We start from the raw sequence: 44,430 nt of genomic DNA, 5'->3' as shown, positions 1-44,430 counted from the left end.
TGTCTTTTTGCAATCACATACGAAAAGAGACTGCCTAAACTTGTTAGACAGCCTCTTTATTGCATATTTATCTATCTGACGGAATCAGATCTCTTTGTCGTGCTCGAGAAGGAGTGTCATTGACGGACGGTCGCACACCTCTGCCGGACCGAAGTACTGTATAGGACCGGGGTACTGGTAGAGAGTGTTGAGCGCGAGAGTCTCACGCATTGAAGCATACTTCAGGTAAGGACGTCCGTTCAGGTTTACAAGAGCCTTCTGGATAACCGGTTTCATGTGACCGTGACGACGCTCCATGTTCATCATCATTGTGATAGGTATACCGCCGGCAATCCAGTTCTCAGTAGTATCGGTAAGATTGCGTACAGAGCTCATATAGCCGGTAAGACCTGAGTTGATGAGCATAGCTGCATTGTAGCCGAGAGCGTAAGTGTAGTCAGCATCGAAGTTTGTCGGGTCAGCGCAACGACCTTCATAGCCGAAGAAGTGGTGCTGTGCGGCAAACTTACCGGAGTACTGACCCTGCTCTGCCATCTCCTCAAGACGCTTTGCAACCATCTGGCTCAGGAGGCTCTCAGTCTCGATGAGAGATACCTGCACGTTGCCGTGGCTGTCGCGGTCAAGGCTAAGCTGGAGTGCGATAGTCTTGGGAAGTGATTTGTAAAGGTCGGCATTGACCGGAGTAAGCATTGAGTGGATTTTCTCAAGTTTCTCATCCTCTGTGAGACCTTCGAGGGCTGCACCATTAGCTGCGAGCACGTCGTTGAGCTCAGAGATAAGATCCTTCATTGAGGGGATAAACTCGATAAGACCCTCCGGAACAAGAACAGTACCGAAGTTCCAGCCGAGTTTCGCACGCTCAGCTATCACGTAGCAGAGATAGTTGACGATGTTGTCAAGAGTCATGCGTTTTGCAAGAACCTCCTCAGAAATCAAGCAGACGTTAGGCTGAGTCTCAAGTGCGCACTCAAGTGCGATGTGAGAAGCAGAGCGACCCATGAGCTTGATGAAGTGATAGTATTTCTTTGCAGAGTTGCAGTCACGCTGGATGTTGCCGATAACCTCGCTGTAGACCTTGCAAGCTGTGTCGAAACCGAATGATGTCTCAATCCATTTGTTCTTAAGGTCGCCGTCGATAGTCTTGGGCACGCCGATAACCTGCACGCCTGCATTGATGTTCTTATAATATTCTGCGAGTACAGCGGCATTGGTGTTGGAGTCATCACCACCGATGATTACGAGAGCCTTGATGTTGAGCTCTTTCAGAATCTTAAGACCAGACTCAAACTGTTCGGGTGTCTCAAGTTTTGTTCTGCCTGAACCGATGATGTCGAAACCGCCTGTGTTACGGAAATCCTTGATGTAGCCGGCAGTCAGTTCCATATACTGATGGTTGATGAAACCGGAAGGACCCATGAGAAAGCCATAGAGACGACATTCCTTGTTGAGGCTCTTGATACCGTCGAAGATACCACTGACAACGTTGTGACCGCCGGGTGCCTGACCGCCGGAAAGGATAATACCTACGTTAAACGGCTCCTCTACGCGCTCTGCAGCCTCTGCTGTCTCAAACTGTACGATAGGCAATCCGTAAGTGTGGGGGAAAAGTTTCTTTATCTCTTCCTGATCGGCAACTGACTCTGTAGCCTCACCGATATTAAGTTTCACCGGACCCTGAAGGGCTTTGGGGAGCTTCGGCTGATATTCAGCTCTTACTCTTTGAAGTGCACTCTTTTTCATTAGATATTTTTACCTGATTTGAGGTGATATATTTTCATCACAAAATTAGTCATTTCTAATGAAATATACAAATCTATTTGAGCATTTTCTCGGCTTTCTCCAGGTCGGACGGCGTGTCGATACCTATCGAGGAATCTGCCACCACTCGCGTCATTATAGGATAGCCATTCTCCAGCCAACGCAACTGCTCCAGATTTTCCGCACGTTCAAGCCCGCTGACCGGCAATGCCGTGACCTCCCCAAGCACTGATGCCCGAAATCCATACATTCCGATATGGATATGGAAGGGGTAGGAATCAAGCCATTTTCTCCATTCCTCTCCTCTTATATATGGCACGATGCTTCTTGAGAAACAGAGTGCCCTGCCATCTCTTGCATACGTCACCTTCACACGATTGGAATCAAACAACGACTCAAATCCTTCATTCTTGTCAAATGGTTTTACCAATGTCGCTATCTGCGTCGACGGGTCTGAATCAAAACATTCCATGAGACTCCTTATATGCTCCACCTTCACAAATGGCTCGTCACCCTGAAGATTTATGACCACATCGGCATCAGAATGCAGCTTGCAATATGCCTCCCATACCCTATCCGTGCCACTCTTGCAATCATTACTTGTCATCACAGCCTCATATCCCCGGCTCTCCACGCATCGCAATATGCGCTCATCATCTGTGGCAACAACCACCCTCTCCCCTGTCGCTGCCGCAGCACGGCATACGTGCAGAATCATCTCCTCTCCACCTATCTTAGCCAATGGTTTCCCCGGAAACCTTGTGGAGGGATAGCGTGCCGGTATAATAATAATGTATTTCAATCTACCTCTCATTTATCATCTACTTTTTTCATTCCACTTTTCATTCCACTTATCTTTGCCATTGTGCTCTTAAGCCAGCCGGGAACTATTATCGCCCCTATTATCAAATAGACGTAGTAGGATATCACCCGCCAGAACACTGCGAGAACAAGGGCAAGCCCCATCGTCGGGACAAGATCCCCGTAATATTCCGAAAAGAGCCATTCGCTGAGACCGGAACCTCCCGGCGTGGGACTGACCATAAGCACCACCCATATCACAAACTGACGCGCAAGTATCACCCATTGCCAATGATCAGCCTGGGGAAGGAAACCAAGGAACAATGCGTTGACCACAAGATAACGTGAGATCCATGACAATGCTGTGCCTCCGAACACTTCCAACCAAAATCCGAACCTCTTCTTGCGCAACTCCTTCGACGTGGCAAGCATATTGTTGCCAAGCGACATTGCCGACGACTGCCATTTGCGGAGCCATCGCAACCTGAACAGACGTCCTATCACATTGACTACCCATTGCGGACGACATATTATACCGGTAAACAGAATCAACGTCCATACAAACAATACGGCATATACGAGCCAGAATGTCAATTGAATCCCATGAGAGAATGTCGTGCCGTCGGAGGCAAATATCTCATGTGCCGGAGTCAGCATCACTACCAGCGGACAACTGACCACAAAAAATAATTCGTCAAGAAACAGTGTGGTCATCATCAGCGTAGTGGCACGTCCGAACTCTATCCCTTGCGTGTTAAGAAACACCATGCCAAGTGAACTTCCGCCCACTGCCGACGGAGTGACGCATGACGTAAATTCGCAGAGAAAATCCACCTTAAATGCCCTCCCCCAACTCAAATCCTTATCCGTCAGTGCCCGGAAACGCCAGCTCAGACCAAAGTCTCTGCCAAACATGAAAAGGAATGCAAGCGCGATACAGAACCACGTCCTCGGAGTGAAATCTATATCCGACAACACTTGCACAAGATTCTCCTTCTTGGCATCTGACAGAAACATGTAGACCACAACTCCCAGTCCGATGACGACCGGAAGCAAAACCTTCCATAGGGAGAAGGTCTTCTTATCAATAGTAATCTCACCGGGAGTGGGGTTAGGGACATCTTGCGTAGCCATAAGCAATATTCAGATTTTATATTTTTCTACAACGATATTTTATCTCCAATAGTTCAGGGCAACTATCTATGTCATTTAAATAATCTTCATCTCCTGTAATTACGGATAATCGCGTCATAACGGTCAACCACCTCTGCCACTACATCCTCCCAGCTCCTCACAAGAGTGGCACGTGCTCCCTGCGACACTTCTCTGAGCAAACTACGGTTAGATGCGACACGCTCGACCAATGATGAGAACGACTCGGCACCAGGCGAAACCAGAAAACCATTCTTTCCGTCTCTGATAACCTCCGAGGCTGTCGATCCTTCAAGAAGCACTGCCGGAGTGCCCATAGCAGCCGCCTCCCTAACCACAAGGGGTGCATTGTCATACATAGATGGAAACAGAAAGAGATCGCTTGCCGCATAATACTCACTGAGTGTGTTGCGGTCAGTGACAACGCCATGCATAGTCACGGCATCTTGCAACCCCATACGGGCTATCATATCCCGCATTTCCCCCTCTGCATATCCGGTGCCTATGAAATCGAGATGAAACTTGATCCTATCTTTGAGCAGAGCGGCAGATTCAAGGATAGTGTGTATCCCCTTTTCCCAGATATGCTGTCCGACAAAAAGCAATGAGAAGGTGTCGTCTTCCATACCTCTGCGTCGCTTCGCCGCCCGCTTGTAATCCTCAAGCGGACCGGAGATGATGCCGGAAAAGTCATTGCCGTTCTCCACCACCGTAAGCCGTCCCTTATAACCGTATTCCCTTACGGTATCCTCCACCTGTGCCTGCGGTATCCACACCTCATCACAAGCATTGAAGAAATCAAGTATCCTTTTCATGATTATTGGCACACACCATGGCATACGCCGGAAGGAATGCTCCAGGTCGGAACGATATTTGGAATGAAACGTGCCAATCAACGGAATATTCTGCTTCTTCTTGACGTATACGGCAAGTCGTCCGGATGAAAATGGGCAATGTGCATGCAATATCTTGAAATCAGTGCCACGCAATTTCCTCCATATAAATGGATCAAGCTTAGGATAGCCATAGCGATAAGGCTTACGTGAATAGATCGGGAGTGAGAAATAGCGCATCACGGAATACGGATGTTCTATTTTCTCCGGATTCCATGGCGTCACTACACATGGCGTGCGACCTTTCTCTGAAAGCCAATACACATAATTCTGCACCGCCAGCGTCACTCCGTCAAGTATCGGAGGGAAACTGTCGTTGAAGATACCGTACAGACCTTTTTTATCGGGGTATATATCGTTATTTTTCATTTTCCGTGCAAAATTAAAGGTTTCTTAACTATTATCCAAACGATATAACGTTTAGCCCCCCTGTGTAAGTTGCAAAAAAAATCAAGCCACCTAAAAGATGACTTGATTTTGAGGTGCCAACCAGATTCGAACTGGTGTGAACGGTTTTGCAGACCGGTACCTAACCACTCGGACATGGCACCATTCTTATTTTGCCTCACCTCTCATGGCTTAGCGAGTGCAAAATTAGATATTTTTTTATTTCCACCAAATTTTTTAATGATATTTTTCGACCCGTATCATAATTTCATCGCCAATCAATTATCATCCATTTGATTTCCACAACATTAAAATGATAAAAATTTTTCCGTTTTTTTATCATTTACGTCCTCCTGCCGCTTTCTTGAACCGGGCATATATTGCCGCGCCCTTCCTCTTCACAGATTGCACATGGTCGGGATTCTTCGGATCAATGCCATATTTCGAGAGCGGAGGCACCACTACCTTTGTCCCCGGAGAGATCCTGTCGGGATGCCCAAGGAAACTGCTGTTCTCCTCATATATTATAGGCCACAGATTGAAATTGCCATAATGCTCCTTGGCTATTGTAGTCAGATAGCGGGTGGTGGTCACAGTGTCGTATACAGGCTCATCCGATGCCTTTGTCGGCACGTCATTATCCGAAACACTCTTCACCGTCTCTGCCGTTGACAATGCCGTAGAGTCAAGGCGCACAGAATCTGCCACTGATGCTGCCACGCTATCTGCCTCTACTTTCCCAACCAACGTCTTCTCCACGACAGCAACAGGGACCGGCTTCCTTTCATCAGAACCGGACATGAAGAAATACCATACTGAAAAACCGATAACGCCCAAAACGACAGCCACTGCAAGACCTGTGAAGAATCCTTTCAGGAAAACGCTACGTTTATCCGAATCCTCTTCTGAAAGAATCTCCTCATAAGTATTCTCTTCCTGTTCCACTGTCTCATCTGTCGGAATCTCATCCACCTTTTCAATCGGTTCAATCGGAAATGCCACCACATCCTCCTCTATATCTGTAAAGATTATCTTTTGCGGCATATCCACATTATCTTTACTGTCATCTTTGACGGGTGCCGACCCGTTATCAATGACGGGTGCTGACCCGTTATCAATGACGGGTGCCGACCCGTTATTATCAATGACGGGTGCCGACCCGTTATCAATGACGGGTGCCGACCCGTTATCAATGACGGGTGCCGACCCGTTATTATCAATGACGGGTGCCGACCCGTTATTATCAATGACGGGTGCCGACCCGTCATCATCAAGGTCAGCATCCTCTCCACCGTCAAGCGTATCAGTAGGAAGATCGTCTGAAATCTCTACTGCCTCAAATATCTCAAATGGAAGGTTTACTCTTGATGCAAGTTCCTTCGAAGCGACAAACATCACTTTCGTGTGACCGGGTATCACAGAGTCCTCACCAGTGGAGACATTGACACTTTTACGGGCTTCCACCTCCACAAGTTTGAATGTGCCGAATCCCTTTATCCTCACATTACCTCCGGAAGTCAACTCCTCCTCTATAATGGCAAACAGTTCCTTGAGAAAATCCTCACACAATTTCTTCTGCTGCCCGGTGGTAAGAGCGAGCATCGCCACCAACGCAGGCATCGTAACCTTATTCTCCATTTCTTATCTTCTGTTTTAAAGAGACCGATGGTTTGAATGTCATCACAATCTTTGGCGGCACGAGCAGACGCTTCCCCGTAGCGGGATGGAGAGCCACCCGTTCAAGTCGCTTACGAGGTTCGAATGTGCCGAAGGATGGGATTGCCACGCTGTCAAGTTCAGCACCACACTCCCCCACTGTCTTTGCCAATCCATCTATCAGAGCGACTACAGTATCGCGTGACACGTCAAGACGGCGTGACAGATTATCTATTAAGGTCTTATTATCCATTGGCGTTATTTTTCTGACATTATTTCTCTGACGTTGTTTTCTCCAATTTTCAACAAAAGTAATAAAATTATTTATGTTGAACAAACACCCGACTGCATATCCTCTCTCTTACCCTCCCTTCTCTTCCCCGGCTGTCCCCGCTGCCGGGGATTTTTTATAGACATACTCTGCTAAAAAGAATTTTTCCTTTTTTCTAAAAAAATTTTCACATCCGAATGAAACTTTTTTGATAATTTTACGACTAATAAATAAAAAACTTCAATAATCTTTTTTTATGTTCAAGTTAAAAACAATCTTAGCTTCAATTGCTCTTCTCGCATCAGTTTCCGTAAATGCCCAACTATTATATAAGGTGGAGGGCAACGGACTAAAATCCCCCTCCTACATTTTCGGAACTCACCACATCGCTCCCCTCTCTTTCATCGACAAGACTGGTGCAGGCAAGCCTTTCACCGAGGCAGAGCAAGTGGTCGGAGAAATCGACATGACACAAGACCAGATGGCTTTGGGAATGGCAATGCAACCACACATGATGGCTCCCGCCGACAGCACCCTATCAAAAATAATATCGCCTGAGGATTTTACAATAATAAGTGAGGAATTCAAGAAATGGGCACCTGCTCCCGGAATGGAGCTGAAGATGCTTGATGCAATGAAACCAAACGTAGTGACTTCGATGGTGGCAATCGGTATGGCTGCCCAAGAAATGCCCGGTTTCAACCCGCAGGAACAGCTTGACACCTATTTCCAATTTCAAGGGAAAAATACAGGGAAGAAAATCATCCCGCTTGAGACAGCCGACTATCAGGCATCAATCCTGTTTGACTTCACTCCTATAGCATATCAGGCTGAATCGCTTGTGGAGATGCTGAAGGATCCGGAAAAATCCATACAGGCGACAAAAGAGCTAACCGCCGCATACGAGGCACAGGATCTTGACAAGATGTCGGAATTATCAAGTAAGGACAACGAGCACCCTGAGTTTATGGAGGCTCTTGTAGATAAGAGAAATGCCGAATGGCTCCAGAAACTTCCGTCGATTATGAATGACGCCCCCTCTTTCATTGCCGTGGGCGCGCTACATCTCGCCGGAGACAAGGGTATCATAGAAGGACTGAGAAAAGCCGGATATACTGTAACTCCGGTAAAACAATAAGACCATCATTGGTATAGCCAATGACCACTAAAACCAACGGGGTTGACGCCTTTCTTATTGAAGACGTCAACCCCGTTAGCTTTTGTAATTCCCCAAATCTATTATTTAACATTTTTTAACTCCAAAAGACTAATGTATTCGTTGTTAAATTAAATTTTTCGTTTTAAATTTGCAATCTAAAGATAACGAAGTAATCTTAAATAAAAAAAGACAGTCATGAAAGCTGGAAGGAAAAGACAGACAATTACCGAGAAAGAGGCAGTGCTTATGAACATGCTTTGGAACGACGGCCCGCTATTCGTCAGAGAGATGCTTGACCGATACCCCGAGCCCAAACCTCATTTCAACACCATCGCCACAACAATCCGTATCCTTGAAAAGAAAGGGCACGTAGGGCATGAATGCTTTGGAAGCTCCCATCGCTTCTTCGCAATCGCTCAACGTTCGGATTTTGCAGAAAGGACGCTCGCTGACGTAATACGTGACTTCTTCGGAAACTCCTACAAGAAAGCAATCTCCGCTCTTGTAGAGGAGAATAAGGTGACGGCAGACGAACTTGAAGAGATCCTTGACCTAATCAAAAGCAAAGAAAACGAAAAAAATTCCTAAACATCTTTAACCATGGGCAGTATTTTCTCCTACGCAATGACATCAAGCATAATACTATGCTTCGGGTATCTCGCTTACAAACTCATTCTGGCGGGCGAACGGCAGCATACGTGCAACCGGTTAATCCTATACGTCATCTATGCCATGTCGTTGCTGCTGCCCCTGTTGTCAGACGAATGGAGGGGTCTGATGCCCGAGCCGTCGTCATCTGCAGCCGATGTAGTTATCAGTGAATTACCAACGGATTTTACGGATAATACTGAGGAGGCATATATAACGGCTGCCTTTGCGGCAACAGACATGGATGAATCAGAAAGGGATAGTCTTTCGCTCCCGACGATCGCCACAATCATATATATCATCGGAGTAATACTATCCTTAATCTATTCTATATTCGGGCTTTATCAACTATGCCGCATAATCTCTGACGGCGAGAGGATAAAGACCGGGGAATACATCCTCATTATATCCAATCGTGACGACATCGCGCCATTTAGCTGGCTCCACTTCTACGTCATGAACCGTAATGACTATGAGACAGCCGGCGACCTCATCGCTCTCCATGAAATGCGGCATCTTAAATTGCGACATTGGATCGACCTCGTCGTAGTGCAGGTTGTATCCATATTACAATGGTTTAACCCTGCAGCGTGGCTCATGGGGGACGAGTTCAAGACCGTTCACGAATACCAGGCCGACGATGCCGTGCTATCATCCGGCGTCGACATGAGACAATATCAAACATTATTAATAAAAAAGGCTGTGGGCACGAGGTTCCAAGTTCTTGCCAACAGCCTGAATCACAGCAAACTTAAAAAAACGTATAGCTATGATGTACAAAACAAATCCATCAAAGGGACGTCGGTTGACCGCCCTTCTCGTAATCCCGGCAATGGCTGTCGGATGCCTTGCAACTGAATTTCCGGCAGTAGCCTCCATCATCGGTTCGACTTCCGACATATCAATTATGGCGGAAAATGATGACAAAGTTAACAATTTTATTCCGGATTCCGAATCAAATACCGGATTAATTATCGCAGCCGAAGAGAACATAACGGCTACGGCTCCCTCCACCCCTGAAATCAACGGAGGCACCGAGTCTGAGACTGCTGTCACTGCCAAAAGCGAGTCAATATCACCTGAGGATGACGACAAAGTATATACTTCTGCCGACGTACTCGCAGAATTTCCCGGAAGTATGCCCGGCTTGATGAAATGGATTGGAGAAAATATGCATTACCCTGAAAATGCCTACAAGAATGGGATACAGGGGAGAGTGATCGTGAAGCTCGTAATCGGCAAGGATGGCTCTGTAAAAGATACGAAGATAATCAAAGGCGTCGATAAGGAGCTCGACAAGGAATCTCTCCGACTCGTCAAATCCATGCCAAAATGGAAACCGGCTGAAATCGACGGGAAACCGGTGGCATCCTACTTCACTATGCCTATCTCCTTTAAAATCAAAGATAACTCAACATCTACGAATGAAGCCGTCAAAGAGGCGAAACCGACTACCGACCTTATATACAATACACTGAAAAAATGGAGAGAAGGTGTACATAGCTGTAGAATCCCCGGCGGAATTCCCTGACGGTATGCCTGCACTGATGAAATGGCTTAGTACAAACTTGAAGTATCCCGAAGAGGCTGCCAAAAATGATGTCCAGGGACGCGTTGTCGTGAAATTCATCGTTGACAAAGATGGCTCGGTAAGGGATGCGACAGTAGTCAAAGGCGTCGACAAAGAGCTTGACAAGGAAGCTATAAGATTGGTCATGTCTATGCCTAAATGGGTGCCTGCCAAGGTGAATGAACAAGTTGTTGCCTCATATTTCAACCTGCCGGTAACGTTCAAAATAACCGCACCTGAGAATGAAAGCACCACTACCAAGCAGTAAGGACAGAATCATACGATAAGATAATTTTTGAGATGAAGTATAAGTTTAGACCACTTCAATAAGGGAAGCGGAGGCACGATGATGTGTCTCCGCTTGTCATTATCGTCATTGTCGTCATTATTGTCAATTTGACACTATCATTTCCTATTAAGGAACGGCTCCGGCAAACCAAACACTGTATCCGGATCCTTACCCGGGCTAAGATAACCCTCAATAATAGTATCCCTGCCGGATGCATTCTCGAAGGTGCATAATCTGAATTTATGCAGCATTACTGCCATGTGCTCGAAGAGCGCGCTCATTATTGCCTCATACGTGATCCATGCGGAGGTCGACGTGAAGCAATATATCTGAAGCGGTATGCCTGAGGAGGTCTGCGGCAATGTGGTCACGAAACAGAAATCAATACCCCCTGCCTTAGAGAAATTGGGATTCGCATCAAGATACATTTTAAGATATGCACGGAACACACCGAGATTCGTATCAATCGAGCCATCGACCAGACCCTCTGGATTAGCTGCATCCTGCACCTTCCCTTGATTACGCTGCTCAATTTTCTTAGCTATCCAGTCTTTCATATAAGGCAGCTTGGAAAATTCCTCAAGCATCTCATCATCACATTCCACAACACTGTCAGCATCCACCATATAGCTCCGCTGTATGCGTCGCGTATTGCTTTGCGACATGTTACGATAATTCCTGAATCCCGAAGAGATCAGGCTGTAGGGAGGCAACGTCGACACCGTCTTATCCCAATTCAGCACCTTCACAGCCGTCAGCGAAACCTCGATGACAGTGCCGTTGGCATCACCCACTGCAATCCAGTCGCCCTCATGGAGAGAGTCATTTTCCGAAAGCTGCACACCGGCGACAACACCAAGAATACTGTCCTTAAACACGAGCATCAGGACGGCAGCGAAAGCTCCAAGACCTGCCAGCAATGATGTCGGCGACTTGTTGACCAGGATGCCAATAGTGACAATCACGCAGATAATCCAAAGCAATCCCTTCACCAACTGAAGGATTCCATTGAGCGGCAGATGCCTCTTGTTGGCACGGCTATTGACGTGCATCCAGATGACGTTTGCTACATGGCAAAGCGAATCAGTCACAACAAATCCTATATATATCCATGTGAACCTCGTCATCCAGGAAGCCAAGGAAGCCTTTTCCGACAAAGTGAACTGTATAAGTATCAAAAAAATTATAGCGGGGATTATACGCGCACTCTTAGTGAAGATATGCTCCTCATTCATACGTCCGTAAAGTTCGGCATGCCAATGCTTGCCTACGTATCTGGCGGCTGCCACAACAATACACTGCACCACAATACCAATACCGAAAGATATGGCAAACACAAGGGCGGCATATATCACCAACGAAAGTGTTTTGTCGTGTCCCAACCCCACCCACGACAATATCATGTCGACCAACTTCATTATTAGACGAGCTATCGCATACGTGCTCTCTTCTGCGGGCGTTGATAATTCTACTGTCGGAATCCGTTCCACAGCGCTTGCAACTTCCTTTGCTAACATACCTTTAATTTTTAGTGGAATTTTAATAAAAGCTGATCTCACCAAGCCGATTCGTCAATTTCCCTACCAGTCAATCCGCCCGACAAGACATACTCTGTCTGTTATACAAAATAAGGCTCCGAATGGTTCATACCGAAAATTTTTATGAGATGCAGTCCTAAGAATCATCGGTGAGGAAACAGATTGTCTTATCAGCAGGATTGCCATTCGTAATTAAAGCGAATTCATCATGCATTATTAAATGCTGAATTATCTAAGTTTATGATTATGCCGACATTAATTTGACGTTAACAAATTTTCACATTTATCTTTGACTATAATTGCACACGCCTATAGCACATGTGCAACAGGTTCAAAAATGTGTTATAAAACATATTTTGCAAATAATTCACTATGTAACTGATATTTACAAAGACATTTCTTTACAATGAAAAAATATTTATAAAAAAATAACACAAAATAATTAGGATTCACAAGGTTAATGTTGTAACTTTGAAGAAATCTCAACGAAAATTATTAAAAAGTATTAAGGAAAAATGGAACAAACCTTAGTCATCCTGAAACCATCTTGCGTAGAACGCGGACTGATTGGAGAAGTGATCAACAGAATACAACGTAAGGGCATCATCATCACAGGCATGAAAATGATGCAACTCGACGAAAAGATTTTACGCGAGCATTACGCTCACCTTGTTGACCGTCCATTCTTCCCGGAGCTATGCGCATCTATGATGGCATCGCCCGTAGTATGCCTTGTGCTTAAGGGCATCAATGTCGTTGAGGTGTTCCGTGCCATGACTGGCGCAACCAATGGAAGGAAAGCTGCTCCCGGCACTCTGCGTGGTGACTTCTGCATGAGCGGACAGGCCAACATCGTGCATGCATCCGACTCTCCGGAGAATGCAAAGGTGGAAATCGCACGTTTCTTCAAGCCGGAAGAAGTGCTCGACTATACTCCACGCGACCTTTCTTTCCTTTATGCTGACGACGACCTTAACAAATAAGACCTCCTGTGACGTGTTCATAGGATATAAAATTCATAATAATGACGATATTTAAGAAATATGCAGCTTTATTCCTACTCTCTTCTTTTGCTATCGGCGGAATAACTGCGCAGACTATAACAAGTAAATCTCCGCATTCGGATGCTCACAAGCAGCTCCTCGCCAATCAAGCAAAAAGTAAAGACCAAATCAGATTGGTTGAAAAGAATACTTTCATTGACCTCATCGACGATATTGAACCGGAACCCGACATTTACACCGAAGGATGGAACAGCAAGGCAGTGAACCCGTTCAAGGAATCAGACGTACCCGATACTCAAGTGATTGACGTGACAGGCTACGTGATGCCTGTACCGGGAAAGGTGACTTCAAATTATGGCTATCGCCGTCGTTTCGGCAGAATGCACAAAGGCATTGATCTCGCAATCAGAAACAACGACACAATCTATGCCGCTTTTGATGGGAAATGTCGTCTCACTGCTTACGAAAGAAAGGGTTATGGCAACTACGTGATCCTTCGCCACCCCAACGGACTTGAAACCGTATACGGACACCTCAACAAGCCACTCGTAAAGGCTGACCAGGTGGTGAAAGCCGGCGACCCGATCGGTCTGGGTGGAAGCACCGGACGAAGCACCGGTCCTCACCTCCACTTTGAGACCCGTTTCATGGGATACGCCATAAATCCGTCGGCAATCTTCGACTTCGCAAACCAGACCACGCACACGGATACATATACTTTCGATAAACGTACGTATACAAAAGCTCGTAATTTCGCGCCTGCCGGCAAAACGCTTGCCAAGGCTGAGAGCAGCAACCCCTATCGTGCTGCCGCAAACGAAAAGGATTCCTACACTGTCCGTAAAGGCGACACACTCTCTTCTATCGCAAAATCTTACGGTCTATCCTCCACTACACTCAGAAAAATCAACGGAATGGGCGCAGCTGACGTTATAAAGGTAGGACAAGTGCTCAAACTGAAATAATTTTGAATCTTTAATTGATACAAAAAGCAACCGCATCGGCAAATTCTGCTGATGCGGTTGTTTTTTATTGCTCCGTAAGGTAAAAAAACGAACCTTACATGTATTATCCGAAAGGATATCGGTGCGTCTATATTTTCAGACCTTCAAGATAGGCCTGACGCATGATCACGAGACGGCGAAGCAGGCTCTCCATCTTATCAAGAGGAAGCATGTTGGCTCCATCGCTCTTAGCCTCTGACGGATTCTGATGCGTCTCCATAAAAACTCCGTCCGCCCCGGCAGCTATCGAGCTGCATGCTATCGTGGCGATAAGCTCCGGCAAACCGCCCGTGACGCCAGAAGTCTGGTTAGGCTGCTGCAAGGAATGGGTGGCATCGATGATAACCGGACAACCACACGCCTCCTTCATCTCCGGGAATCCTCGCATATCTACAATAAGATCCTGATAGCCGAACGTGGTGCCACGCTCAGTGACAGCCACATTATCATTACCCGACTCCCTTACCTTATTGACGGCATACGCCATCGACTTAGGCGAGAGGAACTGACCCTTCTTTATATTCACAAACTTGCCTGTGGCAGCAGCAGCCACAAGAAGATCAGTCTGACGGCATAGGAAAGCCGGTATCTGCAACACATCGACATATTCAGCCGCCATAGCCGCTTCCTCTGGCAGATGTATGTCAGTCACTACCGGAATGTCAAACTCACTCCTCACCTTGCCGAGTATCTTCAACGCCTTCTCATCACCGATTCCGGTAAAGGAATCTATACGGCTGCGGTTAGCCTTCCTGTAGCTTCCCTTAAAGATATATGGTATTCCCAAACGTTCGGTAATCACCTTCATCCGTGAGGCTATGTCAAGAGCCATCTCCTCCCCCTCTATGACGCAGGGACCGGCAAGAAGGAAGAAGTTGCCGTCAGCACCTCCGTTGATATAATCCTTAATATTATCTGTCATAATTATATAAGTGTATCTTAAAATTTAGCAAAAAATCCCAAGTCTAAGTTGGGGGCTTGGGAGCCGATTAGCATTGATTCATCACATGCACGGCTGTCACTCCATACAGGGCGGCTGTCTCCGTACGCAGGCGACTCTCCCCGAAAGTGACGGGTACAAAACCACCTGCAACGGCTGCCTCAACCTCTTCCGGACTGAAATCACCCTCCGGACCAATAAGTATCACTACGTCAGTATGACGCGGATACTCCTTCACAAATTCCTTGCGTGGATAATCAGATGAACAATAGCCCATGAATTTGACGGCATCGCCAAAATCAGAAGAGACAAATCCCCTGAAATCAGACATCTCCTCCAATTCCGGCAGCACACCTTTCAGACTCTGCTTCATTGCCGACACCATCACCTTCTCCAACCGGTCTAACTTGACGACTTTCCTTTCACTACGCGCACACTTCAGGAATACAATCCTGTCTACACCGATCTCCACCGCCTTTTCAAGAAGCCATTCCATGCGGTCCATATTCTTGGTGGGAGCCACGGCAAGAGTGATACGCACGCCCCAGTGCGACGGCACAAGCTCCTCCGAGACAATCTCCACGGATGTATGTTTAGGGTGAGCCTCCATTATCACGCAGCGGAACCGCTTCCCTTTTCCATCCACCACAATCACCTCATCTCCCGCCTTCATCCTGAGCACGCGGCAGCAATGTGCAGAATCCGACTCCGGCAATATGCCGGTGGATTCTATTTCAGGGGCATAAAACTGTATCATATCTTTACGTCTGTCATTCCTCCGCCATCTGTGCTCTCTTCCGAAACCACCTCCTTCGCCGACGGAGCATTATTCTTATCATCATCCTTAAACACTACCCAAAAAAGCACACCGACCACAAGCGCGTATGCCGCAAAAATATACCATGAAGCCCTCCAGCCTTCAAGCTGAACCTCCACCGGATCTGTCGCCACAACATTATGGTTGACTATATACATCGCACACAGTGTGCCTATCGTTGCACCAAATCCATTGGTCATAATCATGAAAAGACCCTGTGCACTGCTCCTGAGGGAAGGATCTGTCTTCTGATCTACGTAAAGACCGCCGCTTACGTTGAAGAAATCGAACGCTATGCCGTAGACTATGCAGCTGAGCACCATAAGCCACAATCCACTGCTCGGATTGCCACATCCGAAGAATCCGAATCTCATAACCCACGCAAACATCGACATGAGCATCACCCCTTTTATGCCAAAACGCTTGAGACAGAACGGGATGAGCAATATGCAGAGAGTCTCGCTCACCTGCGACAACGAAATCAACGCATTCGCATTACGTGCTGCCCAGGCATCGGCATATTGTGGCATCTCTTTGAAAAACGTGATATAAGGATTGGCATATCCATTGGTAATCTGAAGAGATACGCCGAGCATCATACTGAAGATAAAGAATATAGCCATCTTCTTATCCTTGAAAAGGGAGAAAGCGCGAAGCCCGAGACGCTCTGCAAGGGATGAATCCGCCGACCCTTTGCTCACCGGACACACCGGCATAGTGAGGGAATATATCATCATTATGAAGCTGAACGCCGCAGAGACAAACAGCTGCATATAGGTGGTCTGGAATCTGGCATCTGCCGGACCGGCAAAATTCACGAGCAACATGGCGCATATAAACCCGATGGTGCCGAATGTGCGTATCGGAGGGAATGCCTTGACCGTATCGAGTCCGTTTTTCGTGAGAGCGTTAAATGCAACAGAATTGTTAAGACCTATCGAGGGCATGAAGAATGCCACCGACACGGTGTAGAGCATGAACAGAGGCGTAAATTCCACTTCTCCAGCCGACATACAATAGAGCCCGGCAAAAAGCATGAACAGTCCGGCTATCAGATGGCAGATGCTCAACATTTTCTGAGCCTGTATCCAACGGTCGGCTATTATCCCCACTATTGTGGGCATGAACAACGATACTATTCCCTGTATGGCATAGAACCATCCGATCTGGTCGCCAAGACCATTCTTGAACAGGAAATTGCCGAGCGACGTAAGATACGCCCCCCACACTGCAAACTCCATAAAACTTAAGACAGAAAGGCGAACCTTCAGCATTGTTTGAGATGTCATTTTTCCGATATTAAAGGTTGTGATTATCAATTGTCCGCACGCTACTCACCGACGGCATGAAGGTGATATGACGGGAAGAACGATACAAAAGTAATAAAAATTAATGAAAAAATAAGGCTCCACCTCAATTTTAGAGATGAAGCCTTAGCTTATAAGTTGCCGGAACTTCCCAATATATGTTTTAAGATTATTTAAGGTTTAAGGTTTATGGTTTATGATCATTAAATTTTGTATAATGAAAAGATTCGTGGATTTTCATGAATCTTAAACCTTAAACTATAAACTTTAAACCACTGAAGTGCAGCTTGCGAAACTTCAGTAAGATTATCCAATCGATAGATTATCCAATCGATAGATTATTCAATCGACAGCCTATTCAATCAAAGGCATTACCTGCGACCGACGGAAACTTCTTCGAAAATATACGGATCCGTTCGTCTGCCATCTCCACTAATCCTTCGCCACAGGCAATCTCAAGCCAACGGCTGAACTCCTCCTCATTCACGCCACAATAGCGTCTGACATCGCAAGCGGAGCCGCTGATCACCACATCAGAGGAATCCGGATCGGTAAAGATCCCGACGAGCAACGACATACGGGCAGAAATGTCGGCAGCGGCATATCGCTCAAGAGTCTCAACCGGACGCTGTGCCCTGCGTGAAAGGAAATTGAAGAAGTTCAACAGGTAGATACTATCCATATTCAACAAACGGACATACTGCTCCTTACTGAACTCCATAATACTAACTCGTCCTATCGCATACACATCGCATGAATAGATTTTCGACATCCCATAGAGGCGGTCCGCACCCAACACTCGTCCACGACCGCATATCTCCTCCACCACAATATCAAAACCATCCAATCTATGATTTATCCTTACTTCTCCGGAGATGACAAATTTCAACATACGGACATCATCCCCTTTAGTCACGACCAGCTCTCCCGATTCATAATTCAAAAAGTTGACATTCGTTTTCTCCAGAAAAGACGAAACATGGTCCTTCCCCACTCCTTTAAACAACGGAAGATCCATGATTTTTTCATACATCGTAGTCATAACAATTAAATTTAAGGAAACCAATAATGATGCACGGGCATGCCGCCTTGTCTCTATAAGCACCCATGCGGACAAGATCCCTCTAATGACATGGATCGCCTCACTATACAATCGCTTATCTTGAGTAATCCCCCAAAAAACTACAAGCGGATGTTTATAAAAACAAAATGGCAACTGACTGATGCCAACTGCCATTTTTGTAGCGGGATCGAGAATTGAACTCGAGACCTCCGGGTTATGAATCCGACGCTCTAACCAACTGAGCTATCCCGCCTTGATTAGGAATCTCTTCCGTTTTGCGAGTGCAAAGTTACACACTTTTTTTCATTCCACCAAATCTTTTTTGAATATTTTTTAACCATTCTTTAATTTATTCCTGCATATTTCTGATTCCCATTCCATTATATCTTAAATTATTTTTCACTTAGATTACTGATATATATAGCCATGAAATTTGGTATAGCTTATTTTGCAATTCCCGTTTCTCCTCTTGACTTTTTTTAGTAATTTTGCAGACTACATGATGACCACAAAATCATCACCATTTTAACATCTTATTCTATTTTCTATTTTGAAACTTTTGTCACGACATACATCCCTCAATATAAAATGCGCCAAATTGCTGGCATCTGTAATGCTCGCAGGCTCTCTCTCCTGCTCGCTATCATCTTGCTTCACCGGCATTGAGAGCACCAAGAAGGTGTCTCTCTCAAGGGAAGACAAGAAACTTATAGCCCCATCCCCCGAAGAAGAATTCTTCAAGGGCGTGTCGCCTCTCCCGCTTGCCGAATGGCAACCCGGCAAGAGATTCATTGCCGCCGACAACAAGACCATACTCATATTCAGTCAGCATGGACTACCAGCAGAGCCGGATTCCGCACGAATCGGAGGGAAGACTCTATCTTTTGTAAGAACGGAGCCTAAGCTTGAGCCCGACGGATCATACTCCGCGACAATCGTTTTCTCCGACGGCTCCAACTCTTATCGATATAACTCCGGGAAAAACGTGGACACCGCCCCTCACGAAATATACTCCAACCAGATACCCATGCTGATTGACCTCGATATGGTTGACGATGCAAGGGAATTGCTGAAAGGTAAGGATTTATGGCTAAAGACCCCGCTATGGTATGACAACAACGGCAACAGAGTAATGGGAAAAAAATTCGTGGAAGTATCCATCACGGATGTGCAGTCAGGCGACCTGGCATTCCCGCTAAGGGTGAAATTCTCCGATGCAAATGGGCACTCGGCATGGCTATTTATGAATTACGGCGTATCCGGAACCGAGACAAGAACGTTTCCAAACCTGTTCTCACTCTCCGACATCAGGAAGAGATACCCGCAGATCACTGACGAGACGTGGGACGTGATCTGCAACGGAAACGTAAAAATAGGCATGACCAAGGAGGAATGTAAACTTTCTCTCGGGAATCCCAACGACGTGAACCGCGGACATGACTACAGCCAGATACTCGATCTTTGGCAATACCCCAACGGCACGGTGCTCTGGTTTGAGGACGGTCTGCTCACAAGATTCCGCAAGTGAGGCAGACTGAAATTCAACAAGACACGGAGTTATAACCACAACAAACAGCCTTCGCTTTTATATTATGTTTGAAAAAGATAAAGACATTACGGCTTACACCACCTTCGGTGTTCCGGCAAAGACCGCTCTTTTTGCGGAATATTCCTCCGTCAAGGAGCTGATGAAAATATACCGCTCTGAAGAATTCCGCAATAATGAGGTGCTGCATATTGGAGGGGGAAGCAATCTCCTTTTCGTAAACGATTTTAACGGACTGATTCTCCATTCCGCAATAAAGGATTTGGTAAGATACGACAAGGATGAAACGAATGCATTCGTAATTGCCGGTGCTGGAGTGAAATGGACTGATTTTGTTGACTGGTGTACTGCATCCGGACTTGCGGGACTTGAAAATCTTGCCGGCATACCGGGTGAGGTCGGAGCTTCTGCCGTACAGAATGTCGGGGCATACGGCGTGGAAGCAAAAGACGTTATCCATACGGTGGAATGCCTTGACACACTATCCGGCAAACAGGTGGTGCTCAAAAATGAGGATTGCCGGTTTGGATACCGCGACAGTATGTTTAAGCATGAAGGGAAAGGACGGTATATCGTATTGCACGTAAGTTTCCGGCTAAAGAAATCCAACATTGCCGAGCATCTTGACTACGGGCCTCTCAAGAATCTGACGGAATCGCTCGGACATACGCCTACAATACAAGAGACTGCCGCCGAGATAAAACGCATACGTGATGCCAAGCTCCCCGACCCGGCAAAAATCGGAAGTGCCGGAAGTTTCTTCAAGAATCCGGTGGTGTCGAGATATTTCTATCAGGAGGAGATGCTCGGGAGGAATCCCGATATACCATGCTATCCCGTCGACGACCATCGCGTGAAAGTGCCGGCAGGTTGGCTTATCGAACACGCCGGACTCAAAGGCTTCCGCATCGGAGGCGCGGAGGTCTACCCTAAGCAATGCCTTGTCATTGCAAACGCGGCAGATGCCTCTGCCAAGGACGTGATCGACCTCTCGCACCATATTATAAATAAGGTAAGGGAGAACTTCGGAGTGGTGCTTTATCCTGAGGTGAATTTCATTGATACGTCAATCGACGTCACCATACTTGGGAGCGGCACTTCGAAAGGGGTGCCTGAAGTGGCGTGTGCGTGTAAGGTTTGCCGATCGGATTCAAAATTTGACAAACGCCTGAGAGCTTCCGCATTAGTCCGCACACATGGACTTGAACTGCTTATTGATGCATCCCCCGACTTCCGCCAGCAAGCCTTGAGATGCGATCTTTATCATGTGGATGCCGTGCTCGTGACTCACAGCCACTACGACCACGTGGGCGGTATCGACGACCTTCGCCCCTTCTGTGCCGACGGCGCACTCCCCCTCTACGTGAGGGAAGATGTGTATGATGATCTCGGCAGACGACTTGACTACTGTTTCCGCGATCATCTATATCCCGGAGTGCCGGCTCTCGACAGAATAAAGATCGACGACAGACCCTTCTTCATCAATGGTCTGAAGATAATCCCGATAAACGTCATGCACGGCAAGCTCCCCATCTTCGGATACCGTATCGGGGATTTTGCCTACATCACTGACGCAAAGACTATTCCGGAGGAGGAGTTGGAGAAACTGAAAGGATTGAAAGTGCTCGTGCTTAACGCGCTACGTCCACGCAAGCATTTCGCCCACCTTTCGTTTGAAGAAGCTTTAGACCTCATTAAGCGCATCAAACCGGAAAAAGCCTACCTCACCCACTTCAATCATGAGGCAGGATTCCACAAAGACATCGAGAGGATGCTACCGGAGAACGTCCATCCATGCTTTGACGGCTTAAATATTAGGATAGAATGAATAAGACCCCGTCTCATAAAAATTGAGACGGGGTCAGTTATTTTAAGGGGTCTTTTATTAAAAAAAGACTTATAAGGGGATCTTACAGGGCAGCTTCTTTCATGCGCTCCGTATTCTCGGCTATCGAAAGACGGTCGATACATTCCTGAATATTACCCTCCATGAAGGAGTCAAGATTATACACTGTGTAGTTTATACGGTGATCCGTCATGCGTCCCTGTGGGAAATTATACGTGCGTATCTTAGCTGAGCGGTCGCCGGTGGAGACAAGGGTCTTGCGCCGTTGCGCTATATCGGCAAGATATTTCTCGCGTTCCCTACTATATATATAGGTGCGCAGGCGCGACAAAGCACGCTCCTTATTCTTGGGCTGGTCGCGGGTCTCAGTACACTCTATCAGTATCTCATCCTCCTCGCCGGTCACAGGATTTTTCCACATATAGCGCAACCGCACGCCGGATTCCACCTTATTCACATTCTGACCACCCGCACCTCCGGAACGGAACGTATCCCATTTGATCGCGCCCTCCTGTATTTCCACGTCAAACTCCTCCGCTTCCGGCAGCACCGCCACCGTCGCCGCCGACGTATGCACACGCCCCTGCGTCTCCGTGGCGGGCACACGCTGCACACGATGCACACCACTCTCATATTTCATCACCCCATACACATCCTCACCGGAAAGAGTGAAACATATCTCCTTGAACCCACCGGCGGCACCCTCACTGTAGCTCGTCACGGCAAGCTGCCATCCTCGCTTCTCAGCAAATTTCTGATACATCTTGAAAAGATCGCCGGCAAAAAGAGCCGCCTCATCACCACCTGTGCCTCCGCGTATCTCCACGCAGGCATTCTTCGCATCCTCCGGATCGGCGGGCACGAGAAGCAGCTTTATCTCATTCTCCAGATTCGGCACCTCAGCTTCGGCGGAGTCTAATTCCTCACGTGCGAAAGCACGCAGCTCCTCATCGGTCTCTTCCGCAAGAACGCTCTTCGCCTCCTCTATACCCGACAGTAAGACCCGGTAGCGCGACGCCGCTTTCAGAATCTTCTCCAGATCGTGGTATTCCTTGGTGAGACGCACGTATCTTTTCTGGTCGGCTATCACGGCCGGATCAGTGATAAGCGTCGCCACCTCTTCAAAACGGGCATCGAAGCCCTCGAGCCTTGTCAATAAAGGATTATCGGTCATTTCAGATTTTTCTGTTGTTTTTCGTTTAACCTGACTACAAAATTACTTAAAATATGTCATTTTTTCACCTTCCACATCAAAAAAAAGGAGAATTATGGGTAATGGGATTGCACAATAACAAAAAATAAACTAACTTTGCAGCCGCAAAACGGTAATCCCGCCGGCTTACCTTTGCAAAAAGAATTAACCAAAACAAATAACCGGCAAGTTTTATGGCAACAAAAATCAGATTACAGCGTCATGGTCGTAAAGGCCACGCTTATTATCCCATTGTAGTCGCCGATAGCAGGGCACCACGAGATGGTAGATTTATTGAAAGGATAGGTTCTTATAATCCGAACACTAATCCTGCTACAATAAGTTTAGACTTCGACCGTGCTTTGTATTGGATGGAAGTTGGCGCACAGCCTACCGACACAGTTCGCTCAATCCTCTCAAAAGAGGGTGTGCTTCTCATGAAGCATCTCCGTGGCGGCGTGAAGAAAGGCGCGTTCAACGAAGAAGAGGCTCAGCGTCGTTTCAACGCTTGGAAAGAGAGCCGCGACAAAGAGGCTTCCGCTGCCCAGGCTAAGAAAGCCGCTCAGGCTGCTGAAGAGGCTAAGGCTCGTTTCGAGGCTGAGGCTGAGAAAAACAGAATCAAAGGTGAGGCTGTAGCTAAGAAGAAAGCTGAGAAACTCGCTGCTGAGGAAGAGGCTGCTAAGGCCGCTCTTGAGGCAGAAGTTGAAAATGCTGAAAACCAGGCAGCAGAATAATTTTCTGAAAAGTTTTTCCAAAAAAATTTGCAAGGTTCAGATTTTATGCCTAACTTTGCAAAGTCAAAACAAAAAACCGGATTTATCTAACCCGAATCCGGTATTTTAATGGCCGATTAGTGTAGCGGTTAGCACGCCACCCTCTCACGGTGGAGACTCGGGTTCGAGTCCCGGATCGGCTACTTAGGATTGCTTTAACGCAATCCTTTTTTTATGTCCGCACCCCGGCCTTTATTTGAAAAAACTTTGATGCTGTTAAACCGTCGGTGCATACATCTTGTTATCTCTGTAAAGACGCGTGATTTCACGATGTTCTTAATGAAGTTGTCCAGACTTCAAATATGTGCTAATTTATCATTACTATTTAATTATTCAATTATGAAAACTCTGTCCATAATTTCCTATGTAATAGGATCTATTCTTTTGATCGTTTCTTGTTTCACAACAAGTATAACCGCGACTTGGTGGCTCGGCGGAATTGCTGTGGTATTTCTCATTGCAGGATGCACTTTCCAGTTCAATTCAAATAGACACAGCTCCACCATCTACCACCATCGTCACTGATTAAGCCCCCATTAGTCCTAATCAAAAAATTAACTGAGCCTGCGACAACGTCGCGGGCTTTCCTATATCTATAAGCTGAAGCGATTCCTGCACATATCCACGGATCTCACATTTATTCTCCGGCGACAGCAAGAAATCTATTATCGAGAATCTCTCATCACCCTCTATCCTGTGCATCTCCTCCAACACGCCAGCACCGACCACATGGATACCACTGAAAGCATACTCACGATCGAAGCACGACTTTGAATAACATTCCGGTCGGTAGACATCCTTCTCCAAATGATGCCAACCGCGCAACCGCATCGACTCATCAAAAATCAGCTTCCGCGATGAGTCACGCGGACTAACAAGAAGTGTGGAATCGGCACCGCTGTCGATATGACGCTGCATCAGACCCCTCAAATCGGCATCACTCAATATATCGACATTATGCACAAGCACAGGTCCATCAGAAAACCGCAACAATTCCTCCGCTTTCATTATCGCGCCTCCCGTGTCGAGGAGCCTGTCGCTCTCATCGCTGACGGCTATCTTCACCCCAAGATCCCGCTGACGCAGAAAATCCACTATCTGTTCGGGGAAATGATGAACGTTCACAACTATGTAATCAAACCCCTGACTTCTCAACTTATCTATCACCCTCTCAAGCATCGGTACGCCACCTACAGGCACCAATGCCTTAGGATGGCTGAGGGTCCAGGGACGGAGACGCGTCCCAAGTCCAGCACATAATATCATTGCTTTCATTCTCCTTCCTCCTTATCATTATATATTTTCACAATACCCTGCTCCCTATGCACAAGCTCAATACGTGCCGACGGAAAGCGTTCGGCAAGTTGACCGGCAAGGGATTCCGCACAGTACACCGAACGATGTCTGCCACCCGTACACCCGAATCCTATCTGAAGTGAGCTGAATCCGCGTTGAAGATAGCGGCTCACACTCGGAGAGACCATCGAAAGGCTCTTCGAGACAAACTCACCTACCTCTCCCCTATCCTCAAGAAATTCCCTTACCGGCGCGTCAAGTCCGGTCAGAGGCTTGTAGCGATCATAGCGTCCGGGATTGTGCATTCCTCGGCAATCAAACATAAAGCCTCCGCCGTTGCCGCTCAAATCCTCCGGATAGCCTTTCTTATAGGAGAAACTATACACCTTTACGGTAAGTCCCGAACCCTTATCAACCAATCCATACCTGCTTCCGACCGCCTGCACACACACCCGCTTCAATTCAGGATAAGCATCCAGACTTCCGTCGTCAATCAATTCCTTAAGATTGGCGAGTGCCAAGGGTATGCTCTCTATGAAGTGGGCGCGACGTTCCACCAATCCCCGCAATCCGTATGCCCCAAGCACCTGCAACGTGCGGAACAGCGCGAACCGGCTCACCCCTTCCAGAATCTCCTCGCAACCCACTCCCCTAACGGATGACAACCGGGCGGCATACGCGGCAAGTAATTTTTCTCTTTCCTCTGACGTAAACCCGGCTTTCGCCTGCCAGAGAAATGACACCGCATCATATAGCAAGGGTCCTTTCCTGCCGCCCTGGAAATCAATGAATCCCAACCCGGAGGGACCCACCATAATATTGCGGCTCTGGAAATCACGACACATGAAACCTTTCAATTCCTCACGGCATCCCGTAAGCGCGCCACACAATGATTCGAAATCATCCTCAAGAGAATCCTCATCAAACACGAAGCCACACGTCTTCAGGAACTCATATTTAAAATAGTTAAGATCCCACATCACCTGACGCGCCCCGAACTCCGGCACATACACCTCATCTTTCCACTCATCCTCGTCAACAGTCTGAATCCCGACAAGAAGCCGCAGACTCTCTGCCGAAAGCATCATACGGTCAGGACCTCCAAGGCATGACAACAGATTGCAACCTCCGAAATCCTCCTGAAGATATGCACTGCAATCGGAGTTTTCCGCATATATTTCGGGCACCGGGCACCCATTCTTCCGAAACGTCTTCGCCATACTTACGAATGCCATGTTCTCAGCAATATTCTCCCCCCACGTGGCTATCACGGAAGGCTTACCGGAGAAAGTCAACCGGAAATACCGCCTGTCGGAGCCTGCCCCATCCAGCACCTCCACGTGGGGGTCTTCTCCATATTTATTAATATAAAGACTGCGCACCGCCTGCACGGGACTGCCTCCGGCCTGTTGCGTCCGACCTTCGTCAGACTCCAAACTACACTTTTTCATATCCGTATCCTCTATCATATTATTACATTTTATAAGCAAATAATCGGCGAATGTTGACTGCCCGGGTCGCGACAATTCGCGGAAACGACGTCACTGTCGTATTTTTTTGTATCTATTAATGCAAATTATCACTCCAGACCCTCATTTTCGCACCACAAAATTAAGCATTTTTTTATTGATTGACATTATTCTTTGCAATACCGACAAAATTCATTATCTTTGCAACACTTTAATACAAACAACAGACATCTCTCCTTGCAGACTTATTTTGCAAGAATAATTTGATACAACTAAAAGTCAACATTAACAATATATTATTAAATGGCTAAGATTGATAATTACAATTTCGCCGGAAAAAAGGCGATTGTCAGAGTGGACTTCAACGTGCCCCTCGATGAGAATGGGAATGTAACTGACGACACACGTATTCGTGGCGCATTGCCCACCCTCAAGAAAATTCTTGCTGACGGCGGCAGCCTGATTCTCATGTCGCACATGGGCAAACCCAAAGGTAAGGTTAATCCTAAATTCAGCCTCGCACAGATCCGTGAAGACGTGGCTAAGGCTCTCGGCACTGACGTGAAATTCGCACCCGACTGCGCAAACGCTGACGAAGCTGTAGCTGAGCTCAAACCGGGCGAAGTGCTTCTCCTTGAGAATCTCCGCTTCTATCCCGAAGAGGAGGGTAAGCCCGTAGGCATCGACAAAGCAGATTCCGCATACGATGCTGCAAAGAAAGAGATGAAGGAGCGTCAGAAAAAATTCGCTGAGAAATTGGCAAGCTACGCCGACGTATACGTAAATGACGCATTCGGCACCGCTCACCGCAAACACGCCTCCACTGCCGTAATCGCTGACTACTTCCAGCCGGAGAACAAGATGCTCGGCTATCTCATGGAGAAAGAGGTGCAGGCAGTCGACAATATCCTTAAGGATATCAAGCGTCCGTTCACTGCAATCATGGGTGGCTCAAAGGTATCTACAAAGATTGGCATCATCGAGAACCTCATGGACAAAGTTGACAACCTTATCCTCTGCGGCGGTATGACATATACATTCGCAAAGGCTCAGGGTGGCAAAATCGGCATGTCAATCGTAGAGGACGACAAACTTGATCTCGCTCTCGACATCATCAAGAAAGCTAAGGAGAAGGGCGTCAACCTTATCCTCGGCACTGATTGCGTTGCCGGCGATGCCTTCAAGAATGACTGCAACACTATGATCTGCCCCGCAAACGACATACCCGACGGTTGGGAAGGTCTTGATGCCGGTCCGGAGACAAGAGAGGCATTCGCAGAGGCTATCATCCCGTCGAAGACTATCCTCTGGAATGGTCCTGCCGGAGTGTTTGAATTTGACAACTTCACAGCCGGCTCACGCGCTATCGCAGAGGCTATCGTGAAGGCAACTGAGAACGGCGCATTCTCCCTCGTGGGCGGTGGCGACTCTGTAGCCTGTGTCAACAAGTTCGGTCTTGCCGACAGCGTTTCTTACGTATCCACCGGCGGCGGTGCGCTCCTTGAGGCAATTGAAGGCAAAGTACTTCCCGGAGTTGCTGCTGTAAAAGAAGACTGATTGATAAATTCTGACTATTTATAAAAAAGGCAGTCCTTGCGGCTGTTTTGTCGCAAGAACTGCCTTTCTATTTATAAATCAGCAAATTCATTCCAAAAATTCCCTAAATTTTACATTATTTAAAATTTTAGGGTTCTATGAAAACATTTTTTTTAAAATAAAATATTGTTTTTTTCAAATTTAATTGTAATTTTGCATTGTCATAGGTTCTAAAGGTAGAAAACTCGTCCAAGGCATGAAAAACCCAAATAGCTGACGCGATAGCCACCAGCGTACCAAGACAACACAAATAATTCAAAAAAACACAATATTCACAAACAAAATTCAAACAAATTTAACATTATGGAATCTCAGAATTCTAAGGCTCCTTCTTCAGTGGCAGCCAAAGTGAAAAAGGAAGAGAAAATCAGCAACGTGCGTGGTATCCGCAACGCGTTTTTCGTAATCATTGCATGCGCAGTAGCAGCTGTCTGCATCTTCCTCTTCGGTATGGGCGCACCCGGCAACTTCGAGGGTAACGATCCCGCAGGACATCCTATCAACCTCGCAGGTACTGTCTACAAAGGTGGTTTCATCGTGCCTATCCTTATGACCCTCTTCCTCACCGTAATCGTACTTTCTATTGAACGTTGGATTGCAATCAGCTCTGCTTCCGGCAAAGGCAACACAACTAAGTTCGTTGCAGACATCAAGGCTGACCTTGCCAAGAACAACATTGACGCAGCTATGCAGCGTTGCCGTCAGCAGAAAGGTTCTGTTGCTTCTGTAGTTTACAACACTCTCGTGAAGTACAAAGAGATGGACGCTAACACTGTCCTCAGCAAAGAGCAGAAACTCACTACCCTCCGCAACGAGGTGGAAGAGGCTACAGCTCTTGAGATGCCGGCTCTTTCTCAGAACCTCCCCATCGTGGCTACCCTCACAACTCTCGGTACTCTCGTCGGTCTTCTCGGAACCGTTATGGGTATGATCAAATCATTCCAGGCTCTTGCTTCTTCCGGTTCTCCTGACTCGACTGAGCTCTCTACCGGTATTTCTGAGGCACTTGTGAACACTGCATTCGGTATCGCAACCGGTGCTTTCGCAGTTATCTCTTATAACTTCTACACCAACAAGATCGACAACCTGACCTACGCTATCGACGAAATCGGTTTCTCAATCGTAGCTACTTTCGCAGCAACTCACTAATCAGTGACTGCCCGAAAACGATAATTTCAATTTACCAAACCGAATAAGTTTATAGCTAATATGGGAAGAGTAAAAATAGCAAGAAAGAGCACATTCATCGACATGACCGCGATGAGTGACGTGACGGTGCTGCTCCTTACCTTCTTCATGTTGACTTCGACCTTCCTTCAGAAAGAGCCCGCGACAGTGGTGACTCCACCTTCAGTTTCTACTGAAAAGGTGCAGGAGACCAACTTCGTCCAGGTGCTCGTAAGCCCGGAAGGAAAGGTTTGGCTTACTATGAACAACGACACTTCATCAGCTTGGTCAAACGAAAAGATGAGAATGGCGTTGCTCGACAAGGTGAGCGAAATCTATAACGAATCACATAAGAACAAAATCAGCTTCAATGTTGCACAGAAGCAGGCCTTCAGCAAATTGGGTTCTTTTGGAGTGCCTCTCCAGCAGATGGGTGAGTTCCTGAATCTCGCCGATGAGCAGGAAGGGCAGACCAAGATGGACAAATGGCTCGGAGGTGAGGATGAAAATCCGAACCACGTGACAGGAATCCCCGTATCTTGGAACTCCGATGAGAGCACACCGAATGAATTCCAGATGTGGATGAAAGCACTCCGCCAGACTGAGAACGAAAACCTCGCACAGTCAATCAAAGACGGTACAGGCGTAGCCATCAAGGCGGACCAGAACACTCCGTTCGATATCATCCACATGGTGATGGATAATCTTCAGACTATCCACATGAATAAGTTTACATTTTTGACCGCACTTAAAGCAGGAGAATAAGACCATGGCAGAAGTTCAACAAAATTCGGGCGGCAACGGCAAGAAAGGCGCCCAGAAAAAGATGCAGATCCGCGTGGATTTCACGCCGATGGTCGACATGAACATGTTGCTCATTACGTTCTTCATGCTCTGTACGACAATGATTAAATCGCAGACTCTCACCATCGCTCTCCCTTCTAACGAGAAGGTGGAGAATCAGGAGAACATGTCGCAGGCTTCCGCCGATGATGCTGTGACCATCATCATCGACGCAAAGCGTAAGAAAGGTTCTAATGAAGTTGACTCTGTCAACGGACAGGTGGTGAATGAGGTATACTACTACTTCGGCAAACCCGGTGGCGACGCCGGTATGTTTGGTGCCGGTGGAACTGTACTTTCTGAAAACAACAACATTCAGAAATCTGAGTTCCTCACCGATGAAGTAAATGGTGGAGTCCACACCCCTCGTGGCATTCGCCAGATTATCCAGCAGCGTAACCACGACGTGCTCGTTGAGATCAACAATATTAAGAAGAAGTATGCCGACGGAGGTTTTGGCAGCCTTGAGACTAAGGCTGACCGCGAGAAAGCCCAGGCGGCCTATGATGAGGCTGCTTCTGAAATAAGAAAGAATGAGAATCTCAAAAAGCCCGTGGTAATCATCAAGTCTACCCCCCAGGCTTCCTTCGGTAGTCTTGTGGAGATTCTTGACGAGATGCAGATTAACTCAATCTCAAAATATCAGATTGACAACATGACTCGCGCTGACTCTGTGATGATTCTTGACTTCCAAAGCCGTAATCAACAGTGATATAAGATTTATTAACCCTTAAAGCAGAAAAAGAAATGGCTAAAAGAAATGTAGATCTTACATCAAAAGAATGGCGTGATTTGGTATTTGCCGATAAAAATAAAGAATTTGGCGCATACCAGCTACGTAAGTCAAGCGACAAACGCCACAACCTCGCAGTTGTATACACACTCATCGGTCTTGTTATCGTGTTTATCCTTATCCTCTGTTATTCAAAGTATTCAGACTATAAAGCAGAGCAAGATGCAATAGCACTTCAGGAACAACGTGAGAAAATGGCTGCGGCAGAACTCCTCCAGCAGGAAGAATCTGAACCCGAACCCGAACCCGAACCCGAAGAGGTGAAGTTTGAGCAGCCGGAAATTGAGGTGCCTGAAGAGGTACTTGCTACCGTACAGGTGACCCAGATCGCCATCGTTGACGCCGACAAGGTGAAAAACGAGGTGATGGATATGGAAGAACAGAAGGAGGATAACACCGCACGTGGTGTTGTCAACCAAGAAGGTTCTGATGATGCCGATAAATTCAAGGCCGTGCAGGAACAGGTGATTGTAAAAGAACCCGAACCCGAGGCTAAACCCGTAGAGGAGGAGATTTTCGTGGCTGTAGAGCAGCCCGCTGAATTCCCCGGTGGTATGGCAGCCCTGATGAAATGGCTCAGCAACAATATCCGTTATCCTGAGGCAGCTCAGCAGAACGACATCCAGGGCCGCGTGGTCGTGAAGTTCGTCGTTGAGAAAGACGGTTCTATCGGTGCCGCAACTATCGTGAAGGGTGTCGACAAGGATCTTGACCGCGAGGCTCTCCGAGTTGTCAAGAAGATGCCGAAATGGCAGCCCGGCAAGAACAATGGCGTCTCCGTTCGTTCTTACTTCAACCTCCCTGTCACATTCAAACTTCAGAACAACTGATGACCCTATCTTCCGCCCGGCGGAAGTGTCCTGATAAGAAGGAAGAGACCTCAAAAGTCTCTTCCTTTTTTCTTGACAAGACCGGGGACGCTACCGGAAATTATCCCGATGCCGGCATCGGGATTCCGATATTTTTTTTATTATTGGCGAACATACTTCAGCCTGAGTTGTTAAAATAATAGAAAAACATATAAAACATCGAGTTATGAGCACTGAAAATAATTTCAACAACATGCCTAAAGGCGGACGCCTTGTATTTGGCATTTTCATGGTGATTGTATACGTTGCAGTCGGTCTGTTATTTATTTTTGACGTATTCAATATTGATAATAACGTCATCAGTTTTATCGTCGGAATTGTCTTATGCGTCTATGGCGTCTGGAGAGGCTACCGGCTCTATAGGGGGATGTGACGCAGCCCTTGCCTCTCATTTGAAGATGGCGCAGGCATACCGACACATATATCCCGACATTAAAACCGAATTATATGAAATTACTCAAATCCACAACATTGTCACTGTCCCTGATGGCTATAGTCATGGGGGCAGTGAGTTGCACTCCTGTGAAAAGGGGTGAATATGCCTCCGGAAGTGCCACGATATTCTGCGACGACGGTTTCAAGAATATTCTTGACGAAGAGATTGAAGTGTTTGAATATTCATATCCCAACGCCTCAATCATACCTTTCTACGTCAGCGAGGGGGAGGCTCTCGACTCCCTGACCGCTGACGCCACGCAGGCAATAATCACATCGAAACAGCTCACCAAGGAGCAGATCGAATATATGAAGGCGAAGCATAAGAGAGTGGTGAGACAGAATTGCATCGCTGTCGATGCCGTTGCCTTGATCACAAATAAGAAGAATCCCGTCTCTGCCCTATCCATGACAGAGATTGCCGACATTTTCAACGGTAAGATCACGAAATGGAGTCAGCTGGCAGGGAACGACACCACAGCCATAAAGATTGTGTTTGACAATGCAGAATCGTCAACCGTGTCATACATCCGTGATAAGTTTCTCGCCGAAGGGGAAAAACTGGCAGAAAAAACCAACTCTTTCGCGCAAAACAACAATGCGCAGGTGTTTGACATCGTAAAGAATGATCCGGATGCTCTCGGTGTCATAAGCGTGAGCTGGCTCGGTGACGACCTTAGCGTAGCGAAGAAAATACCTATGGACCAGAGAATGGAGGATTACAAGAACGAGACAGACACAATAGCCACTACGCTCACCTCGGAAGTGAACATAATGAAGGTGAGCAACCCGACGGAAGCAAACGACTTCAGCCTGGTCGCCTATAAGCCTTACCAGGCATACATATACTCCGGCGAATATCCGCTCGTCAGAAAAATATATATGGTGTCTACGGCAAGCAACTCCACCGTGTTGCATAGTTTCTACGTATTCCTGACCGGATTTGTAGGGCAGAAAATCATCTCCCTGACAGGAATCCTGCCATACCACATGAATCCAAGGGTAGTGGAAGTGATATAGCACACACACCTTATTATAGAGTCCCCTTGCATGAAATGTAGGGGGATTTTTGTAAAAAAAATTAAAATTAATCCTCTTTTATGCAATTATTGGATAGAAATCAGTTATAAAATACATCCGGAATGACATATCATAGATTTTTTTTATTAATTTTGTGAGTCATTTCTATACAATAGCAAACAAATAATTTTATTATCATACAGATGAAATTCAAATTTATTTTCGCGTCCGCTTTGATTGCGGCAGCTGCAATACCCTCTTTCGCTCAGACTCACGTAGAGGGTCAGGAGTATTATAAGGCAGACCAGTTTGCAAACGCAAAAGAACTTCTCCTGAGAAACATGAACAATGCCGGGACCGACAAGTCGATCAGCAACTACTATCTCGGCATGATTGCTCTTGAGGAAGGCAACAAGTCGGAGGCTGCAAAATATTTCGATGCCGGCGTAGCAGCTAATCCCGAATATGCCTACAACTACGTGGGTCTCGGATTCGTCGACCTTCTCAATGGCGATAAAGCTGCTGCCGAGAAACAGTTCAAGATGGCTGAAGGCAAAGAGAAGAAGAGTGCTGCGCTACACATCGCAATCGCACGCGCATACTATGGAGCAGATCCCGTCGTATATGCAAAAGAGATTGAGAAACGCGTGGAGAAGGCTCGCAAGACCAATATGCAGGAAGCCGACATTTATCTTTTTGAAGGCGACCGCAAGAAAGACAACAAGGATTTCGGTGGTGCAGGAAGCCAGTATGAGATGGCTACAACCTACGATCCCAATGCTTCCGAGGCATACGTGAAATATGCCAACCTATTCACCATGGTGAATCCGGAATATGCTATCGACATGCTCAATAAGCTCCTTTCTGTAAATCCGACTTCAGCCCTTGCGCAGAGAGAGCTTGCCAACGCCTACTACAATGCCCAGAAATTCAAGGAGGCTGCCACAGAGTATGGGAAATACGTGAAGAACCCCAACCACTTCAAGCAGGACGAAGACCGCTATGCATTCCTTCTCTTCTACGGTGGTGACTTCCAGAAAGGTTACGACTATTCCACTGAGCTTCTGAAGGCGAATCCCTCAAACTTCACCGCACAGCGTTACCAGTTTATGAACGCCGCGCAGATAAAGGAGATGGCTCCGCAGATGCTCCCCATGGCTGAGGCACTCGTAGCTGCACACAAGAGCAATCCCGCCAACAAGTTTGCGCCCATCGACTACATACTTATCGCTCAGGAGCTGAACACGGCAAAACGTCCGCAGGAAGCACAGGCTCTCCTTGAGGAGGCTATCAAAGAAATGCCAGAGAACCGTGAGTTCTACAAGCAGCTTGCAATGACCTACGTGGAGGAAAACAATCTCTCCAAGGCTGCTGAGGCTTACGAGGGCTATATCGCAAACTCTGAGAAACCCGGCTACAACGACTTCATCCAGCAGGCCACATTCGCTTTCTATGCCGGCGTTGAGAACAAGGCTAATGATCCTGCCACTGCCGATAAGTATTATGCAATAGCTCAGAGCTATGCTGACAAGGCTGCAGAGATTCTTCCCGACAACTACAAGCCTAAGAAATTCGCCGGCGACATCGCTAAACAGAAAGCAGACGAGGCATCCGTAGCTTCTGCTGCCGTTCCCGCCTATACTGAGGCAATCGCCCTTCTTGAGGCAAGCAAAGATCCATCCCGCTATGCTTCCGATGCCAAGGAGATGTACAACTACATGGGCAACTACTATCTCGATCAGAAAGACGTGGAGAAAGCCAAGGAATACTTCAACAAGTATCTGCAATATGACCCCAACAACGAGCAGTACCGCAAGTTTGTAGAGGGACTTAAATAAGAACAATTCACCGTCTATTAATAAAAAAACTTCCCGCATGGCTCATGCGGGAAGTTTTTTTTGCACAAATTCGCGATTATTAGTAACTTTGCAACATATTTGAATCATCAAAAAACTGTGGCATTCTTCATAAGTATTATGAAGGGTGACATAGGTCACATTTTTATAATTTATATATGGCTGAAATCATACGTATAAAGAAGGGGCTCGACATCCCTTTGTCGGGAAAACCCTCTTCTGAGGTTAAGGCTGACAACAAAACAACTCTTTTTGCCATCTGTCCCGACGATTTTCCGGGACCCGTATGGAAAGCTGTGGTCAAACCGGGCGACTCTGTAGCCGCCGGCGATCCGCTCTTGAAAGACAAGGCTTACGGCAAAATCCTGTTGGTTTCTCCCGTATCGGGCACAGTAACCGAGGTAAAGAGGGGGGAACGTCGCCACATCGACTACATCAGTATCATCAAGCAACAGGACGACAGTAACGCTGAGAACCGACCCAAGGCATCTTCGCCTGAACAGATCAGACAAGCTATGCTTGAGTCAGGTCTTTGGGCTATGATGCGCCAGCGTCCATACGACATAGTTCCTGATCCTGAAGTGGCTCCACGCGACATTTTCGTCACATCTTTCGATTCTGCCCCGCTGGCTCCTGAAATGCTTGACGCGGAAAATACGAAATGGCTCGAGAAAGGCTTACGTGCGCTTGCCAAACTGACTACGGGGAAAGTTTTCCTTGGAGTGAAAGCCGGATCTTCAATCTCTTCTCAGGCTGCAACTGTGTATGAATTTGAAGGCCCGCATCCCGCCGGAAACGTCGGCACTCAGATTGCCGCAATCAAACCGGTAAACAAGGGTGAGACCGTCTGGACCCTGGATGCTGTCACAGCTGCAAAGATCGGCAAACTTTGTGAGGAGGGTAAGCTCGACTTCTCTGTTTCCGTGGCTCTGACCGGTCCGTTGGTAAAGAATCCGCATATCGTCTCCACTTTCGCCGGAGCCGCCTTGTCAGGCTTGCTTGACGGTCAGCTCAAGTCGGATTCCGACATACGCATCATTTCAGGCAATGTGCTCACCGGCATAAAGACCTCCAAAGATGGATTCCTGCATTATCCTTATCGCCAGATCACTGTCATCGAAGAGGGTAACCATGCCGATGAATTCATGGGATGGGCATCAGTAAGCCCCATGAAATACAGTGTAAAACGCTCGTTCCCGGCTTTCCTTAGAGGTTTGTCTAAGCCTTTCGACTTTGACGCCCGTATAAAGGGAGGACATCGTGCGATGATTCTCAGTGGGGAATATGACAAGGTGTTCCCGTTTGACATCTATCCGGAATATCTGCTGAAGGCTATCATCGCCGGAGATATCGACAGGATGGAGAAACTCGGCATCTATGAAGTGGCTCCGGAAGACTTCGCTCTCCCGGAATTTGTCGACACCTCAAAGATTGAGCTTCAGAAAATAGTGAGAGAGGGACTTGACAATCTGCGCAAGGAACTTTCATGACCGGACTCTACGGTTTGCGTTTCAAAATAATACTCATTACTTCTTAATATCAGATGAAAGGATTAAAGAAAAAAATCGACAGTGTGAAACCACAGTTCGAGAAAGGGGGCAAGTTTGAGAAACTTCACTCCGTGTTCGACGGGTTCTACACATTCCTTTTCACCCCCAACGAGACCTCCGGCTCCGGCGTGCATATCCATGATAGCAACGACTCGAAGCGCACGATGATCATGGTGGTGATAGCCCTTCTCCCCTGCTGTCTTTTCGGCATGTGGAACGTCGGGCTTCAGCATGCGCTTGCCATCGGCGACACCGACCATTCGCTGCTGCATCTATTCTTCTACGGATTCTGGGCAGTGCTTCCCCAGATACTGACAGCCTATATCGTGGGTCTCGGCATTGAGTTTGTCGTGGCTCAGATCCGCGGTCACGAGATTCAGGAAGGGTTCCTCGTCTCCGGCATACTCATCCCGATGATATGCCCCGTGGAGACTCCCTGCTGGATGCTTGCAGTGGCTGTGGCGTTTGCCGTGATTTTCGCTAAAGAAGTATTCGGTGGCACCGGCTACAACTTCCTTAACGTCGCGCTCGTCACCCGTGCATTCCTATTCTTCGCATATCCCTCTCAGATGAGCGGTGACCACGTGTTTGTATCGCTTGGTGAGTCAGCTGCCGTAGATGGTTTCTCCGGTGCAACTCCCCTCGGTCAGCTCGCTTCATCTGCCGGTCAGGCGGAAGTGCTCGGTGTGACAGGCTCTCCCCTATCTTTGGCAGATATGTTCCTCGGTCTTTATCCCGGATCATGGGGTGAGACCTCCACTCTCTGCATCCTTATTGGACTCGCCATACTTCTCGCCACAGGTATCGCCTCTTGGAGAATTATCGTGTCAGGTGTGGTGGGTGCTCTCCTGATGTCGGTGCTGGCAAATAATTTCGCCACTCCGCTCTATCCCGTGACCTACCTCTCACCCGTAGAGCAGCTCTGTCTAGGCGGATTCGCATTTGCAATCGTGTTCATGGCTACTGACCCCGTGACCGCCTGCCGCACAAATATCGGCAAGTATATCTACGGCTTCCTCATCGGTGCGATTGCAATAATAATCAGATGCTACAACACCGGCTATCCCGAGGGTGCGATGCTTGCCGTTCTTCTCATGAACTGCTTCGCTCCGCTCATCGACTACTGCGTGGTGAATGCAAATATCAACCGTCGTCTCAAACGTACTATAGTAAAGAATTAAAATGCTCCTGCAACTATGAATCGACAAAGCAACTTATACACCATCATCTACTCCACCGTGCTCGTGATAGTAGTGGGAGTGGTTCTTTCTGTGGTATATCAGGCACTCCGTCCGCAACAGTTGGAGAATATCGCCAACGACACGAAACGTCAGATCCTTGCATCCGCACGAATCGTGCCACAGGACGGGCAGACCATCGCCGACCTTTATTCCGAGCATATCAAGGATTCCTATATCGTGAATGCAGAGGGTCAGAAGGTGGATTCCAAAGTCAATCCGTTTGACGTGAAAGTATCGCTCGAGGTGAAGAAACCGGCTGAAGAGCGTCTTCTCCCCGTGTTTGAATGTAACACTCCCGACGGTATGAAATATATCGTGCCTGTATACGGTGCCGGTCTTTGGGGTCCGATCTGGGGTTATCTCGCATTTGATGCCAACGGCGACACTATCTACGGAGCTTATTTCGCTCATCAGGGTGAGACTCCGGGTCTGGGTGCCGAGATTGAGAAACCCGCTTTCTCCGGACAGTTTGAAGGCAAGAATATCTTTGCGCCCGGCGGCGACTTCACTTCTGTGGCAGTCGTGAAGACCGGTAAGGAACCTGCCGACCGCGCATGGGTGCACGCCATAAGCGGCGGCACAATCACGAGCCAGGGCGTCCAGGCAATGCTCCTGAACTCACTTGAGCCTTATGCTGCCTTCTTCCGCGAATTGCTCGCTGCCACTCCCGAGACCAACATGACAGCATCAATACGTGCCGATGAAGGCGAATCAAACGTTGAAAAATAAGATTCCCAGATTATGAACGTAAATAAATCTTTACTACCTCTCGTAAATCCTCTTTCGAAAGATAATCCGGTCATTGTCCAGGTGCTGGGAATCTGTTCAGCACTCGCTGTGACCGCAAAGCTGGAGCCTGCTCTCGTCATGACAATATCCGTGACTGCCGTGCTCGCTCTCGCCAACGTGATAATTTCCCTACTCCGCAACACTATCCCGACCTCGATACGAATCATCGTTCAGCTCGTGGTGGTGGCGGCTCTTGTAGTAATCGTCGACCAGGTGCTGAAAGCCTGGAACTATGAGGTGAGCAAGGCGCTCTCCGTGTTCATCGGTCTTATCATCACCAACTGTATCATCATGGGTCGTCTTGAGGCTTTCGCCATGACCAACCGCCCCTGGGCTTCGTTCCTCGACGGCATCGGCAACGGTCTCGGCTATGGCATTATCCTCGTGATCATCGCTTTCTTCCGTGAACTCCTCGGAAGCGGCACTCTCTTCGGTTGCCAGGTGATTCCTCAATGGCTATACGACCATGGCTATCAGAACAACGGCATGATGATTCTCCCGCCGATGGCTCTTATCACTGCGGCTTGTATCATCTGGGTGCATCGCGCACGCAACAAAGATCTTCAGGAATAATTCCTTATCTCTTAAACATCATTATTTGAGTTATCACAAATTGAGTTATGGAAAATTTAAATCTGTTCATTCGGTCGATCTTTGTCGACAATATGATATTTGCCTACTTCCTCGGCATGTGTTCGTTCCTTGCCGTGTCGAAGAACGTCAAGACCGCGTTCGGTCTCGGCGTGGCAGTGAGCTTCGTTCTGATAATCGCACTTCCCGTCACATGGTGTATCAATGAATACATCCTTGTGCCCGGCGCACTCAGCTGGCTCGGTGAGGAATATGCCGACACCGACCTCAGCTTCCTCGGTCTGATAATGTTCATATCCGTGATTGCTGCCCTCGTCCAGATTCTGGAGATGGCTATCGAGAAATATTCTCCCGCACTATATTCATCGCTCGGCATCTTCCTGCCGTTGATTGCAGTGAACTGTGCGATTCTCGGTGCCGTCCTCTTCATGCAGCAGCGTGAATTTACCAACGCATGGACAGCCACTGTCTACGGTGCAGGCTCCGGCATTGGCTGGCTTCTCGCCATCACGTGTCTCGCCGCTATCCGCGAGCGTCTCGCCTACAGCCAGATTCCGGCTCCGCTGCGTGGCATAGGCATCACTTTCATAATCACCGGTCTGATGGGCATCGCTTTCATGAGCTTCCTCGGCATTAAACTCTAACACCGCCTGATTGCTCCGGACGTGTCCGGAACGTTAGGTAACAAACAACTATTTCATTATGTCATTACTTAATATGATCCACTGGAATTCAGTAATCGTGGCGGCGTTGATTTTCTTTGTCATCGTCCTCGTGCTGGTCATGATCCTTCTCACCGCGAAACGCTTTCTCGTGGCGTCGGGCGAAGTGACGATCAATATCAACGACGGCAAAAAGACCGTGAACGCTGCAAGCGGTAAATCCCTACTCGCCACTCTCGCCGACGGAGGTGTGCACCTCTCATCCGCATGTGGTGGTAAAGGTAGCTGCGGACAGTGCAAGGTGCAGGTCACTGAAGGCGGCGGCGACATGCTCCCCACTGAAGCCGTACACTTCACCCGCCGTCAGATCAAAGACCACTGGCGTCTCGGCTGCCAGGTGAAGGTGAAGAACGATATGGATATACATCTTGATGAGGCTGCCCTCGATGTCAAGGAATGGGAATGTGAGGTGATTTCCAACAAGAACGTCGCCACTTTCATCAAGGAGTTTATCGTGCGTCTGCCTGAGGGCGAACACATGAACTTCATCCCGGGTTCTTACGCTCAGATACGAATCCCGAAATATGAGATGACCTACGACGGAGATATCGACAAGAGCCTCATCACCGACGAGTATCTTCCCGCCTGGGAGAAATTCGGGCTCTTCTCGCTCAAGGCGAAGAATACGGAGGAGACCGTTCGTGCCTATTCTATGGCAAACTATCCGGAAGAGGGCGACAGAATCATGCTCACCGTGCGTATCGCCACTCCCCCCTTCAAGCCAAGACCACAGGTCGGCTTCCAGGACGTGCCGTGCGGCATAGCATCATCCTATATCTTCTCTCTGAAACCTGGCGACAAGGTGATGATGAGTGGTCCTTACGGCGACTTCCATCCTATCGTCGACTCCAAGGCTGAGATGATATGGGTAGGTGGTGGTGCCGGTATGGCTCCGCTGCGTGCGCAAATCATGTGGATGACCAAGACCCTTCACACCACCGACCGCAAGATGCACTATTTCTACGGTGCCCGTGCGCTCAACGAGGTGTTCTATCTTGACGACTTCCTACAGCTTGAGAAGGATTTCCCCAACTTCAAGTTCCACCTCGCGCTTGACCGTCCGGACCCAGCAGCTGACGCTGCTGGCGTGAAATATACTGCCGGATTCGTGCATCAGGTGATGTATGAGACCTATCTGAAGGATCATGAGGCTCCCGAGGATATCGAATACTACATGTGCGGTCCCGGTCCGATGAGCAACGCTGTCAACAACATGCTCTACAACCTCGGCGTGGAGCCTGAGTCTATCCATTACGATAACTTCGGAGGCTGACAATCTGACAGTCTGACGATCGCGCTGAAGCAATCAGCTTGCGCAAACGGTCAAATCATACAAACATTACATCTTATGGGTGGAAATCTGCAAATATATTTGGAGATTTCCACCCATATCATTATCTTTGCACGGTCAATTCCGCTAATGCGGCATTGTTTTTACTTTCAATTCACCAACACGTAAACACTCTTACATCATGGAGAGAGACAACGAAATCTTTGACATTATTGACCGTGAACATCTTCGTCAGCGTCGCGGCATCGAGCTTATCGCCAGTGAGAACTTCGTCAGCGACGAGGTGATGCGTGCCATGGGATCATGCCTTACCAACAAATATGCCGAAGGATATCCCGGACATCGTTACTACGGCGGATGTCAGATCGTAGATGAAGCCGAGACCATCGCTATCGAGCGTGCCAAAAAGCTTTTCGGAGCTGAATGGGCAAACGTGCAGCCTCATAGCGGAGCACAGGCAAACATGGCGGTATTCATGGCGTGCCTGCAACCGGGCGACACTTTCATGGGCATGGATCTCAGCCACGGCGGACATCTCAGCCATGGCAGCCCCGTCAATTTTTCCGGTCTGCACTTCAATCCCATCAGCTACACAGTATGCGCCGATACCGGTAGAGTAAACTATGAGGAGATGGAAGAGAAAGCTCGCGCCATGCGTCCGAAGCTGATAATTGCCGGAGGCAGTGCATATAGCCGCGAATGGGACTACGCACGTATCCGCAAGCTCGCCGACGAAATCGGAGCGATCTTCATGGTCGATATGGCACACCCCGCAGGTCTTATCGCCGCAGGTCTGCTTGAGAACCCCGTGAAGCACGCCCATATCGTCACAACCACCACCCACAAGACTCTCCGTGGTCCGCGAGGCGGTCTTATCCTAATGGGTAAGGATTTCGACAATCCCTGGGGTAAGAAGACTCCCAAGGGAGAAATCAAGAAAATGTCCGCTCTTCTCGACTCTGCCGTCTTCCCCGGCGTACAGGGTGGTCCGCTCGAGCACGTGATTGCCGCGAAGGCTGTGGCTTTCGGTGAGGCTCTTCAGCCAAGCTGGAAAGAATATGCCATCCAGATAAGAAAGAATGCCGACGCACTCGCCGACGCGCTCATCAGACGTGGATACAAGATCATTTCTGACGGAACTGACAACCACTGCATGCTCGTAGACCTGCGTCCCAAGTTCCCTGAGATGAGCGGCAAGAAGGCAGAACGCGTGCTCGTGGAGGCCGACATAACCGCCAATAAGAACATGGTGCCTTACGACAGCCGCTCTCCATTCCTCACTTCCGGATTGAGATTCGGAACTGCCGCAATCACCACACGCGGTGCGAAGGAGGATCTTATGGAGACCATCGCCGAGCTTATCGACAAGGTGCTATCCAATGCCGACGATCCGAAAGTGATTGCCGATGTGCGTCGTGAGGTAAACGAGATGATGAACGACTATCCGATGTTTGCTTGGTAAAATCCGACGTCATACGCAATATGTATAATAAAGAGGGACGCCAGACGCGTTCCTCTTTTTTTACTTTTTATTTTGCATTTATCATACTTCGGCATTATCTTTGCATTGAAGTTTAGACAACTTCATATCGTAAAGGTTTTATAAGAAAATGAACTTCTCTGAAATCAAATTCCCTCCCGCTCTCTTCATTACCGGCATCGGCACGGATGTCGGCAAAAGTTTCGTGACAGGATGGCTGGCGCGTGAAATGAACTCTGTCGGAATTTCCTGCATAACTCAGAAAATGATACAGACCGGCAACATCGGGAAAAGTGAGGATATCGACCGGCACCGATCCATAATGCGGAGCGGATATCTCCCGGAGGATCTTTCCGGAATCACCGCCCCTCAGATATTCTCTTATCCGGCATCTCCTCATCTTGCCGCAGAGATCGACCATCGGCAGATCGACCTTGACGCCATATCAAATGCCACCGACACACTGCGGCAACGCTACAGCCATGTTCTCGTGGAAGGCGCTGGCGGACTGATGGTGCCTCTTATCGGGAATTACCTCACAGCCGACTATATCGCTGACCATAGGCTGCCTGTAGTCGTGGCTGTCACCGGGCAACTCGGCTCAATCAACCATGCCCTGCTGACGTTTAAGACCCTCCCGTCTTATGGCATCGAAATTTTTGCCGTGGTATATAATCCTTTCTTCGACAAGGATCAGACTATTTGTGCCGACACCAGGAAATATCTGCGCAATTGGCTCGCTTCATTCAGTCCGGAGACAATCTGGATGGAGATGCCTGTCATAACAGATGAATGATGCATTTTTTCAACACTATTACCAATATGATGTGAAAACCATAACCAAAGAAATGAATCTATCTAACCAACAAAATAAAATAATATCTATATCAAAACGACAGCTTTCTGATATGCCGGCAATGCAATTCCCGGGTACGACTCACGTGATTGATTCTTCTGAGGATATTACGGGAGCAATTGAGATCTTGAGGAAATCTGACGTGATTGGATTTGATACCGAGACCAGACCAAGCTTCAGGAAAGGACAGGTCAATACCGTGTCGCTCCTGCAGCTGTCCACCCGCGATGATGCATTCCTTTTCCGGATTAACCACACCGGAATCTCACCCATCATTACAGATCTGCTTGAGGATCCGTCAATTCTTAAAATCGGGGTGTCTATTCATGATGATTTCCACAATCTGAATAAACTTACCCATATATCTCCACAAGGCTTTATCGATCTACAGAACTACGTGAAGCAATTCCGTATTGCCGATAATAGCCTGTCAAGGATATATGCCATCCTTTTCGGCAAACGCATCTCAAAAGGTCAACGGCTCACCAATTGGGAAGCGGAGCAGCTCTCGTCAGCCCAGCAATCGTATGCGGCCCTCGATGCAATGGCTTGCGTGCACATCTACGACTATCTCTCTGCCGGAAACTTCAATCCCGATGAATCGCCATATCTCATGGAGATTTCCGATGATAACGTACTGGCTGAGAAAACATCCGATAATCCCGCATAGAAATGAAACTCAAAAGATACCAGATAGTACCTCTTCTTCTTGCAGCCTACGCGATATTCATGACCATATATTTCGGTCTTGACCTGTTGCGTTCAGGACAGTCTCTCCGTTTCTATTCCACACTCTCAGCTGAGACAATCGTAATTATCCTCGCCTACTTCTTCCTGCGGAAAAAGGATAGGAACCGACGGAAATAAGCCTCCGTTTCATAGAAAAGAAAGTTAACAACAGATAAGCGCACGAACATAAATGCGATCGCATTTATGTTCGTGCGCTTATCTG

At 47.7% G+C, this 44,430-nt stretch carries 42 protein-coding genes, 3 tRNA genes and 1 pseudogene; 30 read left to right on the top strand and 16 right to left on the bottom strand.

Features of this window, described 5'->3' with window-relative positions:
• Nucleotides 1-84: 84 nt before the first annotated feature.
• From E5331_RS18220 to E5331_RS18190, 7 genes are all read right to left on the bottom strand, one after another.
• On the bottom strand, nt 85-1,740 hold the full coding sequence (locus E5331_RS18220) for a diphosphate--fructose-6-phosphate 1-phosphotransferase (protein ID WP_123482200.1): 1,656 nt from the start codon (nt 1,738-1,740) through the stop codon (nt 85-87).
• Between the two features lie 73 nt (nt 1,741-1,813).
• Nucleotides 1,814-2,560, bottom strand: a complete 747-nt coding sequence (gene kdsB / locus E5331_RS18215; RefSeq protein ID WP_135986059.1) for a 3-deoxy-manno-octulosonate cytidylyltransferase — start codon at nt 2,558-2,560, stop codon at nt 1,814-1,816.
• A gap of 8 nt (nt 2,561-2,568) precedes the next feature.
• Complete coding sequence (locus E5331_RS18210; protein ID WP_135986061.1) at nt 2,569-3,693, bottom strand: lysylphosphatidylglycerol synthase transmembrane domain-containing protein; 1,125 nt, start codon at nt 3,691-3,693, stop codon at nt 2,569-2,571.
• 86 nt (nt 3,694-3,779) lie between these two features.
• A complete protein-coding gene (locus E5331_RS18205; RefSeq protein WP_275441295.1) occupies nt 3,780-4,973 on the bottom strand; it encodes a glycosyltransferase in 1,194 nt (397 codons plus the stop codon).
• A gap of 111 nt (nt 4,974-5,084) precedes the next feature.
• Nucleotides 5,085-5,155 (bottom strand) — tRNA-Cys (locus tag E5331_RS18200).
• Nucleotides 5,156-5,330: 175 nt separating this feature from the next.
• On the bottom strand, nt 5,331-6,629 hold the full coding sequence (locus tag E5331_RS18195) for an HU family DNA-binding protein (protein WP_135986063.1): 1,299 nt from the start codon (nt 6,627-6,629) through the stop codon (nt 5,331-5,333).
• Entirely contained in the window at nt 6,619-6,900 is a 282-nt protein-coding gene (locus E5331_RS18190) for an HU family DNA-binding protein (RefSeq protein WP_123482203.1), read from the bottom strand. The genes E5331_RS18195 and E5331_RS18190 overlap by 11 nt, the downstream gene beginning before the upstream one ends.
• Before the next feature lie 274 nt (nt 6,901-7,174).
• Between E5331_RS18190 and E5331_RS18185 the strand changes: the two genes are divergently transcribed.
• From E5331_RS18185 to E5331_RS18165, 5 genes are all read left to right on the top strand, one after another.
• Nucleotides 7,175-8,056 carry a TraB/GumN family protein gene (locus E5331_RS18185; RefSeq protein ID WP_123482204.1) on the top strand — a complete coding sequence of 294 codons (882 nt, stop codon included), beginning with the start codon at nt 7,175-7,177 and terminating at the stop codon, nt 8,054-8,056.
• Nucleotides 8,057-8,272: 216 nt separating this feature from the next.
• The gene (locus E5331_RS18180) at nt 8,273-8,665 is read left to right on the top strand and encodes a BlaI/MecI/CopY family transcriptional regulator (RefSeq protein ID WP_123482205.1); all 393 of its coding nucleotides are present in this window, start codon (nt 8,273-8,275) and stop codon (nt 8,663-8,665) included.
• Between the two features lie 12 nt (nt 8,666-8,677).
• Entirely contained in the window at nt 8,678-9,583 is a 906-nt protein-coding gene (locus E5331_RS18175) for a M56 family metallopeptidase (RefSeq protein WP_135986065.1), read from the top strand.
• Nucleotides 9,495-10,256: an energy transducer TonB gene (locus E5331_RS18170; RefSeq protein ID WP_135986067.1), complete on the top strand. Its 762-nt coding sequence runs from the start codon at nt 9,495-9,497 to the stop codon at nt 10,254-10,256. The genes E5331_RS18175 and E5331_RS18170 overlap by 89 nt, the downstream gene beginning before the upstream one ends.
• Nucleotides 10,219-10,563, top strand: a complete 345-nt coding sequence (locus E5331_RS18165; protein WP_275441294.1) for an energy transducer TonB — start codon at nt 10,219-10,221, stop codon at nt 10,561-10,563. Before E5331_RS18170 ends, E5331_RS18165 begins: the two co-directional genes overlap by 38 nt.
• Nucleotides 10,564-10,700: 137 nt before the next feature.
• Here the strand turns inward: E5331_RS18165 and E5331_RS18160 are convergent, their stop codons facing one another.
• Nucleotides 10,701-12,101 (bottom strand): mechanosensitive ion channel family protein, encoded by a 1,401-nt coding sequence (locus tag E5331_RS18160; protein WP_135986069.1) that lies wholly within the window; start codon nt 12,099-12,101, stop codon nt 10,701-10,703.
• 536 nt (nt 12,102-12,637) lie between these two features.
• Here E5331_RS18160 and ndk point away from each other — a divergent pair.
• Nucleotides 12,638-13,105 (top strand): nucleoside-diphosphate kinase, encoded by a 468-nt coding sequence (ndk, locus tag E5331_RS18155; RefSeq protein WP_135986071.1) that lies wholly within the window; start codon nt 12,638-12,640, stop codon nt 13,103-13,105.
• Nucleotides 13,106-13,146: 41 nt separating this feature from the next.
• Nucleotides 13,147-14,091, top strand: a complete 945-nt coding sequence (locus E5331_RS18150; RefSeq protein ID WP_123482209.1) for a peptidoglycan DD-metalloendopeptidase family protein — start codon at nt 13,147-13,149, stop codon at nt 14,089-14,091.
• Between the two features lie 127 nt (nt 14,092-14,218).
• Here the strand turns inward: E5331_RS18150 and kdsA are convergent, their stop codons facing one another.
• The 5 genes from kdsA to E5331_RS18125 form a co-directional block, all read right to left on the bottom strand.
• Complete coding sequence (kdsA, locus tag E5331_RS18145; RefSeq protein ID WP_135986073.1) at nt 14,219-15,052, bottom strand: 3-deoxy-8-phosphooctulonate synthase; 834 nt, start codon at nt 15,050-15,052, stop codon at nt 14,219-14,221.
• A gap of 67 nt (nt 15,053-15,119) precedes the next feature.
• Nucleotides 15,120-15,827, bottom strand: coding sequence for a 16S rRNA (uracil(1498)-N(3))-methyltransferase (locus tag E5331_RS18140; protein ID WP_123482211.1), 708 nt, complete (start codon nt 15,825-15,827; stop codon nt 15,120-15,122).
• Complete coding sequence (locus tag E5331_RS18135) at nt 15,824-17,176, bottom strand: MFS transporter (protein ID WP_169477685.1); 1,353 nt, start codon at nt 17,174-17,176, stop codon at nt 15,824-15,826. Before E5331_RS18135 ends, E5331_RS18140 begins: the two co-directional genes overlap by 4 nt.
• A 376-nt stretch (nt 17,177-17,552) precedes the next feature.
• Nucleotides 17,553-18,236 carry a Crp/Fnr family transcriptional regulator gene (locus tag E5331_RS18130; protein WP_168355294.1) on the bottom strand — a complete coding sequence of 228 codons (684 nt, stop codon included), beginning with the start codon at nt 18,234-18,236 and terminating at the stop codon, nt 17,553-17,555.
• 200 nt (nt 18,237-18,436) lie between these two features.
• Nucleotides 18,437-18,510: transfer RNA gene (locus E5331_RS18125), tRNA-Met, on the bottom strand.
• 345 nt (nt 18,511-18,855) lie between these two features.
• Between E5331_RS18125 and E5331_RS18120 the strand changes: the two genes are divergently transcribed.
• The 3 genes and pseudogenes from E5331_RS18120 (at nt 18,856) to E5331_RS20840 (ending at nt 21,631) form a co-directional block, all read left to right on the top strand.
• Nucleotides 18,856-19,785: a hypothetical protein gene (locus E5331_RS18120; RefSeq protein ID WP_135986075.1), complete on the top strand. Its 930-nt coding sequence runs from the start codon at nt 18,856-18,858 to the stop codon at nt 19,783-19,785.
• Between the two features lie 64 nt (nt 19,786-19,849).
• Nucleotides 19,850-20,866, top strand: a pseudogene (gene murB / locus E5331_RS20845) (UDP-N-acetylmuramate dehydrogenase); the annotation flags it as partial.
• A gap of 6 nt (nt 20,867-20,872) precedes the next feature.
• Nucleotides 20,873-21,631: an MBL fold metallo-hydrolase gene (locus E5331_RS20840; RefSeq protein ID WP_275441296.1), complete on the top strand. Its 759-nt coding sequence runs from the start codon at nt 20,873-20,875 to the stop codon at nt 21,629-21,631.
• 82 nt (nt 21,632-21,713) lie between these two features.
• Here the strand turns inward: E5331_RS20840 and prfA are convergent, their stop codons facing one another.
• Nucleotides 21,714-22,823 carry a peptide chain release factor 1 gene (prfA, locus tag E5331_RS18110; protein WP_123482216.1) on the bottom strand — a complete coding sequence of 370 codons (1,110 nt, stop codon included), beginning with the start codon at nt 22,821-22,823 and terminating at the stop codon, nt 21,714-21,716.
• A 212-nt stretch (nt 22,824-23,035) separates the two neighbouring features.
• Here prfA and E5331_RS18105 point away from each other — a divergent pair, with 212 nt between their 5' ends.
• Both E5331_RS18105 and E5331_RS18100 read left to right on the top strand, forming a co-directional pair.
• Nucleotides 23,036-23,575 (top strand): 30S ribosomal protein S16, encoded by a 540-nt coding sequence (locus E5331_RS18105; protein ID WP_123482217.1) that lies wholly within the window; start codon nt 23,036-23,038, stop codon nt 23,573-23,575.
• Between the two features lie 110 nt (nt 23,576-23,685).
• Nucleotides 23,686-23,757: transfer RNA gene (locus tag E5331_RS18100), tRNA-Glu, on the top strand.
• Nucleotides 23,758-24,160: 403 nt separating this feature from the next.
• Here E5331_RS18100 and E5331_RS18095 read toward each other — a convergent pair.
• Nucleotides 24,161-24,889 (bottom strand): sugar phosphate nucleotidyltransferase, encoded by a 729-nt coding sequence (locus tag E5331_RS18095; protein ID WP_123482218.1) that lies wholly within the window; start codon nt 24,887-24,889, stop codon nt 24,161-24,163.
• Complete coding sequence (locus tag E5331_RS18090) at nt 24,886-26,361, bottom strand: RapZ C-terminal domain-containing protein (RefSeq protein ID WP_168355293.1); 1,476 nt, start codon at nt 26,359-26,361, stop codon at nt 24,886-24,888. Before E5331_RS18090 ends, E5331_RS18095 begins: the two co-directional genes overlap by 4 nt.
• A 321-nt stretch (nt 26,362-26,682) precedes the next feature.
• On the opposite strand from E5331_RS18090, the gene E5331_RS18085 reads away from it, so the two are divergent.
• The 18 genes from E5331_RS18085 to E5331_RS18000 all read left to right on the top strand — a co-directional run bounded on the left by E5331_RS18085 (nt 26,683) and on the right by E5331_RS18000 (nt 44,345).
• On the top strand, nt 26,683-27,936 hold the full coding sequence (locus E5331_RS18085; RefSeq protein ID WP_135986081.1) for a phosphoglycerate kinase: 1,254 nt from the start codon (nt 26,683-26,685) through the stop codon (nt 27,934-27,936).
• A 342-nt stretch (nt 27,937-28,278) separates the two neighbouring features.
• The gene (locus E5331_RS18080; RefSeq protein WP_123482221.1) at nt 28,279-29,124 is read left to right on the top strand and encodes a MotA/TolQ/ExbB proton channel family protein; all 846 of its coding nucleotides are present in this window, start codon (nt 28,279-28,281) and stop codon (nt 29,122-29,124) included.
• A 60-nt stretch (nt 29,125-29,184) separates the two neighbouring features.
• Nucleotides 29,185-29,907 carry an ExbD/TolR family protein gene (locus tag E5331_RS18075; protein ID WP_123482222.1) on the top strand — a complete coding sequence of 241 codons (723 nt, stop codon included), beginning with the start codon at nt 29,185-29,187 and terminating at the stop codon, nt 29,905-29,907.
• Nucleotides 29,908-29,911: 4 nt separating this feature from the next.
• On the top strand, nt 29,912-30,697 hold the full coding sequence (locus E5331_RS18070; protein WP_123482223.1) for an ExbD/TolR family protein: 786 nt from the start codon (nt 29,912-29,914) through the stop codon (nt 30,695-30,697).
• 35 nt (nt 30,698-30,732) lie between these two features.
• Nucleotides 30,733-31,608: an energy transducer TonB gene (locus tag E5331_RS18065; protein ID WP_135986082.1), complete on the top strand. Its 876-nt coding sequence runs from the start codon at nt 30,733-30,735 to the stop codon at nt 31,606-31,608.
• A 205-nt stretch (nt 31,609-31,813) separates the two neighbouring features.
• Nucleotides 31,814-32,020: a hypothetical protein gene (locus E5331_RS18060; protein WP_123482225.1), complete on the top strand. Its 207-nt coding sequence runs from the start codon at nt 31,814-31,816 to the stop codon at nt 32,018-32,020.
• Between the two features lie 74 nt (nt 32,021-32,094).
• Nucleotides 32,095-33,102: a PstS family phosphate ABC transporter substrate-binding protein gene (locus tag E5331_RS18055; protein ID WP_123482226.1), complete on the top strand. Its 1,008-nt coding sequence runs from the start codon at nt 32,095-32,097 to the stop codon at nt 33,100-33,102.
• Between the two features lie 203 nt (nt 33,103-33,305).
• A complete protein-coding gene (locus E5331_RS18050; RefSeq protein WP_123482227.1) occupies nt 33,306-34,940 on the top strand; it encodes a tetratricopeptide repeat protein in 1,635 nt (544 codons plus the stop codon).
• 176 nt (nt 34,941-35,116) lie between these two features.
• Nucleotides 35,117-36,448 (top strand): Na(+)-translocating NADH-quinone reductase subunit A, encoded by a 1,332-nt coding sequence (locus E5331_RS18045; protein WP_135986084.1) that lies wholly within the window; start codon nt 35,117-35,119, stop codon nt 36,446-36,448.
• A 53-nt stretch (nt 36,449-36,501) separates the two neighbouring features.
• Nucleotides 36,502-37,689: an NADH:ubiquinone reductase (Na(+)-transporting) subunit B gene (locus tag E5331_RS18040; protein ID WP_123482229.1), complete on the top strand. Its 1,188-nt coding sequence runs from the start codon at nt 36,502-36,504 to the stop codon at nt 37,687-37,689.
• Between the two features lie 15 nt (nt 37,690-37,704).
• Nucleotides 37,705-38,478: an NADH:ubiquinone reductase (Na(+)-transporting) subunit C gene (nqrC, locus tag E5331_RS18035; RefSeq protein WP_135986086.1), complete on the top strand. Its 774-nt coding sequence runs from the start codon at nt 37,705-37,707 to the stop codon at nt 38,476-38,478.
• Between the two features lie 12 nt (nt 38,479-38,490).
• Nucleotides 38,491-39,111, top strand: a complete 621-nt coding sequence (locus E5331_RS18030; RefSeq protein WP_123482231.1) for an NADH:ubiquinone reductase (Na(+)-transporting) subunit D — start codon at nt 38,491-38,493, stop codon at nt 39,109-39,111.
• A 47-nt stretch (nt 39,112-39,158) separates the two neighbouring features.
• Nucleotides 39,159-39,773, top strand: coding sequence for an NADH:ubiquinone reductase (Na(+)-transporting) subunit E (nqrE, locus tag E5331_RS18025; RefSeq protein WP_123482232.1), 615 nt, complete (start codon nt 39,159-39,161; stop codon nt 39,771-39,773).
• 76 nt (nt 39,774-39,849) lie between these two features.
• Nucleotides 39,850-41,124 carry an NADH:ubiquinone reductase (Na(+)-transporting) subunit F gene (gene nqrF, locus E5331_RS18020; RefSeq protein WP_420813854.1) on the top strand — a complete coding sequence of 425 codons (1,275 nt, stop codon included), beginning with the start codon at nt 39,850-39,852 and terminating at the stop codon, nt 41,122-41,124.
• A 199-nt stretch (nt 41,125-41,323) separates the two neighbouring features.
• Entirely contained in the window at nt 41,324-42,604 is a 1,281-nt protein-coding gene (gene glyA / locus E5331_RS18015) for a serine hydroxymethyltransferase (protein WP_123482234.1), read from the top strand.
• Nucleotides 42,605-42,752: 148 nt separating this feature from the next.
• Nucleotides 42,753-43,418, top strand: a complete 666-nt coding sequence (bioD, locus tag E5331_RS18010) for a dethiobiotin synthase (RefSeq protein ID WP_123482235.1) — start codon at nt 42,753-42,755, stop codon at nt 43,416-43,418.
• A gap of 52 nt (nt 43,419-43,470) precedes the next feature.
• Complete coding sequence (locus E5331_RS18005) at nt 43,471-44,148, top strand: 3'-5' exonuclease (RefSeq protein ID WP_123482338.1); 678 nt, start codon at nt 43,471-43,473, stop codon at nt 44,146-44,148.
• A gap of 2 nt (nt 44,149-44,150) precedes the next feature.
• The gene (locus E5331_RS18000) at nt 44,151-44,345 is read left to right on the top strand and encodes a hypothetical protein (protein WP_123482236.1); all 195 of its coding nucleotides are present in this window, start codon (nt 44,151-44,153) and stop codon (nt 44,343-44,345) included.
• Nucleotides 44,346-44,430: the final 85 nt, after the last annotated feature.

This window comes from Lepagella muris (genome assembly GCF_004793975.1).
GTDB classification, from domain to species: Bacteria; Bacteroidota; Bacteroidia; order Bacteroidales; family Muribaculaceae; genus Lepagella; species Lepagella muris.
The sequence above is the reverse complement of the archived record's forward strand: the minus strand, read 5'-3'. Positions and strand labels throughout refer to the sequence as shown.

Excerpts from the sequence above, each read along its gene's own strand:
- E5331_RS18220 (WP_123482200.1), bottom strand. The coding sequence starts at position 1,740 with ATGAAAAAGAGTGCACTTCAAAGAGTAAGAGCTGAATATCAGCCGAAG.
- E5331_RS18210 (WP_135986061.1), bottom strand. The coding sequence starts at position 3,693 with ATGGCTACGCAAGATGTCCCTAACCCCACTCCCGGTGAGATTACTATT.
- E5331_RS18205 (WP_275441295.1), bottom strand. The coding sequence starts at position 4,973 with ATGAAAAATAACGATATATACCCCGATAAAAAAGGTCTGTACGGTATC.
- E5331_RS18195 (WP_135986063.1), bottom strand. The coding sequence starts at position 6,629 with ATGGAGAATAAGGTTACGATGCCTGCGTTGGTGGCGATGCTCGCTCTT.
- E5331_RS18190 (WP_123482203.1), bottom strand. The coding sequence starts at position 6,900 with ATGGATAATAAGACCTTAATAGATAATCTGTCACGCCGTCTTGACGTG.
- E5331_RS18185 (WP_123482204.1), top strand. The coding sequence starts at position 7,175 with ATGTTCAAGTTAAAAACAATCTTAGCTTCAATTGCTCTTCTCGCATCA.
- E5331_RS18180 (WP_123482205.1), top strand. The coding sequence starts at position 8,273 with ATGAAAGCTGGAAGGAAAAGACAGACAATTACCGAGAAAGAGGCAGTG.
- E5331_RS18175 (WP_135986065.1), top strand. The coding sequence starts at position 8,678 with ATGGGCAGTATTTTCTCCTACGCAATGACATCAAGCATAATACTATGC.
- E5331_RS18170 (WP_135986067.1), top strand. The coding sequence starts at position 9,495 with ATGATGTACAAAACAAATCCATCAAAGGGACGTCGGTTGACCGCCCTT.
- E5331_RS18160 (WP_135986069.1), bottom strand. The coding sequence starts at position 12,101 with ATGTTAGCAAAGGAAGTTGCAAGCGCTGTGGAACGGATTCCGACAGTA.
- ndk (WP_135986071.1), top strand. The coding sequence starts at position 12,638 with ATGGAACAAACCTTAGTCATCCTGAAACCATCTTGCGTAGAACGCGGA.
- E5331_RS18150 (WP_123482209.1), top strand. The coding sequence starts at position 13,147 with ATGACGATATTTAAGAAATATGCAGCTTTATTCCTACTCTCTTCTTTT.
- kdsA (WP_135986073.1), bottom strand. The coding sequence starts at position 15,052 with ATGACAGATAATATTAAGGATTATATCAACGGAGGTGCTGACGGCAAC.
- E5331_RS18140 (WP_123482211.1), bottom strand. The coding sequence starts at position 15,827 with ATGATACAGTTTTATGCCCCTGAAATAGAATCCACCGGCATATTGCCG.
- E5331_RS18135 (WP_169477685.1), bottom strand. The coding sequence starts at position 17,176 with ATGACATCTCAAACAATGCTGAAGGTTCGCCTTTCTGTCTTAAGTTTT.
- E5331_RS18130 (WP_168355294.1), bottom strand. The coding sequence starts at position 18,236 with ATGACTACGATGTATGAAAAAATCATGGATCTTCCGTTGTTTAAAGGA.
- prfA (WP_123482216.1), bottom strand. The coding sequence starts at position 22,823 with ATGACCGATAATCCTTTATTGACAAGGCTCGAGGGCTTCGATGCCCGT.
- E5331_RS18105 (WP_123482217.1), top strand. The coding sequence starts at position 23,036 with ATGGCAACAAAAATCAGATTACAGCGTCATGGTCGTAAAGGCCACGCT.
- E5331_RS18095 (WP_123482218.1), bottom strand. The coding sequence starts at position 24,889 with ATGAAAGCAATGATATTATGTGCTGGACTTGGGACGCGTCTCCGTCCC.
- E5331_RS18090 (WP_168355293.1), bottom strand. The coding sequence starts at position 26,361 with ATGAAAAAGTGTAGTTTGGAGTCTGACGAAGGTCGGACGCAACAGGCC.
- E5331_RS18085 (WP_135986081.1), top strand. The coding sequence starts at position 26,683 with ATGGCTAAGATTGATAATTACAATTTCGCCGGAAAAAAGGCGATTGTC.
- E5331_RS18080 (WP_123482221.1), top strand. The coding sequence starts at position 28,279 with ATGGAATCTCAGAATTCTAAGGCTCCTTCTTCAGTGGCAGCCAAAGTG.
- E5331_RS18075 (WP_123482222.1), top strand. The coding sequence starts at position 29,185 with ATGGGAAGAGTAAAAATAGCAAGAAAGAGCACATTCATCGACATGACC.
- E5331_RS18070 (WP_123482223.1), top strand. The coding sequence starts at position 29,912 with ATGGCAGAAGTTCAACAAAATTCGGGCGGCAACGGCAAGAAAGGCGCC.
- E5331_RS18065 (WP_135986082.1), top strand. The coding sequence starts at position 30,733 with ATGGCTAAAAGAAATGTAGATCTTACATCAAAAGAATGGCGTGATTTG.
- E5331_RS18060 (WP_123482225.1), top strand. The coding sequence starts at position 31,814 with ATGAGCACTGAAAATAATTTCAACAACATGCCTAAAGGCGGACGCCTT.
- E5331_RS18055 (WP_123482226.1), top strand. The coding sequence starts at position 32,095 with ATGAAATTACTCAAATCCACAACATTGTCACTGTCCCTGATGGCTATA.
- E5331_RS18050 (WP_123482227.1), top strand. The coding sequence starts at position 33,306 with ATGAAATTCAAATTTATTTTCGCGTCCGCTTTGATTGCGGCAGCTGCA.
- E5331_RS18045 (WP_135986084.1), top strand. The coding sequence starts at position 35,117 with ATGGCTGAAATCATACGTATAAAGAAGGGGCTCGACATCCCTTTGTCG.
- E5331_RS18040 (WP_123482229.1), top strand. The coding sequence starts at position 36,502 with ATGAAAGGATTAAAGAAAAAAATCGACAGTGTGAAACCACAGTTCGAG.
- nqrC (WP_135986086.1), top strand. The coding sequence starts at position 37,705 with ATGAATCGACAAAGCAACTTATACACCATCATCTACTCCACCGTGCTC.
- E5331_RS18030 (WP_123482231.1), top strand. The coding sequence starts at position 38,491 with ATGAACGTAAATAAATCTTTACTACCTCTCGTAAATCCTCTTTCGAAA.
- nqrE (WP_123482232.1), top strand. The coding sequence starts at position 39,159 with ATGGAAAATTTAAATCTGTTCATTCGGTCGATCTTTGTCGACAATATG.
- glyA (WP_123482234.1), top strand. The coding sequence starts at position 41,324 with ATGGAGAGAGACAACGAAATCTTTGACATTATTGACCGTGAACATCTT.
- bioD (WP_123482235.1), top strand. The coding sequence starts at position 42,753 with ATGAACTTCTCTGAAATCAAATTCCCTCCCGCTCTCTTCATTACCGGC.
- E5331_RS18005 (WP_123482338.1), top strand. The coding sequence starts at position 43,471 with ATGAATCTATCTAACCAACAAAATAAAATAATATCTATATCAAAACGA.
- E5331_RS18000 (WP_123482236.1), top strand. The coding sequence starts at position 44,151 with ATGAAACTCAAAAGATACCAGATAGTACCTCTTCTTCTTGCAGCCTAC.